This is a genomic window from Treponema rectale, from assembly GCF_014202035.1.
Lineage (GTDB): Bacteria > Spirochaetota > Spirochaetia > Treponematales > Treponemataceae > Treponema_D > Treponema_D rectale.
Window position 1 is genome coordinate 346029 of sequence record NZ_JACHFR010000002.1, and the last position, 57671, is coordinate 403699.

The window sequence follows — 57671 nt, forward strand, 5'->3', positions numbered from 1 at the left end:
TTATTAAGTGCATATTCTGTGGATAATTCCAGTTTATTGTGGAAAAGTCCACTTAAAGCAACACAGGCAACTCTTATACCAACACCCAGAGAAAGACAGGCTTCTCCTAAAGGGGTTATTTTATTATCTTTCAGGCATCCTAATAAACTAAGAAATTCTTCTGCCTGTTTCCAGGAGGCAACGCCGGGACAATCCAGCCATTTTAATTTTTCCGGAGCTTTTGCGCCCCATTTATAACACTCAAGTACTACAGATGCCAGATCACTATGCAGTATTTCAGGGGGTACAGATTTTATAAGAGCTTCATTCTGTCCCCATAAACGCACACATTTTCCAGAAGAAATACGACCGGCTCTTCCAGCCCTCTGTGCGGCATTAAATTCACTTTCCCTTCTGGTTTCCAGATGATTCATGCCGGTAGAAAGATTAAATATGTTCATCCTGCAATATCCGCTGTCTATAACACAGACAACATCTTTTACTGTTACAGAAGTTTCTGCGATGGAACTGCTTAATATAATACGAATTCCATCATCACACACATCAGAAAGAACTTTTTTTTGCTCTGCTAATGAAACAGAACTATGGAGAATCTGTATATTTAACTTAGAATTATTTTCTTTCAATAAAGACTCTACTCTTCGTATCTCTTTTATTCCAGGTAAAAACACAAGTATGGATCCATGTTTTGAAGCAGATATAAGAGAATATACTTCGTTTTCCACAGCTTTTTCCACAGAATGTTCACAGTCATAAATAATTTCTACAGGATACTGCCTGCCTGGGATTTGAAGTAAGGGTACAGTTTCGGTATCATCTGTACCCTTAAAATACTCCTGAAGCTGTTCTGCATCCAGAGTTGCAGACATTATTACAAGATACAGATCATCCCTGATTTCCATTACTTCTCTTAAAAGAGCCAGAGCAAGATCTGCATGTATACTTCTTTCATGGAATTCATCTATAACGACAACATTTACTCCTTCCAGCAAAGAATCCGATTGAATTCTTTTTGTAAGAACGGCATCTGTCATTACGGTAAATCTGGTTTTTGAAGACGTTTTATTCTCCAAATGAACACAGTATCCACAAGTTTGACCTGTCTCTTCTCGTAATAAACCAGATACCCTGTCCGCTATATTATATGCTGCCACACGGCGAGGTTCGAGCATTAAAATATTACCCTGAAAATTCTTAAGCAGGGCAAATGGAACAGCAGTAGATTTTCCTGCAGCAGTTGCGGCTGTCAAAATAAGAGCATGAGTTTTACTTTTCTTTAATTTCTCACAAATTTCATCTAAAAAAGGGTAGACTGGAAGTTTTTTTATTTCTTCAGGATATTCCATATTCATATTTTATAAATGAATCATAAAAAAAAGGGAATGCCCGTATAAGACATTCCCTCAATTTAAAGTCTGACTTTAATTATTTTATATCTACAAGTTCAATATCAAAAGCAAGGAAAGAATTACCAGGAATTGCACCAGGTATTCCTCTTTCTCCATAAGCCATATCAGGAGGAAGTACTACAGTACGAACTTCTCCCTTTTTCATGTCCTGAACCATAATATCAAATCCAGGAATCATCATTCCTACATCTGTCTTAAAATCAAGAGCTTCATGTCCACCCTTTACCATTTTTGCAGAACCATCAAAAACCTGGCCATTTACAAAATATCCCTTGTATTCTGTAGTTACATTCTTTTTAGAACCACATTTTGAACCAGTTCCTTCTTTTGTAATCTTGTAATAAATTCCATTTGAATCCTGCTGAAATCCAGGGAAATTCTTTTCTACTTCTGCAATTTTAGATTTAAGAGCAGCACGTTTTGCTTCCAAAGCCTTCTCCTTAGCTTCTTTTGCAAGACGATCAAAATCTGCCTGTGTTGCTGTAAACTTTTCTGCATCTGCACCAAGGCGATAAATCTTTACAGACTTTATTTTATCTCCCTGTGCAATTCTATTTACAACTTTCTGACTGTCATCATCAACGATATGTCCAAAAATAGTATGCTTACCATTCAACCAGGAAGTTTCAACATGTGTAATAAAGAACTGGCTTCCGTTTGTTCCAGGACCTGCATTTGCCATAGCAAGAATTCCGGCTCCAGTAAATTTAAGATCATCTACAATTTCATCTGCAAACTGATATCCAGGACCACCGGTTCCGTTTCCTTTAGGATCTCCACCCTGAATCATAAAGTCTGCTATTACACGATGAAACTTAAGACCATCATAAAAAGGCTTTCCATTAGCAGCCTTAAGGGTTCCTTCTGCAAGACCAACAAAATTTGTTACTGTAAGAGGTGTTTTTTTGTAATACAGTTCAAGAGCAATTTCTCCCTTGTCTGTATCCATAATTGCAAATACACCTGTTTTTCCTTTAAGAAGATCTTCTTTCATACTTTTACATACTCCTGTAGAAATAATTGCACTACACATAAATAATGCAGCAAGTAATCTTTTCATTTTTTTACCACCTTAAAACTGTTTTATAAACCATTCATAAATCGCTTCCATTCTTGCAGAAAGAGATTCATTCATTTTGTTTTCAAGAAAACTCATCGAAGGAAACTTTGCTTCTACAACTGTATAAACAAGAAAATCATCCCCACAGTCATAAATTACAAGACCTATATGAAGATTTCCGTCTTCTACTGCAGTTATAGGGCCTATAGAAACATCTGTCGTATTTTCAAAAGATACACAAACTTCTGATTCTGACTGATGATACTTAAGCTCGTAAATAGTTTTTCCCAGTGAATTATCATTCAAAAGACAATAAAGAACTTTTCCGTCAGCAGAACCGCTTGTCTTATCAATAACCTTAGTCTTAGACTTTGGTCCGGAAACACAATACGCATCCTTATACAGGGTTTCGTACTTTTCATCACTATGAGAATAGTACTTCATTCCCTGCATTTTACTGATTGAACGGATAATCTTTGAAGCCTTTGAAATAGTTACAGATTCAGGCTGAGTTTTATTCAATTCAGACTTAGCAATCAAATACAGATTCTCTTTTATAAGAACCGGATTTTTCTTACTTGTCCACATGGAACTGATAAAACTTGAAAATTCCCCGTCTGGAAGTAAAGACAGGTCCTTTGTTTCATCTTTAAAATTTTTAGAAGAAACAGAACCGTCTTTTTTTAAGGTTTCATAAACATCTGAACCGACAAGTTCAGAAACAGAATAGGCTGATGCAAAAGCCGCAGAAGTCAAAAACACAGCTGCTGCAACTAACTTTATTAAAGTCTTTTTCATCAGTACACCTTCCTTTTAATAAGCAGAATTATTAATACATGCTTTTAAGAAAAACACGTACCTGCTTATATAAACCTTCTCCCTCCGATTTGGTTTCAACATCCGGGATATCATTTAAAGTTGTATGAATAAGTCTTCTTTCAAACGGATTCATTGGTTCAAGAAGAATAGAATTTCTTGTCTGGCGAACCTTATCTGCTGTGTTGTAAGCAAGACGAACAAGACTTTCTTCACGACGGATTCTATAGTTTTCTGTATCAAGAATTACACGTACGTCTTCTCTTCCAAGATGACCTGCATAAACATTTGCAAGAAGCTGAAGAGCATCAAGATTCTTTCCTTTGCGTCCAATAAGAATTGCAGAACTTTCAGATGTAAGCTTAAGTCCGAGTTTTTTATCTTCACGGAACATGATTTCTACAGTTACTTCATAACCCATTTTCTGAACAGTTTCAGAAACAAAAGAAAGAAGTTTCTGTTCAAAATCATCCTGTGGAAGCGGATTTGCTACTGCAGGTTTAGATTCTGCTCTTGAAGATGACTGTGCAGCAGGTGCTGCTTCACTAGAAGAACCGGCTCCGTCAACTGTGTGTACGCGGATTTTAACATAACCTGTCTTAAAAAGTGATTTTTTCTGAGATTCAAGAATTTCTACATCGAACTGATCTTTTTCAAGTCCGAGTTCCTGAGCTGCCTTTTCAATAGCTTCTTTTTCAGTCTTACCTTCATATTCGTAAGTCATTTATATATACCTCTTTATAAAAATTTCTTTATTTATTTTAGCGTGTTTTCTTTTTTCCACCCTTAAATTTAAGAGTGTTGGCATCAAGCTGAGGCCTGTTTTTTGCAAGTTCAGCACGCTTTTTCTTCATAATCTGATTAATAATAATCTGCTGCCCGATCTGAAGAATATTACTTGTTGTCCAGTAAAGCAAAAGTCCACTAGGAACATTATAGAACAGGAAGAAAAATATCAGAGGAAGTCCATACATCATAAACTTCATCTGTCCTCCAGAAGAACCCGGGTTTCCAAACTGTGTGATTTTTCCGCTTACAAGCTGAGAAATTGTATAAATAAACGGTAAAAGTCTCAGTGTTGACTGTGTAAACCATGATATAAAAGGAATATCTGCTTTCCATGTAAAGAGAACATCACCCTTTGAAAGGTCATCAATCCAGCCTGAAATAAAACTTGCGCCACGGAATTCAAAATAATTATTGAAAACATTATAAAGTGCAAACAAAATAATCATCTGTAAAATCATAGGAAGACAGCCACTTACAGGATTATAACCAACCTGCTTATAAAGTTTTGCCATTTCTACATTAAGCTGCTGTGGCTTATCTTTATATTTCTGCTGAAGTTCCTGCATTTTTGGCTGCAGTTCAGCCATTTTTACAGAACCCATTGCTGTTTTTTTATTGAGAGGGAAGAGAACAATCTTAAGAATCAATGTAAGAATTATGATTGCAACACCCCAGTTTCTTACAACGAGGAATATTTTTTCCATTCCCCACTTAAGAATAAACTCAATCCAGTAAAGAATTCCGCTGGTTTTTACGGCTTTATTGAAATTTGCATCATTAAGGTTCCATTCATTATTCTTAGCTTCATTGTATTTAATAAGCTCTGATTCACTTCTAGGACCTACATAAACGTAGAAACTGTCTTTTACAGCCTTAGACTTAATGTTTGTTCTCGTAATATAAAGCTGAGACTTATTACCGTTTACATAAGTATCAGTAACATCACGCATTACATCCGGATTTTCAGGCTTTATGAGGAATGTAAAATACTTACTTGCAACACCTGCCCAGTCATAAGCTTTTTTGTATGTCTTATTTGCAAGAGTATTACGTTCCTTACTGTTTTTCTTAGCTGCTACATATTCGCGGATTTCATATTTATCATCTTTGTAATTTTTTGGATAAATCTGTGGTGAAGTTCGGAGAGTATAATTTATTACTTCATGTTTTTCATCATTGAATTCAACAGCCACATCAAGCTTAAATACATTCTCATTCTGCTTTAAGTTGTATGTCTTTACAAACTTAAATGTAGGATATGTTTTTTCAAATCTAATGGCAAAATCTGAAACATCTTCATTCTGATAAATCTTTCTAGTCTCAGAATCTACGATTACGCCGTTATTTTCATCTTTCTTAAAATTCTTGAAAGTCGTCTCAAATACATCATTTACGGTATTTTTTCCGTCAAACTCAACAGCAAGAGCACGGTTGTTCTTTGTAACTTCCTCAACCATTTCAATAAGTTCAATGCTCTTATCTGATTTATGCTGTTTAAGTTTATAGCTTATAATATCGCCACCTTTACTTGTAAAAGTAATGATTGCTTTATTTGTTTCTACAACAAATTCCTGAGGAACTTCTTCTTTCTGTTCTTCAGAATTATCATTTAAAAGAGCCTGTACTTCTTTTTCCTTTTCTTCCTGCTTCTGTTTTTCTGCAAGTTCTGCGTTTTCGCGGTCAACCTCATTTTTTATATTCTGAGGTGCAATAAAAACAGTCTGCACAAACAAAGAAACAAACAGTACCAGGGCTGAAAGTACAATTGCAATTATTGCATTCTTAGTCATTTTTTGCCGTTCCTTAAAATTTTAATATTTTTAAACAAGACATATTCCTCAGGCACAGGATCATATCCTCCGCGACTATAGGGATTACATCTTAAAATTCGTTTTGCTGATAAATAAAATCCTTTGACTGGTCCATGTTTTTTTAAAGCTTCAACAGCATAATGCGAACAAGATGGCTCATATTTACAACATGGAGGAAAGAGGGGTGAAATAAAAACTTGATAAAACCGAATCGGCAGACACAAAACTTCTATAAAGAAATTTCGCAATCCTTTAATAATCCTGCTTTTTGGCATAAAGTCTTGAATATTTCACACCGCGAGTGGAACGTGTCATTTCCGGGATATACAAAAAACAATATGTCGTACCCGGTGTTCAGGTGTGTTTTGAATAAACGATAAGTTTCTCGGCTATAGCGTTTAGAAGCATTTCTTTGAACTGCATTGCCATAACCACGGGGAATAGGAAATCCGATTCTATTAAAATCTAATTCGTTACGCATGTAAAAGAGCTTTGCTCCATACACACTAACCCTTTTCCCTGTTTTAAAAAGTCTTTGGATGTCAGCAGGACGTTTTATATGTTCTTCACGCTTAAAACGTCCTGTTTTTAACAAGTAAGCTTCCATCCCCGATTAAAGAATTAGTATTTCTTGCCTTCTGAACAAACCGAAAGCTTGCGGCGTCCCTTTGCTCTTCTTCTTGCAAGAACTTTACGTCCACCTTTAGTAGCCATGCGGGCTCTGAATCCGAATTTTCTATTGCGCTTTACTTTACTTGGTTGATATGTACGTAACATAATTAACAACTCCCTAAAAAAATATACGATAGCAGTGCTAGACTATATCATTTATTTTTAGCATTGGTCAACATATCAGATTTAAGTTTGTCAAACAAATTTTTAAGTTTCTGAGGCATTTCTTCACTTTTTCTAGTATTTGCAGCTTTATTTTCAGCAAAACCCATCTCTTTTAACTTTTCTTCCTGAATATTAAGCTTTTTCAGTGCTTTTTCCTGAGCTTTCTGGAAATCTTTTTCATTTCGCTCAAAATCATGAATTTCTGCTTTTTTTCCTTTAAGCCTGAAAACTATTGAATTAATTTCAATTTCCGGCTTTTCCATTTTCATTCCCTTAAGAATAAAAACTTTATGAAGCTGTAAAAGTTCTATCCAGCCGGGATGATCTGCTTCTACAAGAAGAACTCCATTTTTTAAATCTATAACCCTGCTGTGTGAAGCTAAATTTTCCCCTTCATTAGGATTCACTTTTCCCCTGATTCTATAAAGAACTTTTCTCCAGACATCATAAATATCTGAAGCATTTTTCATAAAATCCGGTTTTAAATTATTGAATGTTAAATTAACAAGTTCTGCTGCAGAAAAAAAATCTTCACTCATTAAGATTCCGTCCACTGACCGTTAGTTATTTTATAAATTTTACTTGTACTTTTTTTATATCTTTCATACGGTTCACCATTCAGAAAAGTACAGAAAAGCTGGTCATATTCCGGGAGCAGGGCAGTTACTTTCTGCCGTTTATCAGGATCTAGTTCAAGAAGGACATCATCCATAAGCAAAACCGGTTTTTTTCCTGTAGCCTGATTATAAAACACTGCCTGGGCTGTTCTCAAAATCAAAGCAACAAGCCTTCTCTGTCCTGTAGAAGCTGTCGGAATAAAAGACTCTCTGTTTCTTACAAAAATAATTCTGTCTCTGTGAGGTCCGGACATTGTAGTACACATAACTTTTTCTACTTCTATCTTTGACCTTACCTGATTAAGAACATCATTTGCACTTTCAAGAGAACTGTCCTTCATATTCCATGACGGACTATAAACTATATGAACCCCATCAATTCCTGTTATGTCTTCATAAAGCTTTGGAAAAATCTGGTTAAACTTAAAAATTGCAAGTTTTCGTTTATTCTGCATTTCCATTCCGTACTGAACAAGCTGCATGTCATAAACATCCAGTAATTCGTACTTTTTTTCTTTCAAAGACAGGTTTCTTTCTTTAAGAACTTTTTTATACCGGCGGCTTACATCAATATACATGAGGTCATACATACTTAAAGACTGATCTATAAAAAAACGTTTCCTTTCCGGAGAACCAATTACAAAGTCCAGATCATCATGATTATAAAGCACGCAGGGCATTGTATTTACAAGATCCTTCCTGTCATGAAGCATCTTCCCGTCTTTTTCAATTCTTTTTTTATTATTTTCAAGAGTTATACTTGTCGTATGTGTAGTACCATTTTCTTCACGGTACATACTTCTGAGTCTTAAAGCATTTTCTCCGTCCTTTATAAGTTCCCCGTCCATACGGGTTCTAAAAGAAGAACCGTAAGAAGAATAGTATAAAGCTTCGAGAAGATTACTTTTTCCCTGTCCGTTTTTCCCGACAAAAAAAACTTCCTTTGAGGATAAATCAATAGACTGATTAACGAGATTTCTAAAATTTACAGGTGAAAGACTTAAAAACGGCAATTATTCTTTCTGCATCGGCATGATTATATGAAAGAATTCTGCAGCAGGTTCCGGTCTCATAGTCAGAGCCTTCATTTCTTCAGTAAATTCAAATGTAATTCTTTCAGTATCAATAGTCTTAAGCGGTTCATCTATATAGCGGTAATTCAATGCAATTGTATAAGACTGTCCGTCATATTCACATGGAATTTCTTCATCTGCACTACCAAGATCAGACTGTGGAGAAGTAATCTTAAGAACACCGCTGTTTATGTTGAGATAAATTCTTCCGGCTTTTTTATCAATCATCTGTGATACACGTTTAAGGGCACTTGAGAAATCACTTTTATTAACCTGGAAGCTATGTTCCTGATGTTCAGGAATGACTCTTTCGTAATTAGGAAACTGACCGTCAATAAGAACTGCACCGAATTTATAATTTCCAAACTTAAAGAAAATCATTTTATCAATAACGGCAATAGAAATATTTCCTTCCTCAGGAGCATGTTTCTGAACAATATTAAGAATCTTCGGATGAACAATTACTGCAGGAAAATCAATCTGAACATTATTAAGAAGAGGTTTTGAAGCAAAACTAAGGCGTCTTCCATCTGTACCTACAAGATTAATGTATTCATCTTTCTTTTCAAAATAAACTCCATTAAGGAAGTAACGGGTTTCATCTTCACTTACAGCAAAAGAAGTTTCACTGATCATTGATTTGAATTCTTTAGACGGAACTTCAAAATATGGAACATCTTCAGCAGAAGTAAATTCAGGAAATTTTTCCTGAGAAATACTTTTAATTTCGAATTTAATTCTTTTATCAACAGGTTTAATTATAGCATTTGTAGACTGTTCATCTCCAGAAACTTGCTGATTGAATTCAATTTCTCCAGAAGGAAGTGAAGTAAGAATTCCCATGAATTTATCACAGTAAATTGTAGTAGATCCATCTTCTTCAACTTGAACAGGAATCTGAGTTTCAAAATTTACTTTTATGTCTGTAGCTTTTATGTAAAGAGTATTATTACTTGTTGTTAAAAGAACATTAGACAAAATAGAAGATACATTTTTATTAGAAATGATTTCCTGAGCGATGGCAATTTCTTTTATCATTGCATCTTTATCAAAAGTAAATTTCATAACCAAACTCCTTATAAACTTGGTTTATTATTATAAATTTATAAATTTAGTAGTAGTAGTAATAAGGCCTGTGAATTTCTTAATAACTCATATAAATCTATATAATATATAAAGTTAGCAAGTGTATAAATTCGTGAAAAGAATTCACAGAATTCACAGCAATACACAGAAAAAAAAGTTATCCACTACTTTTCAACAGAATTGTAACATATTGTAAACGGGATTTCTACAATAAAAATATTCGTTAAAAAGCCTGAAATTCTATTTTTTATACTCCTTTACCAGTTTTATTATGGTCTGTATGTGAGAATCAAAATTTGAATCAGTCTTTATTTTGTCTTCTACTTGATTATAGCTATGCATGATTGTCGTATGGTCTCTGCCTCCAAAATCATCACCAAGCTGAGGATATGAAAAACCACCAAGCTGTCTTGCAATATAAATGGCAATCTGACGGGGAACAATTACTCTGTTGTTACGTTTTTTTCCTTTTATGTCGCTTACAGAGATGTTGTAATAATCTGCTACTACTTTCTGAACTATATCAATCGTAATGTTTTCAGTAGAAACTTGAGATACCTGATCCCTGAGAAGGTTCTGAAGGTTTGATAAAGTAATTGGTTTTCCGGTTATTTCCGTAAAGGCCAGAACTTTTGTAAGACAGGCTTCAAGATCACGGACGTTTGTCTGTACGTTTTCTGCAATATAGCTTACGGCATCAATATCAATCTGAGGAATTGTTTTGTTCATGTTGCTGAGCTTTTTCTGAATGATGGCACACCTTGTTTCATAATTAGGCGGCTGAAGGTCAAGACACATTCCTTTAGAACAGCGGGATTTTAATCTTTCACTGAATCCTTTTAATTCAGAAACAGGACGGTCACAGGTAAATACCATCTGAGCTTTCATCATTTCCAGAGCTTCGAAGGTATAAAATACTTCTTCCTGAGTTCCCAGCTTGTCTTTGAAAAAGTGAATGTCGTCCAGAAGGAGAACATCAAGCTTTCTGTATTTGTTTTTGAATCTGGTTATTGAGGAAGGACCTTCCTGTGTTGCAAGAATGAATTCATTTGTGAAATTTTCTGCAGTTATATAGCATATTTTTGCAGATTCTCCTTTCTGCGCGTATATATAGTTACCGATGGACTGCATTAAGTGAGTTTTTCCAAGTCCAACACCTCCGTATATAAGGAGAGGGTTGTAAGCTTTTCCAGGGTTTTTTGCTACTGCAAGAGAGACATTGTAAGCAAAATCCGAGTTTTCTCCGGTAACAAACTTTTCAAATGTATAGTCTTCCTTTAATTTTGGATGCTGCTTAGGTGCTGAACTCTGGGGTGTAAATGATTCTGTGACTTCAGAAGTTGAAGTTGAAGTTGAAGTTGTAAATTGAGGAACAGGTTCCTGAGCCTGAACCGGGGCAGCTGGAGTATTCTGCTGAATTTTGTTCTCAGAAGGGCTGTACGGGCTCTGTACATTGTTTTTTACGGTATAAACGATATTTATGGTTCTGCCTGTAAACTGAGCGATTTTAGACTGTATTGCGCTTACATAACCCATGCTTACCATTCTTGACCACATGAAATCAGAAGGAACACCTACTTTTATTTCTGTAAGATTGTCTTCGAGATATTCCATGTTGAACCAGATGAGGAATTCATTTTCCTGGCCCTTATTAATGTAATCCTGATGTATTTCTTTTAATGCTTCATCCCAAAAATCTTTATAGTTCTGTTCACTCATAAAAGCCGATTATAGTTCATCAATGGAAAGTTTTCCACAGCTAAACATATGTATTGTAGTAATATTCAGATACAGGAATTCAGAGGTTTGAGGGGAGTGTAGGAATAGACTTTTTGAGGTATAAAAAGTATAATTTCGTTCTCGAATTCTACATATAAAATATGTATTTAATTCAGTGACAAAACACATTATCGGAGCTAGAAATGTCAGACGAAAATACTAATTACGGTGCATCAAGTATTCAGGTTTTGCACGGACTTGAAGCTGTACGTAAGCGTCCTGGTATGTATATAGGTTCAACCGGTCCGAACGGTTTACATCATCTTGTATATGAAGTTGTTGATAACAGTATCGATGAAGCAATGGCTGGTTATTGTTCTAAAATCACTGTTGCTTTGGAAAAAGATGATATCTGTCGTGTAGAAGATGATGGACGCGGTATTCCTGTAGACATGCATCCTACTGAAAAAGTAAGTGCACTTGAACTTGTTCTTACCCGTCTGCATGCCGGTGGTAAATTTGATAAATCAACATATAAGGTTTCCGGTGGTTTGCACGGTGTAGGTGTTTCCTGTGTAAACGCTCTTTCTGTATGGATGACTGCAGATATTTTCCGTGACGGTTTTCATTATCAGCAGAAGTATGGAATAGGTATTCCTAAGACTAAAGTAGAAAAACTTGGAGAAACAAATCTTCATGGAACTACAATCCGCTGGAAGGCAGATTCTTCAATTTTTCAGGAAACAACAACTTATAATTTTGATGTTCTTGCAAATCGTCTTCGCGAACTTGCATTCCTTAATCCTGGAATTAATATTATTTTCCGTGATGAGCGTCTTGAAACTCCAAAAGAAGTTATTTTTAAGTTTGAGGGCGGTATTAATCATTACGTAACTTATCTTAATGAAGGCAAGCAGGTTGTTCCTGAACAGCCGGTTTATATAAGCGGAGAAAATAATGATGTTCAGATAGAAGTTTCACTTCAGTATAACGATTCATTCTCTGAGAATATTTATTCTTATGTTAATGACATCAATACCCGTGAAGGTGGAACTCATCTTGAAGGTTTTAAAACAGCCCTTACTTTTGTTCTGAATAAGTTTCTTGAAAAACGTGAAAAGCTTTTGAAAAAACTTGATAAGGAAGAACGGCTTACCGGTGATGATGTAAGATCAGGTCTTACTGCTGTTCTTTCAGTAAAAGTTCCGGAACCTCAGTTTGAAGGTCAGACAAAAACAAAGCTTGGAAACTCTGAAGTTCGCGGTTATGTAGATCAGCTTGTAAAAGAAAAGCTCACTCTCTGGGGAGAACAGAATCCTAAAATAATAGATCTTATTCTTGAAAAATCTGTCGGAGAAGCTGCTGCGCGTATTGCTGCCCGTAAAGCAAAAGACAATATGCGTAAGAAAACAATGTCTGACGGTTTTGGTCTTCCTGAAAAACTTTCTGACTGTTCGTTAAAAGATCCTGCACAGTGTGAAGTTTATATTGTAGAAGGAGACTCTGCAGGCGGTTCTGCAAAAAAAGGTCGTGATCCTAAGACACAGGCAATTCTTCCTCTCTGGGGAAAAATGCTTAACGTAGAAAAGGTTCGTCCTGAAAAAGTAATGAATAATGATAAACTGGAACCGGTAATTGCTTCTTTAGGTGCTGGGTTTGGAAAAGATTTTAATATTGATAAGCTTAGATATCATAAAATTATAATTATGGCAGATGCCGATGTTGACGGAAGTCATATTCGTACTCTTCTGCTTACTTTCTTTTTCCGTTACATGCCGCAGCTTATTGAGCATGGTTATGTCTATCTTGCTATGCCACCTCTTTACAGACTTCAGAAGGGTAAGAGAGGAAAAGTTCATTATGCATATTCAGATGAAGAACGTGACCAGATTCTTGCTGATTTAAGAAAGGAACCATCTGTTGCTTCTGCTGATGAAAAAGATGAAGAAGAAGCTGATGCAGTAGAAGATAATTCTTCTTCAGAAAAAACAGATGAAAAGAAAAAGAAGAGTGATATAGATATTCAGCGCTATAAAGGTCTTGGTGAAATGGATGGTAATCAGCTTTGGGAAACAACAATGGATCCTGCAAACAGAAAGATGCGGGTAGTAACAATTCCTGATGCTGTTGCTGCTGATAAGATTTTCAGTGTCTGCATGGGTGAAGAAGTTGAACCTCGCCGTCAGTTCATTGAAAGCAATTCAAGTTATGCAAACCTGGATTTCTAGTTTTCACAGTTCATTTTAAGAACGGATTTTAATACTTAACTTATAGAGAGAAAAAAAATGGAAGAGATAAAGACACCGGAAGGCGGAACAGTAATAAAGATACCGATTGAGGATGAAGTAAAGCAGGCATATATTGACTACTCAATGTCTGTAATTGTACAGCGTGCCTTGCCAGATGTTCGTGACGGTCTTAAACCTGTACATCGCCGTATTATGTATGCAATGGACACTCTTCATCTTTCCAGCGGCGGAAAAACGAAAAAGTGTGCTACTATCGTCGGTGAAGTTCTCGGACATTATCATCCTCATGGTGATGCTTCCGTTTATGATGCTCTTGTTCGTCTTGGTCAGGATTTTGCACAGCGTTATACAACTGTAATACCACAGGGAAACTTTGGTACTATTGCCGGTGACCCTGCTGCTGCTTACCGTTATACAGAAGCAAAAATGTCAAAGATTTCTGAAGAAATGGTTGCGGATATTTCTAAAAATACCGTAGACATGATTCCGAACTTTGATGATACGACAAAAGAACCTAGCGTATTACCGGGAGCGTTTCCATTCCTGCTTTGTAACGGAACTACAGGTATTGCTGTCGGTATGGCAACAAATATGCCTACCCACAATCTCAGGGAAGTAGCAGCTGCAATTTCTGCATATATCGACAACCCTGAAATTTCTATTGATGAACTGATGAATTACATTAAAGGTCCGGACTTTCCTACCGGAGGTGTAATTTATGGTCGAGAGGGAATAAAAAAGGCATATAAAACTGGACGCGGAAAAATTACTATCCGTTCGAAGTTTACGATTGAAACAGATAAGAATGGCCGTGAATCAATTGTATTTACAGAAGTTCCGTACGGAATAAATACGACAAATATCATCCGCCGCATAAAGGAATTAGTTCGTGACAAGCAGATAGAAGGTATTGTCGGAGCAAACGATGAGTCTTCAGACCGTTCAGGCATGCGTCTTGTTGTAGATTTAAAACGCGGTGCAATTACTAAGGTTGTATTGAATCAGCTTTTTGCAAAAACTGATTTGCAGTCAAACTTTGGTGTTATAAATCTTGCTCTTGTTCCACAGGAAAAAGAAAAGGGCATTCGTTATGAAGAACCTGGTTACCTGACTTTAAAAGCAGAATATCTTAAACCGGAAGTTTTAAATCTTAAACAGCTTATCATGCATTTTGTTAAGCATCGTGATGAGGTAATAACCCGTCGTACGATTTATGATCTCAAAGTTGCTAAACATAGAATGCATATTCTGGAAGCTCTCATAACGGCAATTAATAATATTGATGAAGTTATCAAGATTATTAAGGAAAGTCGTGATACGAATGAAGCTAAAGCAAGACTTGAACAGCGCTTTAATTTTGATGATGAACAGGCACAGGCTATTGTTGATATGCAGCTTAAGCGCCTTACACATCTTCAGATTGAAGACCTTCAGAATGAAATCAAAGAACTTCAGGCTTTGATTGATTATCTTCAGGGTCTTCTTGATGATCACAGCAGAATTCTTCAGCTTATTAAGGATGACACAAATAAGCTTGCAGAGAAATATGGTGATGACCGCCGTACAGACATTGTTGCAGGAGAAGTTGAAAGCATTAACGTAGAAGATATGATTAAAGAAGAGGATATGGTTATCCTTATTTCAAAACTTGGTTATATCAAGCGTGTTCCTGTAAGTCAGTACAAGAGCCAGGGTCGTGGCGGAAAGGGAACTATTTCTGCAAAACTTGTTGAAGAAGATTACATTAACCAGATGTTTGTTGCTTCAACGCATGAGCATTTGATTTTCATTACTAATCTTGGAAAGGCTTACTGGGTTAAAGTTCATGAAATTCCGGAAGCCGGAAAAACCAGCCGCGGTTCACATATAAAGAGTCTTCTTGCTGTAAGTGCAAATGAAGAGATTACTATTGTTGAACGTATCCGTGAATTCAGTGAATCTGAATATTTGTTTATGGCTACTGCAAACGGTATTGTTAAAAAGACACCTACAAATGAATTCCGTAATGCAAAGGCTAAGGGTATGCAGGCTATTCGTCTTGATGACGGAGACCGGCTTGTCAGTACAGTTCTTTCTCAGGGTAATTTTGAAATTATGCTTATCAGCCGTCGCGGTCAGGCTTTGCGAATTACAGAAGAAGATGTTCGTCCAATGGGAAGAAGCAGCCGTGGCGTAAACGGAATGAAACTTTCTGGAGGAGACGAGCTTTGTGCAGCTACTCCTGTAATTCCAGAAACAGATATGCTTGTTATTACTGAAAAAGGATTTGGAAAGAGAGTTTCCTTTGATGAATTCTCGGCTCATGGTCGTGGAACTGGCGGACAGAAAGTCTTTGGTAATGTTGATGATAAGGGAGAAATTGTTGGTGCCCTTACCATTAAAGAAAAAGACAGTATCATGTGTATCACCAGTCAGGGAACTTCCCTTAGAGTTGATGCTTCTTCAATTTCTAAGCAGGGAAGGGGAAGCAGCGGCGTAAGAGTTGTTGATATTTCTGAACCTGATTATGTTGTTGGTGTCGATAGAATCGCAGCCAGTGATAATGAAGATAAGTAAATAAGGCTAAAAAAAGGGGATGACCAATAAGTTTACATCCTAGTGTCATTCCGAATTTGTTTCGGAATCTATAGAACTAGATGTGGTGTAGATGCTGAAACACACATTCGTAGCAGGTGCGTGCGAATGTGGCGTAGCGTTCAGTATGAGTCATTGCCGTGCTCGACACGGCAATCTCTTGTATTGTAATTAAATAGATTTTCGGGTCGTGCCCGAAAATGACATTTTTTGAACTTTTTGGACATCCCCTTTTTTATTATATTAATGTTTATTTGTGCAGCTGGTCATAAAGTTTTTCAGCAGCCTGAATTATTCTTGGACCAGGTCTTGTAAACAGATTAGAATCTATAAAAATAACAGATTCATTTTTTACAGCTTTTATTTGTTCCCAACCGGCACGTTTTTTTAGTGTATTTATAGTAATTCCATTTTCTACAGGAATGATTATTACATCTGGATTTCGAGAAAGAATAGCTTCTTCACTGATTATGGGATATACATCTTCTACATCAGAAAAAATGTTTTTTCCACCGGCAAGGTTTATTACGTCATTTATGAAGGATTTTTTACCGGCAGACATAAAAGGAGCATTCCAAACTTCCCAATAAACGTCAGGAATAGAATTATTCTTATTTTTTTTTTCATTAAGGGATTTAATCTGTATCCTTAACTGTCTGGTAACAGATTGACTTTCTTCGACATGATGTGTAACTGACCCCATAAATTCTATTTCAGTAAGTATATCTTCAATGTCTTTTGTTTCAGAAAGATAGACCGGTATGTTCAGGTTTTCAAGATTTTCTTTTACAGTATCATGAATTCCTAAAGATCCGTAAACGAAATCCGGTTTGTAAGAAAGAATTGTTTCTATACTGAGAGTATCTCCTGAAAAACCACCTATACTTGGAATCTGTTTCAGACTTTCAGGATAGTCACAAAAATCTGTTCTTGCAACTATGTGGTCTTCAGCCCCGATTGTACTTAGGATTTCTGCCCCGCTTGGACATAAAACGACAATTCTTTCTGCTTTTGTTATTGTAAGTTTATTTTCTGTACCCTTTTTATTACAGCTTACAGACAAAAGTGTACTCATAAGTGTAACCATAAAAATGGCTGTATGCTTTATAAAAAGGGAATTTTTATTAGAATACTTCATCTTAGAAATCTGCACCCCATTCAGCGTAGTAGGCATCAATTTCTTTTTTCAGTTCATCAGTTATAACGCCGTTTTTTCCTGGAGTGTAAAGGGTTTCTACGACTTCTTTCATGGAAACAATTGCTTTTGCAGGGAAACCGTATTTTTCTGAAATTACCTGAAGGGCACTTTTTGTTGAATCAGCAGCTCTTTCCATTCTGTTAAGAGAAACTATTTCTCCCACAATTTTTATTCCGCCGGGAGTAGTTTCCTGTGCTTTTATTTTAGGATAAGTTTCTTCGATTGATTTTCCGGAAGTTGTAACGTCTTCAATTATTACGACTCTGTCTCCGTCTTTAATTCCATATCCAAGAAGTGAACCTTTGTCTGCACCATGATCTTTTTCTTCTTTGCGGTCAGCGCAGTATTTTATCTCTTTATTGTAAAGTTTTGAGTATGCAATACAGGTTGCAACGCTTAAAGGAATTCCTTTGTAGGCAGGTCCGAAAAGTACATCGAAATCATCTCCGAAGTTATCATGAATTGCTTTTGCATAAAACTCTCCGAGGCGTTCCAGCTGGCTGCCTGTTATATAAGCACCTGCATTCATAAAGAAAGGAGATTTTCTTCCGCTTTTTAATGTGAAAGAACCAAATTTGAGTACATTGCACTCAACCATAAAATCAATAAATTCTTTTTTATACTGTTCCATGGAACTTTATTTTACTGATTTTTCTACAGAAGGTTAAGGGTAGGGTAGGGGAGTATTTTTTTACGATTTTATTTAAAAATTTTAACCTCGACAAATTATTTAACTAAGTCTACAATTTTTTGTATGAGCGTATATTTAGCAGATTCAAAGAGATATGAAGGTACGATGGAGTACCAGCGTTGTGGAAAAAGTGGTCTTAAGCTTCCGAGAATTTCTCTTGGACTTTGGCATAATTTTGGTTCAGTAGATGATTTTGAAAATCAGAAGAAAATGATTTTTAAGGCATTTGATCTGGGAATTACTCATTTTGACCTGGCAAATAATTATGGTCCTGAACCTGGAAGTGCTGAAGAAAACTTTGGAAGAATTATAAATCAGGAACTTAAATCTTACAGGGATGAAATTATAGTTTCTACAAAAGCCGGATACGGGATGTGGCCTGGTCCATACGGAGATTTTGGTTCAAGAAAGTATCTTATTGCAAGTTTGAATCAGAGTCTTAAGAGAATGAATCTTGAATATGTGGATATTTTTTATCATCACAGACCGGATCCAGAAACCCCTCTTGAAGAAACAATGTCTGCCGTAAGTGATTCCATAAAATGTGGAAAAGCTTTGTATGCGGGAATTTCAAATTATCATGCAGAGGATACAAAAAAAGCTGCAGCCTTGCTTAAGGCCAACGGAACACCTCTTCTCATTAACCAGTTCAGATATAATATGTTTGACCGCTGGAGTGAGGAAGACGGACTTCTTGATGCCCTTGATGAAGTTGGAGCTGGTTCTATAACTTTCAGTCCTCTGGCACAGGGTATTCTTTCTACAAAGTATTTTAATGGAATTCCGGAAAATTCCCGTGCAACCCGTGGTGTATTCCTGAAAAAAGAATTCATAACGGAAGAAAAGATTTCAAAAGCAAAGAAGCTGAATGAAATGGCATTGGACAGGGGACAGTCTCTGTCTCAGATGGCATTGGCCTGGAATTTGAGAAAGAATCGCGTTACTTCAGTTTTAATTGGTGCACATAATCCTGAGCAGATTGAAGAAAATGTTAAAACTGTTCAGAAATTGAATTTTACAGATTCAGAATTGAATGAAATTGAAGCAATTTTAAAATAAAAAAAATTGTGTACTTTTGGTTGAGGAAAACTGTCAGTTAACCAAAAGTACACAAAAAGGTTTTCAAGTTTTCAGGCTTTTTTGAAGACGGGTATGCAGTCAATTGGTGCATTCACTACGTACGTTTTTCCTCCTTTGTAAACTTTTCCGTCATTTATGTTTTTCCAGTTGCCGGCTGGAAGATATACAGAGCGTTTGTATTCTTCTGCATGAAGAACAGGTGCTACAAGATATTCATTTCCAAACATATATTGATCCCGAATATTCCAGCAGGTTTCATCATCCGGGAATTCATAGAACATTGCCCTCATAAGTGGGGTTCCTTTTTCGTGTGCTTCTTTCATGAGGGTTTCAATATAGTCTCTCAGGCTTTCTCTGAGTTTTATCTGTTTTTCCATTATTTTCTGAGCATCTTTACCATAAGACCATATTTCATTGTCCTGTCCGGACCAGCAGAATCCTCCGCCGTAATCTCTGTCTGTAACAAAGGGTTTAAGCTGCGGACTTCTGTCTCCGTGAAGTCTCAGTATTGGAGTGAAGACACCAAATTCAAACCAGCGCATTAACAGATGAATGAAGGCCGGATCTTTTGGATCTCCATACATAAAGCCTCCCACATCGGTTGTCCACCATGGAATACCTGCAAGACCCATGTTGATTCCTTGTGAAACAGAATCTTCGAGACATTCAAATGTACTTTGTACGTCTCCGTTCCAGAGGACTACGCCATATTTCTGACTTCCAACCCAGGCACAGCGTTCAAGGTTAACAAAATTCTTTTTTCCGATTTTGTTGAATCCGTCGGCAAATGTCTGTGCATAAAGTTTTGGATAAAGGTTGCTGACTTTAAGTGCAGGCCCGATACGGTATCTGTAGTTTTCAAAGTCGTATACAGAAAGATCCGGTTCAGCATTATCGAGCCAGAACATATCAATTCCGTATTTTACATAATTCTTTAAACATGCTTTCCAGAGAAAATTGCGGGCTTCCTGTGCTGTAAGATCAATCGTGCGACAGTCTCCGTTAAAATCATAGGTTTGAATAACACCCCGTTCACATCTAAGGAAAAGTCCTTTTTCGGCAAGAGGCCAGTAGTTTACGCTTTTTTTATCTACGCTAGGCCATACGCTAACCATAACTTTAGTTCCCATTGCATGAAGTTCATCACACATTGCTTTTGGGTCAGGCCAGTATTCTTTGTCAAAACTCCAGTCTCCCTGACGGCACCAGTGGAAGAAGTCTATGACTATTACATCAAGATGAATGCCCAGCTCTTTATATTTTCTTGCAACTGTAAGAACTTCTTCCTGTGTTCTGTAACGCAGCTTGCACTGCCAGAATCCGAGATAATCTTTTGGCATCAGAGGTGCTCTTCCGACACATTCTGTATAGCGTTCAGTGATTTCTTTTGGAGTATTACCGGCGGTAATCCAGTAATCCAGTTCATCGCTGCATTCACTTTTCCATTCAGTCATATTTGTAGCAAATGTTACTCTGCCTACTGCCGGGTTGTTCCAGAGAAAGCCGTAGCCTAAGCTTGAGACTGCAAATGGTATGGAAATCTGTGAGTTGCGCTGTGCGAGTTCAAGAACGCATCCTTTAAGGTTAAGGTATGGCTGCTGATACTGGCCCATGCCGAAAATTTTTTCATCATCATTTGGATTGAATCTTGCCGTAATCTGGTATTCTCCGCCGCCGATGTTTCCTTTGTACTGACGGTTTACAACTTTAAGGGCAATGCTTTCATTTGATGCGGAATGGTCGTAGCTGCGGTGATATTCCTGAAGAATTTTTTTTCCGTTTTTTTCAAAAGTTATAACGCCGCCTGCATTTAGTTTTGCAGAAAGTTTTCCGTTTGAAATGCTGGCGCCTGAATCTGAAATTTCTATTTTTACGGAAGATTTGGTTTTTACAGTTTCTGTAAGTCCCCAGGTATTTTTTGTAAATTCTGGATTCATCGTTGCACGAATTCTAAGGGAATCCGTTCCCCAAGGTTCAATCTTAACTGTTTCTCCGTTTTTTTCAAAAATCAGGGAATTAGAACTTTTCTTAAACATAAAGACTCCGTTGGTTGAGCTTTTTGTAAGGGATACTGGCAGACGACGCTGTCTTCTATATCTCTTTCAATTATAAAACAATAATACAATTTTTCCTTTTGAATAATGGTAAATTTTGTATGAAAAAAATTAAATTTTTAATGGGGACAGGTTTTAATATAAATAAAACATACATGAAAATACTCAAATCGGTAAAAAACAGAATAATCATTTCGTTATACTAAGAAAATGCAATTCGTTATTTTATTAAGGTTCAGTTAAGGGTTAATCTTTTTTGAAGAGGAAAATCATGTCTTTATAAATATTGAACCCAAACTACTCAGTGTTTTTGAGATATAGTGCCCTTGATTGTCATGTGCCTTCCGGAAGGTTTTCGGGTGGCACATTTTTTTTTACAGTGGTATTCTTCTTTTATGAAAGAAGAAAAGATTGATTATCAGAAACAGCTGACTCAAATTATACTGCAGGTGCAGAAGCTTCCTGTTAAACCAAAGCTTTTGCTTCATGCATGCTGTGCACCATGTTCTTCTTATGTTATTGAATACCTGTCAGCTTTTTTTGATATTACGATTTATTATTTTAATCCGAATATCCATCCTCAATCTGAATATGAACGTAGACTGGAAGAGTTGAAAGTCTTTTTGTCAAAGTTTCCTTTAGCATTACAAAACAGTGTTAAGCTTGAGGTTGCAGAGTATAATCCTGAGATTTTTTTTGATGCCGTAAAAACCAGGGAACAGCCGGAACTGCAGGAAGAACCTGAAAGGGGAGAACGATGTCGCCGCTGTTATGAATTCCGAATGAAAAAAGCTTTTGAATTTGCAGTTAATAATAAGTATGATTATTTTACGACTACGCTGTCTATCAGTCCTTATAAAGATGCCGTGAAAATAAATACAATTGGCTATACATTTGACAACTTGTCAGATGTTAAGTATTTACCGGCTGATTTTAAGAAGAAGAATGGCTTTTTAAGAAGCCTGCAGCTTAGTTCTGAATACGGATTATACAGGCAGGATTATTGTGGATGCGTATATTCTATGCGCAGCAAACATGATAACTCCAAACAGACTGATAGTTAGTAGTCAATATTTATGGGATAGGAAGGGTATATGAAAGCAGAAATTGTGCATGGTAAAGCAGAACAGATTCGTGATGTAATCAGGTATATTCAAAGGTTTAAAGATGCTTTAGTAATCATTTACATGGATGAGAATCTGATTGAGTCTCCATTATTTTTAAGTCATATAAAAGATATTGCTAAAATTCATGATGCAGGACTTAAAGTAATAATGATTCCTGGCGCCAGTAAACGTATAGATGAAATATTGAAGGTTTCAAATATTTCCTGGTCTGTACATGATAACTGTCGTATTACAGGTCCTGAAGCAATGCCATTGATAAAGATGGCAGCCTTTGATGTATCAAATCAGGTTATGACTGCACTGGCAGGAGAAAAGAAAACAGCGCTTATTGGTAACTGGGTCAGGGCCAGAGGAAAGGGCGTTGTTGATGGATTTGATTTTGGTACAAACGGTGAAATTGATAAGCTTCAGGTTGATACAATACAGACGGTTTTAGATGACGGGTTTATCCCTATCTTCCCGTGTATTGGATGGAGTGCTGCCGGCAAGCCGTATAATATTTCTTCTGTTGAGCTGGCAAAGCAGGTTGCAATTCATTTAAAAGCAGACAAGCTTTTTTATGTTGTGCCTGATGCTGAGATAAATGATTCTACTTTTTCTTTACCTGAGAATATTGGTCTCTCTGGAGAGGGAACAGTTCCTGCTATGAATATTGAAGAACTGGATTCTTTTATTGAGACTAATAAAAATACAAATGGAAATGTTTCACGTGAAAAAATAATTAATCTTTTGAAACTTGCAAAAGAGGCATGTATATCTGGAGTTTCTCGTGTTCATATTTTGAATGGATCTTTAGATGGTACTATTCCATGTGAAATTTTCAGCGACTTTGGTTCTGGTACAATGATTTACTGTAATAACTATGGCACTATCAGAGATATGGGCCGTGATGATATTTCTGCAGTACTTTCTGTAATGAAACCATTTATTGATTCCGGCATTCTTTTACCACGGACAAAGGAAATGCTTAATAATCAGATAGGTGATTATATTGTTTATGAACTTGATGGTGCTATAAGAGCCTGTGCTTCTTTAGTAAAATATCCGGACGGTCAGATGGAGATTGCAGGGGTTGCTGTGGATAAAACTTGTTCTCACATTGGTATCGGTCCAAAGCTGATAGAATTTCTTGTTTCACGTGCAACAAAATTAAAAGCAAAAAGTATTTTCCTTCTTACAACACAAACTGCAGATTGGTTTGAGACACTTGGATTTACGGAATCTACAGTTGAATCCTTGCCCGCAAAGCGAAGGGAAATATGGACTCCTCAAAGAAGTTCAAAAGTTATGAGACTTAATATTAAATAGTTTTTATAAAGTGCCTTGAAGACTTTAGCAGGTTTTCAAGGTATTTTTTTGGAAGTAATCTGTTAAAAAAGTGTAATCTGTGTTTCACATGAAACATTTTATTTTTGAAATACTGGATATGATCCCCTGACTTTGTGTCGGGGGATTTTTTATTGGGCTTTATTTATAAAGCTTATAAAGCTGAACAGCTGCTGTCTGGCTTATGGACCTGCATATATAATTTATGTACCTGATTACCAGTCAAAGTGATGTTTGTGTGTATTCTGTGGATAACTTTTGTATAAGTATTGATATAAATTTTCTGATTGTATTCTTGTGTTTATAAAAGCCTTTAAACACGGGGTTTTTTACCTTTTTCTTTTTAGATTCAGGCTAATCTCATTATTTACAGGTTGTGGATAACTTGTGGTTTTTTGTAGCGGAAATTATAGGAATTTATCTTATATTGCATATTCTGATATGTTTTTTTTGTTCAGGATAAATTTTATTTAGTGTAATATTCTTGGTGAAGTTTTTTTTACGCTATCAATATGGTTATTCGTTACATTAATAAAAGGGATTTTAACTGAATTTTTGTTTCAATATAAAGAGTACAATATTTCTAAAATGTTTGAGTCAGTAAAAATTGTAATACTTTAATCGGAAGATGAATCTGAATGATTTAAACCAGTGCAGGTCTTTTTTAACAATATAGTCCATTCGTGTAAGTTTTTTTCAGGAGGGTATTTCGTATCATCTAAAATGCTTATATTTATTACGAGCTGCGTATAGTACACGAGGTTTATGGACGGTGCCAGAGTTTAATTGTTGTGTTTCACATGAAACATAAATACATAAAGTTTTGTGAAGAATGAAGAAACTGCTGCTGGTGATTTGATCTTTTTATGTTCTTTGATTGAGGTTAGTTTATGCGGCGCTTTATTTTATCCTGGTAAGCGGGCGTATCTGTTACAGGCTGGAAATTATTCAGGTGTGATAGCTGCCAGGTAGTGAAACTATTGTTTATGATTTTTTTTCTGTACATTTCAGAAACCCCTCATATTTTCAGCCTGAAATAATGAATTTCAGTTACAGAAAATTTGTTTGAGGTTCAAATAAGGTGACAGATACATATATATAGAAGAAAGTTGAAGATGTGTATAATACTATAATTATGTATAGTAATATACACATCTTATTGAGGGGGTAGTACAAACCCTCAAAACGGCGAAGTCAAGGCTTTAAGCGTTAGCGTGCCTTGACTCGACGTATTTAGAAGTCGATTTCTTTTCCATTAAGAACGGCTTTTTGCAGTCTTCCTGATTTATAAATAAGTTTCAGAGAGAAAAAAGGTTCATTACTTTGAAGAAGATTTAAAAAAATAACATCTCCCTGCCAGTGTTCAAGTTTCATGAAATCTGTTTTTTTTATCCATTCTAGATTTCCTTCATCACATTCTTTTATTGTTCCTGTAAATTTATCAGCGGTGTACAGACACATGTATTCAGCCGGATCATCATCTGAAAGAAATGTAACTATTCCGCGGAATTGATAGGAAGTTAATGTAAGCCCTGTTTCTTCAAAAACTTCCCTCAGCAGACAGTCTTCCGGACTTTCTCCAAATTCAAAATGACCACCGACTCCTATCCATTTATTATGGTTAATGTCGTTTGCTTTTTTTGTCCTGTGCAGCAGGAGGTAAGAGTCTTCGTTTTCGATATAGCATAAAGTTGTAAGCTGTGATTTTTCCATAAAAGAAACTGTATCTAAAATTATTAAAAAATTAAAGAGATGGGTTCAGTTATGTTTTGTATATACAGATATTGCTTCTTATAAACAGAGTGATTTTGAGAGGAGCAGTTGCGGCAGATTATATTTATTACTTATTTCTGTAAAATTTGTAAAAAGTATAGTCTTTACCTTTTTCTTAAATTTATCATAAAATTGCGGTTGCACAAAAAAAAGGAGTTTAGAATGAAAAAAGGTATGAAAAAGACAACAACATTGATACTGGTGATGTCTTGTTTTGTATGCGGATGGTCAGAAAAATTAAAAGGATATAAAGAGGTTTCAGAACTGTCTGATTATACGGATTTGCAGTTTTACAATGTTGCTTATTCTGATAATTCAAATGAAATTTTTGAGAAAGACAAGAAATGGAAAAAAACAAAAAACTTAATATCTGAAGTACTTGCTGAAAAAAATGATCTATCTGTAACGCTTTATTATGAACGGAAAAGTGAAGATGCAACATATAGTGATAATATTGTAAACGCCTATGTTGAAATAAAAAAAGGTACAAACGTTGTAAATTATAAATACGGTTTGTCTTTTGATAGATATAAAGAAAGTGTTGGATTCATAAAAAATACCAGCGTTGAGTCAAAAGGCGGACATGATGTGATTATTATTAAAAGTGACTGGAATCCAGGAACTGCAGGCAGCGGGTTCTCTTCTACAAGAGTTTCTGTTTTTGAAGTTGTAAATAAAGCAAACTCAATTCATTATTTAGGAGATTATCTGGAATATTATTCTGATTCAGAACTTAGTATTAATTCATCAGAAACTTGGGTTGATGAAAAGTCTTTATGTGTATATGAAAAATCTGAAAATGCAGGGTTTTTTAATATATGGACTCTGTTAATTTTTGATTTTTCAAAAGCAGAAAAAAGAATGGTATTTGAATTGTTTGAATATTTGCATGGTGAAAAAAGACCTTACACTGTCAAAGTTATAGCACCAGGAAAAAAAATTTATAAGAAAGAGGGTAAAGGCTTTATTCCCGCAGATGATTTAAAAATAAATTCTTTGCTTGAACTGGGTAGCGTAGAATTCATACCTGCAAAAATTCTAAATAAAGTAACCTTCATGTTAAAAGTTGAAGACGGATATGTTATGGTTGATGATGTTATAGATTGGCTTGGTTGCATAAATAATACAGTACTGTATATTCAGCCAAAAGAAATGGTTGTAAAAACAAATCTCCGGCTTCGCTCTGAACAGGGAACTGCAGCAGATATAATAACAACGATTAAGCAGGGAGCAAGAGTAAAAGTTGTGGAATTAGGTAATTCAGATATAATTGATGATATAGAATCTAAATGGGTAAAAGTTGAAGTTGTAAAAAAGGCAAAAACTTCTGACGGAAAAGATGTTGAGGAAGGAACAACAGGCTGGTGTTTCGGCGGATATTTAAAATGACAAATGAACAGATTGTAAAACATTTATTTTCTCTGCAGGATAAAAAATTCAGGGAGTTTCATCTTAAACTTATTCCTGGAATTGAAACGGATAAAGTAATTGGAGTAAGAACTCCGGTATTAAGAAAATTTGCAAAGGAAATTATAAAAGCCGGCAGTGGAGAAGAATTTTTATCTTCACTTCCTCATTATTACTATGAAGAAAATCAGTTGCATAGTTTTATTCTTTCTGAAGAAAAAGATTTTGATAACTGTATAAAATATGTGGATAAGTTTTTACCGTATATAAATAACTGGGCAACCTGTGATCAGCTTCTTCCTAAAGTTTTTAAGAAGCAGCCGCAGAAACTTTTACCGCATATAAATCTTTGGATTGAATCTGGAGAGACTTATAAAATTCGTTTTGCAATCGGTATGCTGATGCAGCATTTTTTAGATGTTCTTTTTGAAGAAAGGTTTGCACAAAAAGTTGCATCGGTTCATTCTGAAGAATATTACGTAAAAATGATGCAGGCCTGGTATTTTGCAACGGCTCTGGCAAAGCAGTATGAGTCTGCTGTAAAGTATCTGGAAGAAAAAAAATTAGAGTCCTGGACACATAATAAGACTATTCAGAAAGCAATTGAAAGTTTCAGGGTTCCTGATGAAAGAAAAGAATATTTAAGGACTTTGAAGGTTTAATTGAATATTTAAAACAAAAAAAGGCTGCCGGAAAATTAGTTTTATTCTCCGGCAGCCTTTTGCTTTTTAGATTTTATTTAATTGTAATGCGGTTCTGTGATTCAGAATACATAAGACCTGGTTTTCCTTCAAGAATATCAACAAGATATGTCATGAGAACCTGGTAGTCTGACATACTGCTGTCGATGAGAATTTTATCATTCTTGAACATTGTGTATCCGTCTCCGCAGTTAAGAAGCATATAGTTGTGGCTTGCAACTGTATAGGTTTTCTTTGCGTTTATAGGAACCCATTTGTCTCCCTGAAGAATATATACGTCCTTTACACGGCGATCGCCGGCAACTTTAACGAACATATTTTTGTCATCTGTAACAACAGAAGTTGGAACAGAAAGGTCAACTGTGAATTTTACACCAGAAACCTGAAGGAATCCTCCGAATTCTCCAACAGCTTTTCCGTTAGAAGAAGTTTCTGCTTCCATGCTGTGTACTGAAAATTCCAGTGCATCAAGAATCTGCTGTCCGTTAGCTTCAACCATAGTAAGCATGTTTCCGAAAGGATGAACTTTAAGAATGTTTTCAAAAGTAATGTCTCCTTTTGGAAGAAGAGTACGAATTCCACCGCCATTAACGAAAGCTACGTCTGACTGAGCAATGTTACGGTATGCATCTGCACAAAGATCACCGATAGGAAGTTCTCGTGTACGTACAAGACGTACGCCGTTTTCATCAGTGATGGAAAGTTCAACGTCACTTTTTGCTACAACTTTCTGGAGATCATCTTTATAAGAAGCCTGGATTGAATCAATGAAAGCCTGAATCTTTGCATCTTTCTGTGTAAAGTCGTTTACAAGTTCTGAAGAAACATTTCCGTCTTTTGAAATTGTAAGTTTTCCGAGGTTTTCAAATTTTGTTCCTGTAGAAGTAAGGATTACATTCTGTCCCTTTTTATTTTTAAGGATTTCAGAAGGAATTACATTATGAGCATGTCCGTCAAGAACTGCAGTGATACCGTAAGTATTTGCAATTAAATCTCTTGATGAAACACCTTCAGGAACACCTTCATCTCCGAGATGAGAAAGTACGATAACGTAATCAGCACCTTCTTTGTAACATTTATCTATGTATTTTTGGGTAAGAGAGTAAAGTTTTTTTCCTTTTGAACCGTCACTGAAATCATAGACGATTTTATTTTTTTCCATAAAGTAAGTTGGAGTAGAAGTTGTAATACTCGTTGGTGTGCAGAGTCCAAGGAAACCGATTTTTACTGAACCGAATTCTTTTATTACATACGGAGTTGTGTTGTCTACAAAAGAAGTCTTGTTTTTTCCTTTGTAAGTGATATTTGTATTAACATAAGTAAACTTTGCTTTTTTTGTAAGCTGTTCCAGCTGTGGCATTGTATAATCGAATTCATGATTTCCTAAAATAGCGAGATCATAAGAAGCTTCATTCATGATGTCGATTATGTAACTTCCTTTGGAAATAGAACCGATTGCTTCACCCTGAATTGCATCTCCGTTATCTATTGTAAGAACATATGGAGTCTGGGTAAGAGTCTGGTTTTTGTAGGCAACAAGACCTGCGTAACCGATCTTTCCGTTGATTCCGCAATGAACATCATTTGTGTAAAGAATGACTATATCATTGTCGTTTGTCTTTGGCTGAGTTTCTACACCTTTTGCAAAGACTGGAAGAGCTGCTGCAACCATCATGGCTGCAGTGAACCGTTTTACAATTTGTGCGATTTTCATGTTTTCCTCCGTTCGCATTTTTCTATATATTAACATTCTGCAAACTGAATGTTTAGTCTATTTTAAGGTTTGAAATTATTTTTTGTAGTTTCTTTTTACCTTCATGGTTGTGGTCATTTCCAGCGGGGTATCAAGAATTGTTATTCTTGTGATGCGCTGATATGGCTGAAGGTTTTTATTTATTTTGCTTACGATGGCAGAAATCTTTTCGTATACTGAATCTCTGGCCTCCTGTGAAACATCTGCTCTTTTGAGATTAAGCTTTTCAAAAAGACTGTCTGCAGGGTAAATCAAAGCTTCCAGTTCCTCAGATTTTTTCTGTTCATCTGCAATGTATCCCTGAACTGTAATCTGCTGAATATCTGTTTCCAGCTGGAAAGAATCTTCTATTTCTTCCGGATAAACATTTTTTCCGCCTTCAGTGACAATCATGTTTTTGCATCTTCCGCTGAGCATAAGATAGTTTTCTTTATCCAGCCATCCAAGGTCTCCGGTTTTAAACCAGCCGTCTTCAGTAAACATTTTTGCTGTTTCTTCCGGCATGTTGTAGTATCCCTGCATGACCATCGGACCTTTTACACAGATTTCTCCTATTCCTTCTTCATTAGGATTAAGGATTTTCATCTGCATATGTCCTGCAAAATACTGACCGACACTTTGGATTTTAAAGTGCTGAATCGGATTCAGTGCAATAATAGGAGAGGTTTCTGTAAGCCCGTAACCCTGAACAAAATCAATACCCATTTCATTGTAAAGTTTGAAAACGCTTTTTGCTAAAGGACCTCCGCCACAAATAGCAATGCGGATAGTGTTTATATTTGCCTGTTTAAGAACCGGTGCAAAAAGTTTATGTCCGATGTTAATGCCTGTAACTTTTTTAACGGCGTATGAAACATTCATCAGTGATTTCATTATGAAATTAATAAGCGGACCTTTTTCTTTTATACCTTTTAGAATTCCTGCAGCAAGTTTGTTGAACAGAAGAGGAACTCCCAAAAGCATTGTGATTTTTCCTTCTTTAAGTTCTTTCATCAGTTTACTTACAGCCATGCTTTTACCGAATACAATTTCTGCTCCGATACAAATTGATTCAATAAAAACGGCAAGCATAGTATAGGCATGATGAATCGGAAGAAGTGCGTAAAAAACATCCTGTTCATTGATAATCATGTTGTACTGAGCTATGAATGCATCACTTACAAGATTCTTATGACTGAGCATTACACCTTTTGGTTTTCCGGTTGTTCCGCTGGTAAAAAGAATTGCTGCTATATCATTTTCTTCCGGGAATTGTGTAAGTCTTACATCTTTTGAAGGTTTAAGTGTAAAAATGTAATTTTCGTTTTTTCTGTTTAAGGCAAAAACCTTAAAGCTGTTTTCTTTGTTGTTAAAGTAATCAAATTTTTCTGTGTCGACAAAAAGAAATTTTGGTTTTGCCGTTGCCAGCAGGTTTTCAAGTTCACTTTCATGAAGGGCATAATCCATAGGACAGATTGTTGCTCCTGCAAAAAGTGCTGCCAGATAAACCGTTGCCCATTCCGGAGAATTTTTTCCGGTTACGGCGATATGGTCTCCTTTTTTTATTCCGTTTTCTATCAGCCACTGCGCAAGAGTATTTACCTGATTGAATACGGTATTATAGGAATAAGTTCTTTTTGAACCGGCATCTGTATCCCAGTCAGTAAAAGCATTTCTTGACCCGAAGCGTTTTACAGTTATTGTAAAAATTTCAGGTAACGTTGGCCATTCTCCCGAGAAATCTTTTCCGCGGAATTTGTCTAAAAATAGAGTTGGATTATAATTTTTCAAACTTTGCATTCTTTCATTATATCATGGTCTTTAAAATGTGAAAATTTTTTTCTTTTTTAAGGTTAGTTGAAAGTTTTAAAATTTCATCTTTCTGAACGTCTTGACCTGAAAATGAATTTATATAGAATTTTTTATATGAAATTATTTATTGCTTCAGATATACATGGTTCCGCTTTATGGTGCCGAAAAATGATGGAACGCTTCAGGGAAGAGCAGGCTGATAAAATTCTTCTGCTTGGAGATATTTTATATCATGGTCCGAGAAATAATCTTCCTGACGAATATGCTCCAAAAGCTGTTATTGAGATGCTGAATCCATTAGCAGATAAAATTATAAGTGTGCGTGGAAACTGTGATGCAGAAGTGGATCAGATGGTATTAAAGTTTCCGGTACTTGCAGATTATTCGATTCTTGAACTGAATGAAGTTTTAATATTTGCAACTCACGGCCATTTATATGGAGAAAAAAATCCACCTTCTTTTGTAAAGAATGGAATTCTTCTGTGCGGACATACACATGTTCCTGCCTGCAGGGAATGTAAGACAGATACAGGAGATACGTTCCAGTATCTGAATACAGGTTCTGTTTCTATTCCTAAAGAAGCGTTCTGTCACAGTTATATGATTTTTGAAAACGGCATTTTTACCTGGAAAGACATTGAAACTTCCAAAGAATATATGACGTGGGATTGTAAGAATTAGAGTTAATTAAAAAGATTTTTATCCGTAAAAAAAAGCAGCCTGTCCACCAAAAAAGAAGGACAGGCTGTTTCCTATGATTTTAACCGCACTGAAAGTGTCGGATTAGAAATTAATTTGACACGCACAGGGACTTGAAAAGTACCTGTGTCGTGCTCATAGAGTTTTTGCCGGCACACGTCCGGCAAAAACCTATTTGATCAGCGAGTGATATTCCTGCAGTGAACGAACTCCGCCTTCACCACCATTACCGTTCTTAACCGAATCAATACCCTTAACAGCAGCCAGAGCACCGGCAAGTGTAGTGATATAAGGAACCTTGTATTTAAGACAAGCCTTACGGATAGTCTTCCTGTCCTCAGCATAATTACGCTTAGCCTTAGGAGTGTTGATTACAAGACATACATCCTTATTCATAATCAGGTCAACAACATCCGGACGTCCTGCACCAATCTTGTTTACGACATCACATTTAATTCCATTTGAATTATAGAAATCTGCCGTACCCTGAGTTCCTACAAGAGTAAATCCAAGTTCCTTCAGAGTTTTACCGATATACAGAACCTGTTCTTTCTGACCTTCCTTGTTGCTTAAAGACATAAGAACCTTTTTGTTTTCCCATGCAGCAGGAGCGTGTGGCAATTCAGAACCTGCAGCTTCCTGTGCCTTATAGAATGCAAGAGGGAAAGTTTCTGCAAGACCGAGAACTTCACCAGTAGAACGCATTTCCGGTCCAAGAATTGGATCAACACCAGGGAACCTTGCCCAAGGAAGAACTGCTTCTTTTGCTCCGTAGTAAGGAATAACTTTATCCTTAAGTCCGAGACTTTCAAGAGATTCACCAAGCATCATGCGGGTTGCAAGGCGGGCCATCTGAGTGTCACAAACCTTTGAAACAAGCGGAACTGTACGGGAAGCTCTAGGATTTGCTTCGATTACATAAACCTTTCCGTCTTCAATAGCGTACTGCATGTTCATAAGACCGCATACATGAAGATTCTCTGCGATTTTCTTCGTATATTCCTTAATAGTGTCCAGATTATTCTGTGGAATTGAAACTGGAGGAATAACACAGGCAGAGTCACCTGAGTGAATACCGGCAAGTTCAACGTGTTCCATAACAGCAGGAATATATACGTGGTTTGAATCAGCAAGGGCGTCAGCTTCACATTCAAGAGCGTTTTTCAAGAAACGGTCGATAAGAAGCGGGCGGTCAGGAGTTACGCCGACAGCTTTTTCAACATATTCTTTTAAAGTTGCTTCATCGTAGATTACTTCCATTCCGCGTCCGCCAAGAACGAATGAAGGACGAATCATAATCGGATAACCGATTCTTTCTGCACAGGCTTTAGCTTCTTCAAAGTTGATTGCCATTCCGCTCTCAGGCATAGGGATTTCAAGTTTTTCCATCATGTGACGGAAGAGGTCACGGTCTTCTGCAATATCGATACTGTCGATTGAAGTACCGAGGATGTTTACACCGTTTTCCTGAAGTTCACGGGCAATGTTAAGCGGTGTCTGACCACCGAACTGAACGATAACACCGTATGGCTTTTCTTTTTCGTAAATCTGAAGAACATCTTCTGTTGTAACCGGTTCAAAGTAAAGCTTGTCAGAAGTATCGTAGTCTGTAGAAACAGTTTCCGGATTACAGTTTACGATGATTGTTTCATAACCAAGTTCTTTAAGCTGCATAGCGGCATGACAGCAGCAGTAGTCAAATTCAATACCCTGACCGATTCTGTTTGGACCGCCGCCGAGAATCATAATTTTCTTAGGGTTTGTTGTTACAGGAGCTTTGTCTTCTGCATTGTAGGTTGAATAGTAGTAGTTAGCATTTTTTACACCGCTTACAGGAACAGCAAGCCATGCTTCTTTTATGCCAAGTTCCTTACGACGGTTGCGAATGTCTTTTTCTGCAACTTTAAGAATCTTGCTTAAATACTTATCGCTGAAACCGTCTTTTTTAGCCTGAATCAAAAGCTTATCTTCCGGAACACGACCCTGGTTTTTAAGCATTTCTTCTTCAAGGTCAACAAGTTCCTTCATCTGGTTAAGGAAGTACATGTTAACATAAGTAATTTCATGAAGTTTATCCAGAGAAACGCCCTTACGGATAGCTTCATAAAGCTGGAAGTATCTTTCGCTTGAAGCAGTTTTAAGCATTTCACAAAGTTCATCAGCAGATTTACGGTTAAAGTCTTTTGCAAATCCCAAACCGCTGCGTCCGTTTTCAAGACCACGGATTGCTTTCTGGAATGTTTCTTTGAAAGTCTTACCGATGGACATAACTTCACCGACAGCTTTCATTGAAGTTCCAAGGGAATCTTCTACGCCGCGGAATTTTTCAAATGCCCAGCGGGCAAATTTAAGAACAACATAGTCTCCATCAGGGGCTCCGCCTGGAGTATATTTTTCAAGAGTACCGTCACGCCAGTATGGAATTTCATCAAGAGTTAAACCTGCTGCAAGTTTTGCTGAAATTAAAGCAATCGGGAAACCTGTAGCTTTAGAAGCAAGAGCAGAAGAGCGGGAAGTACGAGGGTTGATTTCAATAATAACGATACGTCCTGTCTTAGGATTGTGTGCAAACTGAACGTTAGTTCCACCGATAACACCGATAGATTCAACAATCTTAAATGCCATGCTCTTGAGCTTTTCTTCAAGTTCCTTGCTGATTGTCATGAATGGTGCTGAACAGAAAGAATCACCGGTATGAACACCAACTGCATCAATGTTTTCTATAAAACAGATAGCAATCATCTGATTTTTAGAATCACGTACAACTTCTACTTCAAGTTCTTCCCATCCAAGAATACTTTCTTCTATTAAACACTGGTGTGTTATGGAAAGATCAAGACCGTTGCTAACTATCGTTCGTAATTCTTCAACGTTATAGCAGAAACCTCCTCCCTGACCGCCCATTGTATAAGCAGGACGAACTACCAGAGGGAATCCGATTTCTTCAGCAATTTTTTCTGCACCTTCTACAGTATGACAGATTCCGGAACGTGGAGTATCAATTCCCAGACTCTTCATTGTTTCCTTAAAGATTTCACGGTCTTCACCACGTTCAATTGCATCAAGGTTAACACCGATTACTTTTACACCATATTTATCAAGAACACCGGCTTTGTTTAATTCCATAGCCATGTTAAGACCAGTCTGTCCGCCAAGGTTTGGAAGAAGTGCATCAGGACGTTCTTTTTCAATAATCTGAGAAAGACGTTCAACATTCAGCGGCTCAATATAAGTAGCATCTGCCATAACAGGATCTGTCATGATTGTAGCAGGGTTTGAGTTTACAAGTACGATTTTGTACCCCTGTTCTCTCAGAGCCTTACATGCCTGTGTTCCCGAATAGTCAAATTCACATGCCTGACCAATTACAATAGGTCCCGAACCAATAATAAGAACTTTGTTAATGTCTGTTCTCTTCATATATTTTAACTCCTTACAAAAACCAGTTTTTGGGCGTTTCCCTCCAGTCTGTCATTGCCGTGCTCGACACGGCAATCCCATCCTTACGGGCCGGGCTTTCCGCACTTACGCTGCCGCTTCATTCCTGCGCTTCCGCTTCGGAACGCCTGCGGCGGTGCTCCAATCCCTAACGCGTTGTTTGTGCAATAAAAAAGGCGAACTCTAAAAAAGAATTCGCCTTAATTTATTCAAAAAAATAATAACCGTACATTCCAATGTTGAGAAACGTGATGTTTTCTATCTGCACAGTCTTCATATTGGAATAAAACTATAACAGAAAATGATTCTTTATGCTAGAAGTATGCCAATCTTTTGTTGTATTTTTCGGTGTTCCTTTTTGAAGAATATTTGTCGTGTTGCCCTAGAACGGCTTTGCAAATTATAATTGGTTCATTGGAGCAACTGATGAATCTAAAAAACATTCAATTTAAGAAACCTGTAGTTATTCTGTCTGGCGTTGCATTGTTTTTTGCAATTTGTACTATTATATTTGCACTGCATACTTTCCGGCCGGAAATGAATGTGGTTGTCGTGAGTGATGAGGTTTTTGACAGCTATATTCAGAATTCCCCGGCGGTTTCAAAAAATTCAAAGCTTGTTTATGTAAAAGCCTCTGAGCAGAATACGTTAAAGGAAAGTTTTTTCGGAAAAAAAATAAAGCTTGCTGCAGATATGCGCCTTCATTTGAAAACAGGGCTTGTTCAGCAGACTTATGATAAGGACCAGAAGTTTTATGAATTAAAAAGGGAAGTATTTTTACCCTCAGTTCCAGCTGATTTTAAAACACCACAGTCTTCATTAAATTCACTTATTGCTCCAGAGTTATCAGTTTCTATTACAACGGCAGAAAACCTTCCTCCAGACAGCAGGGCATTGCCTGTTGATAATGTATATGCAGACAGTGAAGGGTACAGACTTACAGTTATAACCGGAGTTTTGTGTTCTGTTTATGAAAAAGAATTTGAAGCAGAACTTGATGAGTTTTGCAAGAAAATGTTTGTGTCTGAAGAGGCAAAAGCAAATCCTGATATAGTAACTATTGCCAGTGTTGGTGATATTATGGTTGCCCGTGGCATTCAGGAAGTTTTAATTGATAAAGAAGACGGAATAGAAAAAGTTTTTGATGATACTCTGGAAATTTTACGGAATGCAGATTTTGCTATTGGTAATCTTGAAGGCGTTGTTACTGAATCCTGGAAGAATGCAATTAAAACATATACCTTTAAGTTTAAGAAAGCGGTCCTGCCAAAGTTAATGGAAGCCGGTTTTGATTATCTAATGCAGACAAACAATCACTGCTACGATTATGGAGAAAGCGGTTTTAAAGATACGCTGGCTGCCTTTGATGAATATAAAATTCCTTCAAGCGGAATCGGATACAATCTTGAAGAGGCACAGCAGTTTTATCATACAACAATAAAAGGTTTACCTGTATCTGTAATTTCATGCGGAGCTTTTCCTGTAGAGCAGTCTGGTTTTAACGGACAGAAAACGGCTACTGCAACAGAAACTCGGGCAGGGATTTTGTGGCAGAGTGATGAACTTTTAAAGCTTGTAAATGCAGAAAAAGAAGCCGGATATTTTGTAATTGTTAATGTTCATGGCGGTGAGGAATATAGATTTACACCGACTAAAAAGCAGCGGGAATTTTATGAATCCTTATGTGATAATGGCGCTGATGTTATTTTTGGCAGTCATCCCCATGTGCTTCAGCCGACGGAATGGTATAAAAACAGTCTGATTGTGTATTCAATGGGAAACTTTTTGTTTAACGGAATGGAAGGAATGCGTGGCGGTACAGACAGCGAAATTGTAAAGCTTGGTGTTCTTAATGGAAAGATTGTTTATGTGGAACAGTATCCGGTTGCCATAAAAAACAACGGTGTAACATTAAAAAAATAAGAAGGAAATAAATGAAACATTCATCTGAAACTACGGCATCTGCATTTAAGCGTCTGTGTGAGATTACGGAAACATTAATCTCTGACAAAGGCTGTCCCTGGGATAAAGATCAGACACCTCTTTCTTTAAGGCGGGATCTTATAGAAGAATCATTTGAAGTCAGTGATGCTGTCACACAGAAAGATGTGCCGCATGTTAAAGAAGAGCTGGGGGATGTTCTTTTTAATGTTGCATTGATGGCATCTGTTTTTGAAAAGAGAGGAGATTTTAGTTTTGCTGATGTAATTGATATGATAAGTGAAAAACTTATACGCCGGCATCCCCATGTTTTTAAAGAAAGTGAAGGGGCTTCAGAATTAAAAGAAAACGTTAAGGACTGTGCTTCAGTTTTAAATCAGTGGGATAGAATTAAAGAAAATGTTGAAGGAAGAAAAGGAAAAAGTATTCTGGATTCTGTTCCACAGGATTTTCCGCCGCTGCTTAAAGCCTATAAATATGTTTCAAAAGCAGCAAAAAAAGGTTTTACATGGAGCAATCCGGAAGAAGCATTGAAAAAAGTAATGGAAGAAATTGCGGAAGTTCAGGAAGCTGCTGCTAATGTAAAAGAAGTAAAGGTTTCTGATAAAGAAATTCCTTTTACAAAAAGTTCTTCAAATGAAAAACTGAACGAAAATCAGCTGGCTCTGGAAGAAGAAATTGGTGATACTTTTTTAGCACTTGCCAATTATTCAAGAATGCTTGGAGTTGATCCGTCAATAGCACTTGATAGAGCAAACCGTAAATTCAGTAAAAGATTCCGTTCTGTTGAAGAAGGAATTGATGTAGCACAAAAAAACGGAAATGAACTTTCACTGAATGAAATGTGTGCTTTATGGAATCAGGCTAAAGCCTGCCGTTGATTTTAAGATAGCATTCCTTGCAGACACATTTATATTTGTTGATGTCTCCAACTTCTATTGTCTGGGTTTTATTGCCGCCTTTATAAAGGGAATAGTTGCCCAGCTGGGAACCGCATTCCATACATACGCCGTTTAGTTTTACGATTTCATCACAGTATGGAAGAATTTCTATCATTTCTGAAAATACTTCATTTTCTGAAGTAGCAATGAGTCCGCCGAAATAAACGTCATTTGACGGAAGGCTTTTTTTTGCAAGAAGGGCACAGTTTTTTATCATAAAGAATTCATCAATGAAAATTGAATCAAAGAAGTTGCACAGTTCATTTACTTTTTCTTCTGTAAATTCAGAAATTTCAAGAACCGTGAGTTTTTTGTTTTCTACAAACTGACGTAATTCTTCATTGCCGAGAGAATGGGTAAAGTAACCTCTGTCATCAATTTTAGCCCTTATAAGAACAGCCTTTTTTCTGCCGTAGATTGCCCGCTGTATTTTCATTAATAAGGTTGTAGATTTTCCGGAATACATACTTCCGCAAATTAGGGTTATCATTTTTCATCCTCTTCATCTGGTGTATTTTTTTCGACAAGCATTTCTGCGTCTTCGCGGCCTTCATGAACCCGCCATTTTGAATACTCCGGTTTTTTATTTTTTTTAGGAAGCCAGCTCATATCCCGGTTAAGATTGTGGCGTCTCATTTTTTCATAGTATTCATCGTCATCCATGGAAGGTACCTCAGGGGGACTATTTTATACTTAAAACTTAAATCTGTCTAATTAACGAACGGTAGCCTGTGTAGTACTGTGTCCGGACTTTAGCAAGGCCTGTTTTTCTGCTAAAATTGCGGCATGAATGTTTATTTTATGCGTCATGGAGAAACGGACTGGAATACGATAAAAAGACTCCAGGGAAGAACGGATATTCCATTAAATCAAAATGGTATTGATCTTGCAACGAAAACTTCTAAGGCTGTTCATGAAAGTGGCATTGTCTTTAATAAGATTTATACAAGTCCCCTTATCAGGGCAAAAAAGACTGCCGAACTTATGAATGTGTATTCAAAAGCTCCTTTGGTCGAAGACAGCCGCATTATAGAGTTTTGTTTTGGTGATGGAGAAGGTCATACATTTGAAGAAATCAAGACTAACGACCGTTTTATAAGTTTAAGAAACTGGTTTTTTGCTCCGGAAAATTACAAGGCAGAGCTGGGATCTGAGTCTTATGAAGAGTTTTTTGGAAGAATAGATGATTTTTTAACGAACGTTCGTAAGTTAGAAGCAGCTCTTTCTCCGCAGGAGTCTGAAAACTATAATCTTCTGATTGTATGTCATGGGGGAGTTGTTCGCGGACTTCTTAAACAGATGCTGGGCTGGTCAGTAAATGATTTTGCAAAAACAAAGATTCCTAACTGCGGGCTTAACTTATGTAAACTAACAGAAGGAAGTTTTTCGCTGGTTTATTCAGCAAAAATATTTTCATAGGCAGCTTGGTTTTTAGATGTATGTCGGTTTATCTGATGTTATAATATGAGCATAAATTTATTTTCAGGAGATTTGTATGACGCTTAATGAACTGGATATTTATTTTAAGTCTTTTTTACATCCGGAAAACTTTGTTTCTGATCCGTCACGTAACGGAATACAAATTCAAAATGAAAAACCAGATGAAACTCAGATAACTAAAATTGCTTTTGCTGTAGATGCCTGTGAAACAACTGCCCTGAAGGCTGCAGAAGAAGGGGCACAGCTTTTGTTTGTGCATCACGGTTTGTTCTGGGGCGGCTGTGAAGTTATAAGCGGCAACTTTTATAAGCGGGTAAGTGCATTTATAAAAAATAATCTGGCTTTGTATGCCAGTCATCTTCCTCTGGATGCAAATAATCCTTATGGAAATAATTATGGTCTTGCAGCAAGAATCGGTTTAAAAAAATTAGAGTCTTTCGGTGCATGGCGCGGTATGGAAATCGGATGTAAAGGGGAACTGGAAAAGCCTCTGACTGTAGAACAGCTTGCAGAGAAAGTTCTTAATCCTGGAGAAAAACCTGTATGTGTCCTTCCTTTTGGAAAAGAGAAAATTAAGACAGTTGGAATAGTTTCGGGCGGAGCAGGTGAGGATGTGGACCAGGCAGTTGCAGAAAACCTGGATGCCTATATAACTGGTGAAGTTGGACACGAGCAGTATCATTTTGTAAAGGAAAGCGGAATAAATCTTATTGCAGGCGGTCATTACCAGACAGAAACTGTTGGAGTAAATCTGGTCCGTCAGAAGGTTATAAAGGAACTTGGAATAGATACGGTGTTTATTGATGTGCCGACAGGACTGTAATTTTTTATTGAAAACTCTGCAGGAAAAACATCCCTTCACTTTAACTTTTAAGTGTGATAAAATAGCGCTTATACGTTATGATTCAAAAAAGAATAAAGGTTGATGAAAATAAAATAAAAACTGCCATCCAGGCGGGAATTCCTCTTACTGTGACGACTTATACGTTGCCGCAGGAAATGCTTGTATATATTGAGGATGTATTAAAAATCTTTTTAAAAGAAGTGAATCAGGAGCAGATGTTTGAAGGTCTTTCCTATTGTTTGAAAGAACTTGTAAACAATGCAAAAAAAGCAAATACAAAACGCATTTATTTTTCACAGAAACATCTTGATATTACGGATAAGGCTCAGTATGACGAAGGAATGAAGAATTTTAAAACTGATACTTTGAATAATATCCGTTATTATATGGATCTTCAGAGAAAAGCTGGTCTTTACGTAAAAGTTAGTCTTCAGACTCGTAATAAAAAAATAAAAATAGAGATTCGCAATAAATCAGAACTTGCTGTTTTTGAATACAAGCGCATTCATGACAAGATTACCCGTGCCCAGCAGTATGAATCTGTTGAAGAAGGAATGACACAGCTTCTGGATGATTCGGAAGGTGCAGGTCTTGGTCTTGTAATAATGATTCTTATTCTGCGTAAAATTGGAATGACGGAAGAGAATTTTCAGGTTCTGAGTGAGAATGGAGAAACTTTAACAAGACTTATTCTTCCGTTCGGCCAGAAATTTAATCAGGATGTATCAGCACTTTCAAAAGAGTTTGTAGAAATCGTAAAGGGGCTTCCGGAATTTCCGGAGAATATTGCCAAGATTAATAAACTCATCAGTGATCCGAAGAGTAAGATGAGTGATATTGCTCTTCAGATTTCCAGTGATGTTTCTTTAACGGCAGAACTTCTAAAACTTGTAAACTCTGCTGCTTTTTCGTTGTCTTCTCCATGTCATTCAATCAGTGATGCTGTAAAGATTGTCGGTCTCAGGGGAATTCGCAATCTTCTGTTCAGTATCGGTTCCATTCAGAATCTTATGTCCAAATCTGATAATAAGCAGATGTGGGATCATTCTTATAAAGTTGCATATTACGCATATAATCTTGCGCGCAATTTTGCAGGAGGAGACCGCATTTGTATAGAAGACAGTTATGTGTGCGGTCTTCTTCACGATATGGGAAAAATTGTTTTTGAAGCAGCACATCCTGATATTCTTGAGAAAATAAAAGTAATGTGTGATCAGAGAAATGTTTCGACGTCGCTATTTGAAAGTATGGTTGCTGGTGTTAATCATGGTGATGTCGGAGCTATGATTGCAGAAAAGTGGAATTTCCCGCCGGTGATTGTAAGTGTAATCCGCTATCACCATGATCCTGATTCAGCTCCTGAGGACTATCGTAAGATTACATCGCTTATTTATCTTGCAGATATGTTTGTAAAATATGGTGATGAACTTGTTGAATATGAGCAGATAAATCCAAACGTACTTTCATTGTTTAATATTACAAAGAAAGAACAGTTTGAGGGAATTTCTGACAGATTAAAGAAGGCTTTCTATAAAGATTAATTAAGGGAATTAACCCAGGCCTGCATTAAAATTCCAAAAGCAACACCTACATTTAATGAAGCTTTGAGTCCTGTCATGGGAATTGAAACAATGCCTGCATTTGCTTTTTTTAAGGCTTCAGGACTTACTCCAAGTTCCTCGGAACCAATGATGACAATTCCTTCCTTTGGAAATTTAAATTCGTTTAAAGGTGTGCCCCCGGTTTCTAAAACAAATATAGGTTTGTCTTCTGGAAGTTCGTCTAAAGAACACCGCGTATAACCCAGAGTTTCTATACATCCCATTCCTGAACGAATAGCTTTCGGCTGTTCAGGATCCGTACAGTTTGGTGAAATGTAGACTTTTTCACAGCCCATGGCTTCTGCAGTTCTGAAAATGGAGCCAACGTTAAATGGAGAACGGATATCTTCTGCGTAAACGCACATTCCCTTGAAAAAATTCCTCTGTTCAACACTTACTTTTTCCTGAGTGTGAGGAGCAATTACAAGGTCCCATTCGGCAGGAAAAGTTCCTATTATTGACAGCAGGATGTTTCTTGCAATATTGCAGGTTCTGCGTTCATCAAAAGGAGTCTGGTTCAGAAGTTCATTCAGCTGACGGGCATTTTCCTGAGTCAGTTTCGGATCTTCAAGAACGATTCTGGTTATTGTTTTTACATATTCACTGCGCGGCATCTGTGAAAAATTATATGCCGTACCTTTTTCTGCAATTCCTGCAATGTCACGTTCAAGTTCACCAAAGGTAAGGGCAAGCTTGCGTCTTTTCTGACCTGCTTTTAACTGGTTGAGTTTTGCCGGATGAATCATTTAGTAAGCCTGCTTTATAAGTTCAAATAAGTCATCGCTGGACATGCTTCTTGGAAGTGCGTTTATGAGATCTGTTTCGCCTGCATCTTCAGCGGCCAGTGAAAGCTGTTCTATTCCCAGAGAAAGTTCCTTTAAGCGTGCCGGAATATTCATTTTTGCTATGTGGCGGCGTATGTAGTCAGCAAAAAGTGCTGCAGCCTGTGAATCTTCTGCATCTTCAGGAGCAGCCCGAAGAATTTTAGCCAGAGTAGCCAGTTTATCGCTTTTAAATTTTGCCCCGTCTTCTATCAGATAAGGGAAAAGAATTGTTGATGTTAAAGAGCGGGAAATCTTGAACCTTGAGTTAATTGTTAATGCAAGAAGTGAAGCCGGTCCCATTGAACTTGTTGCAGCTGCAAGGGCTGTCATGCATCCTCCCTGAGAAAGAAGAAGTTCCTGGGGAGTTGTTACAGTTAAAGTTTGAGCTCCATCCATTGCATAAGAAATCAGCTGTACGGATTTTTCTATAAGCATGTCACTGAAAAATGTTGCTTTAGGACTAAGGTATGCTTCTGTAGCAAGACAAAGAGTTTCCAGAGACATGGCTGCAATTTGTTTTTCAGTAAGGGATGCCGTCAGGTTTGGATCCCATACAGCAAGTTTGCAGAGGGTATTTTTATTCTTAAGAAGTTTGATTTTAGAAGAACGGGCATCGATAAGAGGTGTTTTATCCATAAAGAGAAAGTCGTCTCTTATTGTTGTCGGAACACAGATTAATGGAAGCGGTTCTGTTGTAGGAATTTCTCCGTCTGCAAATTCATAGAGGGATTTTGTTTCGTTAAAAAGTGTACAGACGGCTTTTGCTACATTAAGTGTTTTTCCTCCGCCTGCAGCAATGATTCCGTGAACATGAGCCTGACGGGCCAGAGAAAGGGCAGTTTCTATAATTTCTGTATCTGCAGTAACAGGTATCTCGTCAAATGTAAAGTAGTCTAATCCTCTGTCCTGAATTGATTTAAGGATTTTCTGGGAAGTTCCGGATTCTTTTAGAACAGGATCAAATATAACCATGAATTTTTTTCCGTATTCCTGTGCATATTGTCCTAAACGAGTAGAAGTATAGGATCCCAGTACAATATTTGGTGAAATTCTGAAGTTGAAGTCTGCCACTTTAATTCTCCTGAAACTAAAAAAAAGGGGATGACCAATAAGTTCAAAAAGTGTCATTTTCGGGCTCGACCCGAAAATCTATTTAATTACAATACGTCGAGTCAAGGCACGCTAACGCTTAAAGCCTTGACTTCGCCGTTTTGAGGGGTTGTACTACCCCCTCAATACAAGAGATTGCCGTGTCGAGCACGGCAATGACTCATACTTTTTAGACATCCCCACTAAAAAAAAAGACGGAATATATTTATTCCGCCTTTTCTTATGCTATTAATTCGTCTTCGCTACGGAATTAGAAACCATAAGCACTGAGAATACGATCTGCAGTAGCTGCGATGGTTTCACTGCTTAGATAATTCGGATCACGAATCTTCTGTTTAATCTGTTCTACAAGATCTGTACGAACATCAGGTGTTTCTTCCGCAACTTTATTCAGATAATAGGCTTCACTCATTGCTTTTGCTTCTTTAGAAACACTGATTTCATCAGAAGAAGATCTTACTGATTTTGCGCTATTAGTACGCTTTGTTTCCTGCAAATTGTTTAATGGATTTACTCCTGCAACTTTGTCTATCATCATAGTTCTACCTCACTATTATTATCGGAATCATCCGCAGAAAGTTTAGCATTTTTATTACCGGAAATAAAGACTGCAAACTCTCCGAGCACCTTATTTCTTGAAGAATAGTCCTCAAGAACCTCTTTTGCCGTACCTTCTGTTATTTCTTCGTGAAGTTTCGTCAGTTCCCTTCCGACAACGACACGGCGCTCACTTTCAATATCGGCAATATCCGTCAAAAGCTTAACTATTCTGAACGGACTTTCGTATAAAATTACTGCATCTCCTGTGGCAAGAAGTTCTCTCAGTCTGGAGCGTCTTCTGCCTGGTTTTGGAGAAAGAAACCCTTCGAAAATCAGGGTTTTTCCGCCTGCTCCGGCAACGCTTGCCAGTGTTGCAAATGCGCTTGCTCCCGGAATCGGTATAACCTTATGTCCTGCTTTACGTGCAAGACCTGCCAGAACTGCACCCGGATCACTTATTCCAGGGGTACCTGCGTCACTTGCATAGGCAACGGTTTTTCCTTCATCAAGAAGTGCAATTATTTTTTCAGAGGCAAAGGATTCATTTTGAGAACGGCAGCTTATTAAAGGCTTGCGTATTTCAAAATGCGTTAACAGCTGCAGGGTATGCCGTGTATCTTCTGCGGCAACTACGTCTACAGATTTTAATGTTTCTATTGCTCTGAATGTGATATCACCCAAATTACCAATAGGGGTACCTACGATATAAAGTTCCGACACCCTTCTATTATATAGGGGTTTGTTAAATACTGCAAGTTTTTGGAAGGGTACGGTCATATTCTTATAAAGAAAACCCTTAAATTTAAAAATCAGAATCCGATAATAAAAGCGAGGTATTATAACTAATGAAACAGGATAAACTTACCGCTTATATCACAGGAATAGTTTTATTTGTAATTGCAGCAATATTTTCTGTTTCCATAGTTTCAGCAGTGCTTGAACTTGGAACTGATGAAGGATTTTTATATAGTTTTGGAAATTTTATTGTATCAGCATATGGAGTATGTTCACTCTTGATACCAGCCTTTTTGTTTACGGCCGGTTGTTTTTGTTTTATGGAAAACTGGTCTGTGCAGAAAGCATGTATTCTTCTTGTAAGCCTGATTCCTTTTTTTACACTTGTGTTTGCAGAGCGTACCTGCCGCAGAATTTCTGAAAACGATTTTGGGCCTATTTCTTTCGTAAAGATTGTTACGACCATAGTTGTTGCCCTTCTTCTGGTTGCAACTGAATATCTTCTTGCAGTGGTTCTTGCAGGAAAGTTTCATGACAGGCTTGTTGATATTAAACTTCCGTTTACAAAAAAAGATGATGAAGAGAATAATGGACTTTCTTTTGTAGACGAAACTTCTGATAAAAAAGATTCTGAAGAAAACAATGATGAGCTTTATGAAGATAAAACGGAAGAGGATGATTCTGTTGGAATTCTTGGCCGCAAGCGCCGTGAAATAGAAAAGGCAGCTCTTGAAATGGAACAGGAAGAAACAGCACCCCGTAAATATGAAAGCATCTGGTCTATTGACGAAAATGGCGATGTAAAAGCTGAAGAAAAAAATGAAATAAAAGCTGATGAAACTGAATCTGAATCTGAAGATGAGTCTGTTAAAGAAACTGAAAGTGAAGGGAATACAGATGAATCTGAAGAAAAAGGAGTTCTTCTTGCTGAAGGCATTGCAGATGTAAGCAGAACTTCTCCTGCTGATCGGGATGATTTGCCTCGTCAGATATATCTTTCTGATTCTGAATCAGATGATGAGGAAGTTGAAATAAAAACTCCGGAAGCCCGTTCCTCCATTATAAATCTTGCACCGCCTGAGGATATTAAAGTTGTAGACTTGCAGAATCTGGAAAAGGATTCTCCTGTTGAATTTGAAAATTCTTCGGATGATGCTGAAGATGATATAATTGCACAGTTTGAGCGTGAGAATCTTCAGTTTGAAAATGATAAGGAAGAAAATCCTTTTGAAGAAGAAACTTCTGAAGAATATACAAGCGAAATTCCGTTTGAAGAATTTGATGAGTCTTCAGTTCCTGAGCGCAAAGATACTAATGTTAATCGGCTTATGGAAAAATTTGATGCAATTGCAGATGAGGAAGATGCTGTTATTGCAGAAGATGTTGCTGAACCTGATGTTGAATTTGAAAATCCTTTTTCAGATGAAGAAGAGGAGTTTGCACCGGAATTTGATTCAGAGATAGAAAATGCTGTTGAAGGTGAAACGAAAACAGAAACTGATTCAGAAGCAGAGTCAGAATCTGAAACTTCTTCTGATGAGGCTCAAAAAAAAACTTCTGAAATAATTCCTGCAGGAACTTCTTCAATCATGTCTTCTCTTGATTCTGTTTTTTCTAAAATGGATGAAGATGCAAAGGCTCAGGTTGAAAAAGTTGAGGTAAAGGGAAAGACTGCAGTTGTTACAGATGAAAATGGAAATACGCAGCCGATAAAAGTAACTCCTAAAATCCGCAGAAAGCCTTATAAAATTTCAACAGATTTACTTACTGAATATGAGCAGAATGCCTACTGGGAAATTGATGACGAAACAAGACATGCCGCAGGTTCCCTTATGGCAACTCTTAAAGAGTTTAACATTGAAGCAAATGTGACAGAAATCAGGAAAGGTCCTGTTGTTACAATGTTTGAAATACTTCCGGCACCAGGAGTTCGTCTCAGTAAGATTCAGGCGCTGCAGGATAATATTGCCCTTCGTCTTGCTGCAAAATCTGTCCGCATTGTTGCACCGATTCCAGGAAAACGTGCTGTTGGTATTGAAGTTCCAAATAAAAACCGTGCAATAGTTTCATTCCGTGAATGTATTGAGCAGAATCGTCCAGAATGGAAAAAGATGGCTGTTCCTGTTGTTCTTGGAAAAGATATTGAAGGCGAAACTCAGCTGATGGATCTGGTTAAGACACCGCATCTTCTTATAGCAGGTTCGACCGGTGCGGGAAAATCTGTGTGCGTAAACTCGATGATTCTCAGCATTCTTTATAAGCGTTCACCAAATGAAGTAAAGATGATTCTTATTGACCCTAAGATTGTTGAGCTTAGTCTTTATAATGGTATTGGTCATCTTCTTACTCCGGTAATTACTGAACCTAAAATGGCTATGCAGGCTCTTCAGTATTGTCTGTGTGAAATGGAACGTCGTTATGCAGTTCTTAAGGGAATGGGCTGCCGTGATATTGCAAGTTACAATCAGAAAATTCAGGAACAGCATATTGCTACTGAGAAACTTCCTTATATTGTTGTCGTTATAGATGAGTTTGCTGATCTTATGGCTACTACCGGAAAGCAGCTGGAGCAGTCAGTTGCACGTCTTGCAGCAAAAGCCAGAGCTATTGGGATTCATCTTGTACTTGCAACTCAGAGACCTTCTGTTGATGTAATTACCGGTTTGATTAAAGCTAATATTCCAAGCCGTATTGCATTTATGGTTTCAAGTAAAATGGATTCACGTATTATTATTGATCAGATGGGTGCAGATAAGCTTTTAGGAAAGGGAGACATGCTTTATGCAAGTTCAACAGATCCTTTCCCTGTAAGAATTCAGGGGGCCTTTGTTTCTGATCAGGAAGTCGAAAACGTAGTAAATGAAGTTAAGAATATCTGGGGTGAACCTGAATATATCGATGAAGAAATCTTTGTGGATGATGAAGATGATGGTTCTGACGGACAGATGTCTCTGTTTGGTGAAGGTGAAGACCCTCTGTATGAAAAAGCACTGGATGTTGTAATTCAGGCAGGAAAAGCAAGTGCCAGCTATATTCAGCGCAGACTATCGATCGGTTATAACAGGGCTGCACGACTTATTGAAGAAATGGAAGAACGTGGAATTGTAGGACCTGCAAACGGTAGTAAACCCCGTGAAATCATTCATATGCCGTAAAAAAACAGCCGGCAGGTAAATCGGGAGGGAATTTATGAATAAAATTAGAAGATTAGTCAGCTTATTAACGTTCGTTAGTGTTTTTTTGCCGCTGGTTTCACAGGAATCAGCTGTAGAAAACAGGCACTTTGAAGAAATATGGGCTTATTATCTTCCCGGTAATTCTGATTCCTTTAATCCTGAGAAAATGCCTGTAACGGACTTATGTTTTTTTAGTGGTGACGTAAACTGTTATGGAGAAATTTCTTATTTTCCTTCGGCAGATATTCTTCCTGATTATAAGGGCAGGCGGCATCTCGTAATAACCTGTGAGGGACGTTCTCTTTCTCATTTTGTTGTTGATCCGGATTATGGTGTTTCTAAAAAGCTGATAAAAAGCATAGTCAAGGCATCTGTAAATTTTGATGGAGTTCAAATAGATTTTGAAAACATTCCTCAGAGAGATGCACAGAATTTTCTAAAGTTCCTTAAGGATTTGAAAAAGTCTCTTGGAAAGAAAAAAATGTTTTCTGTTTGCGTTCCTGCAAGAAATAAAAAGCTTACGGAAGATGTTTATGATTATGCAAGTATAGAGCCTTATGCTGATAGAATTTTTATAATGGCTTATGATCAGCACTGGTCAACTTCAGTACCGGGTGCAATTGCAGAAATTCCCTGGGCGAATAAAATTGCTGAATATGCAAAATCCATTCTTCCTGCAGAAAAAATAATAATGGGTATGCCTTTCTATGGTCGTACCTGGGTTAATGAAAATTACGCAAAGGCCTGGCTTTTTAGCGGGATAAAAAGAATTCAGCGGGAAAATAAAGTTGATAAAGTAGATCGTGATGCAAATGGAATTCCCCATTTCAAATTTAAAACAACTATAACGGTAACCGGCTGGTATGATGATGATGTTTCTCTAAGGGCAAGAATGGATTCATTTAAAAAATTAGAGGTAAAGAAAATAGGCTTCTGGAGAATCGGTCAGGAAGATACAGATTTCTGGAAATATTTTTTTGAATAATAAGGTAATCTCGACAACCTTTAATATTCCTATTAAAATAACAGAAAAAAATTGGAGTTGAAAATGAAAAGATTATATGAACCTGGTCAGATGATTGAAACAAAAATTGTTGCAATTACTAATGATACTATTTTTATTGATCTCGGCCTTAAAAGTGAAGGTTTTGTTGATAAGGCAGAACTTGCTGATGAAAACGGAAATGTAAGTGTAAAAGAAGGGGATTCGATTAAAGTATATTTTGCAGGTTCCTCAAATGAAGAACTTCATTTTACGACAAAGCTCAGCGGTCAGAAAGCAGATAAATCTGTTCTTGAAAATGCGTATAAAAACGGAGTTCCTGTTGAAGGCGCTGTTTCTCAGGAAATAAAGGGCGGATTTGAAGTAATGATCGGAACTACCCGCGCATTCTGTCCTTATTCACAGATGGGTTATCGCCAGAGAAAAGAGCCGGCTGAATATGTAGGAACCCGCCAGACTTTCAAGATTACAGAATATAAAAACGAAGGAAAAAACATTATTGTTTCTAACCGCGTGATTCTTGAGGAACAGGCTGCTGCAGAACTTAATAAACTGTCTCAGTCAATTCAGGTTGGTGCTGTTGTAAAAGGCAAAGTAAAATCTATAGAAAGCTATGGTGCATTTATTGATCTTAACGGGTTCCAGGCTCTTCTTCCTGTAAGTGAAATTTCACATGTTCGTGTAGAAGATGTTTCTTCTGTTCTTAAGGTTGGTCAGGAAGTTGAAGCAAAAGTAATTAAGGCAGACTGGGCACATGAGAGGGTAAGTCTCAGTATGAAGGAACTTGAAAAAGATCCTTGGGACGGCATTGAAGAAAAATTCCCTGCTGGAACGGAAATTGAAGGAGTAATAAGCAGGGTTGCTGATTTTGGTGTATTTATAAATCTTGCACCGGCTGTAGACGGACTTGTTCATATTTCTAAACTGAATGTAGAACGTAATACAAATCTTAAGAAGGTTTATAAGGCCGGCGATAAACTGGCAGTTGTTGTTGATTCAGTTGATACAGAAGAAAAACGTATTTCTCTTAGTCCTGTTGTTTCAAACGAGGAACAGGATAATGCAAATGATTATTTGAAGAGTCATAGCGATGATGATGACGGATATTCATATAATCCTTTTGCTGCACTTCTTAAAAAATGAAATCTGTAAAAAGTATAGTTCTTTTTATTTTATTTATAGCCGCTGTTCTCTGTTCACTTGTATTTGGAGCTCAGCGGCTCTCTTTTTTTGAACTGTTCTCAGACGGGGACAGTTTTTCTAAAATAATTTTTTACGAACTCAGATTACCCAGAACGATTCTTGTTTGTATTGCCGGCGGGCTTTTGGCTGGTAGCGGGGCCGCTTTTCAGGGCTTTTTTAGAAATCCTCTGGCAGATCCAGGAATTATGGGATTATCTGGAGGTTCAACGCTGGGTGCTGTAATTGCCTGCGCTATATTTTCTTCCACAGCCGGTATTTTTTTGAATATTGGTGCTTTATGCGGAGCCCTTAGTGCCGGTTTTCTGGTAACTGTTCTTGCTTTTAAGCGTAAAGGAGCGTCTGTTACAGTTACTTTACTGCTATGCGGTACAGCTCTTGCCAGCTTATATTCGGCTTTTATTTCAATAATACTTGCTGCAGATTCACAGCATCTTCATTCAATGTATGTGTGGATGCTTGGTAGTTTTAGCGGTCGTGGCTGGAATGAAGTAAAAATCATTCTTTTACCGGCTTTTGTGGGTGCAGTTTTGCTGTTAATCTGTACCCGTCAACTGGATCTGCTTACTGGAGGAGAGGGAAGTGCCCTTTCTTTAGGTGTTGAAGTAAGCAGACTTCGTTTTTTTGTTTTAATCGCAGGTTCATTGTCAACTTCTGCTGCTGTCTGTGCCGGAGGAACTATTGGTTTTGTCGGTCTGGTTGCCCCTCACATAGTACGCAGGGTTTTTGGAGAAAAGAGTCGTACTGTAATGGGGTATTCCATGATTACAGGCGGGATATTGCTTTTAGTTTCTGATACTTTGTGCCGTGTTATAATAGCGCCGGCAGAAATTCCCGTAGGAACTGTTACTGCATTAATTGGAGTTCCATTTTTTATTTCTTTGCTGCTCAGGAGGCGGAAGAATGCATACTCTTGAAGCCAGATTGCTTAATGCCAGGTGGAAGTATTCAGATAAAGATAAATTTGTTTTGAAAGACATAAATATTTGTGTAAAAAGCGGAGAGTTTATCTGTTTAAGCGGGCCGAACGGAAGCGGAAAGTCTACTTTGCTGAGCCTTTTATCTGGCATAATTCCTGATGGTTTACAGGTACAGAATAAGGGTACAGTTTTTATAGACGGAATGGATGTTTATTCAATGAATCGTAAGCTGGCTGCAAAAAAAGTTGTGTATATGAGTCAGACAGAAACCTCTTTATGGGATTTTACTGTAAGGGATGTAGTTGTTATGGGACGTTATCCTTATACAGGCTTCAGCGGAATATATTCAAAACAGGATTTTATGGTGACAGATGAAGTTCTGGAAGGGGTACAGTTGCAGGCTATATCCGGTAAATCTATTTTTGAGTTAAGTGGCGGTGAATGGCAGAAGGTTCGTATTGCCCGCACTTTAGTTCAGCAGCCGGAATTTATTCTTCTTGATGAACCTGTAGCAAATCTTGATTTTACTTATCAGGATGAACTTTTGACGTTCATAAAAGCTTATGGAAAAAAAATAGATGCAGGAGTAATTGTCAGCATTCATGACCTGAATACTGCGGCACGTTATGCAGAGAAGCTGATTTTTCTTGGAAAAGAAAATTATTTTAATTTTGGCTTAGTGGAAGAAGTTTTTGATCCTGATGTTTTGAAAAAGGTTTATGGAGCAGATTTTGCCGTATTCAATCATCCGGTGTATAAATGTCCTCAGATTTGTTTATCCCATTGACATAAATTTTTATAATTGATATATTCTCTTACATCATCGGGCGGTTAACTCAGCTGGTACGAGTACCTGGTTTACACCCAGGCTGTCGGGGGTTCGATCCCCTCACCGCCCATAAAAAAGGCTTCCTTCCTTAGACAATTGGAGGGGAGCCTTTTTTGTTTTATATAGTGTAAGTTTATAAAGGAAGCCTCTAAAAACTTCAGTTTTTTGAGGCAACTCTGAAAATGCGACGTTTAAAAGGGGATGACCAATAAGTTCAAAAAGTGTCATTTTCGGGCTCGACCCGAAAATCTATTTAATTACAATACGTCGAGTCAAGGCACGCTAACGCTTAAAGCCTTGACTTCGCCGTTTTGAGGGTTTGTACTACCCCCTCAATACAAGAGATTGCCGCATCAAGTGCGGCAATGACAGGGTGTCGAGTGCGGCAATGACAGGGTGTCGAGCACGGCAATGACTCATACTTATTGGACAGCCCCTTTTAAACTCGGCGGCAACCTCAAATTGTAATTTTTAGAGGTTGCCTAAAGTTAAAGCTGTTCTACACATTCTTTAACCCAGGCAATAAAGTTTTGAGTTGGCGAGCCTGTTGTTTCTGCTTCTACATGTGGCAGTCCCCAGACTGTTGCAAAATCAACATCAGTGATTTCATTGCCATAGTTTTGGAGGGCAAGTTTAAGCATGAGTTCCGTGCTGATGGCTGTATCTCCCTGACAGATGCCTGAACGGATTCTCCAGAATTTTGCAGGGGTACTGCTTTTATATCCGTCATAATATGAAGAAAGATAATACATAGGGTTGTAGGCATTCATTCTGTAATCAACTGTATTACCGGCGCTGTCTTTTTTATTCAGATCTTCTGCAAAAGATGCATAATAGATAGTGTCTTTAAGAAGTGCGGTCATGTATTTGTCAAAATGAGCTCCTTTACCGTCTCCATAGCCGAAAAGAAGGTTTTCTCCCTGAGCTGCATTTAAATCATCGAACGCCCCTATGTTTTTTGTAGCAGGTTTCATGTATTTGTAGAAATCCTTTATGCTGGTTATTTTTGCTGTATTTGTACTTTTGTCATAAATAACCCAGGTTGTTTTTTCATTAAGGGCTGCAATATATTCTTCCGGAGAATTAAACGTTCTGTTAAGGTTCAGCCCGGTTGAATTGTTTTTATTGCGCTGGATTCCATCCATTTCTTCAAAAGAAGGCTGATGACCGTTCGGTTGTCCTTCTGGCGGTTCAGGTCTGTTTTCGGGTTTTTTACCGTCCTTATTATCTGGTGGAGGAGGCATACGGTTGTTATCCTTGTTTTCATCAGGTTTATCGCTTGGAGGCTGCATATTATTCATTCCCTGACCCATTTGTCCCATGCCGGCAGTCAGCATTTTAAGGTGCATGTTGTTCTGGGTTTTCTGCGGGTTATACGGGAAGGCTGTTGTACTGAGGAAGGTATTTAAGGAATCTTCGATAGTCTTTGTAAGGTAATCAGTATAATTAACTAACGTAAGTTTGTTTCCATTTTCATCCTTCAGATTTAGAGAATCGATATAAGAACCGAATGCCAGGGCAAGTTCTTCAGAAAGGTACTGTTCAAATTCACTCAGGTCTGTTCTGGTTCTACCCATTTCCCATTCGTAAGCTTCGTTTGCAACGTTAAGGTTTGTAATCGGACACCAGTCCATGCTTCCTGTTACGGCATCGCTTTCTGTCATAACTGCACCGATTTCCTGAAGATATGGTTCATAAAGTTCAGAATCGCCGCTTGCTCCCAAGATGGCAGACTGTGCGCCTCCTCCAGACATTCCGAAAGTAAATACAAGATCTGTGTTACCTGGCAGTATTTCACTGTTATGACGGATATAACGAATTGCAGCTTTGAAATCTGTTACTCCAAGGGGTGCTCCATGAGTTTTTCCTCTTGCCCCTGAATAAAGGAAAATCAGTCCGGCGTCAGTATAATCTTTTACTGCATCAACATAATCTTCCGGTGCCGGAAGGGCTGCATAACCAGGTGTTTCTATCGGCATGACGTATGGTGCATCTTTCTGAATTGCCTTGATTGCATACGTGCCGTCGGAATTTTTTGTACCTTCTACATATTTGCCTGGAATAAAAATTCCTAAAGTATGATAGGTAAGGTCTTCTGGTTTTGAAACATAAATAATTCCTGTCTGATAGTAGACGTCATCTTTTTCGTTGTACTTCCAGTTATTCATGCTGATGGAATCTGAATATGTTTTTTTAGGAAGCGGTTCTGATTTTTTACTGCATGAAGTAAAGGTGCTTCCCGCGATAAAGGATGCCAGCATTATTCCTGATATAAACTTTTTGTACATCGTGTAAAACCTCCAGTTAAATAGTTTATTGCTGTCTTTAAAAAAATAACCTTTATTATTTTTATTAGTAACATAATATTTTGTTATGCAAGTGTGAGCTGGTTATTTAGATTTTTTCTCAATAAGGTTGCATTGCTGTTGCTGTTGCCCGTACTGCAGGTTTTAAGAAAGCATGTGCAAAAGTTACCTGGACGTGTTCGTGTCAGGTATCAGAAAGGATTTCTTTCTTCAGCAACTGCTGCACTTTTGCACAACACATCTACTGTAGCAATCAGCATGTCTGCCATGACTCCTCTTGTGGAACTGCAGCAGCTTTGTGAACATTATAATGGAAAAGATAAAAGTGCCATTCTGAAAAAAATAGGTGAGCTTAAAGAAAAACTTGCATTATAAACTTCGGGCGCTTTGACACTTTATAGACGGTGTATATAATCATATCTACTATGAGATTTACAGTTAAACAATTTATTGTGCCGAATTTTGCTAAAAAAATAGCAATTCTTTCTGTTTCGATTTTTTTTATGGGATTTTTTGTTTCTCTTTTGCTGGAAGCCGGCTGGGGAAGTGATCCTTTTACTTTTATGAATGAAAGTATCAGTCAGAGACTGGGTATTACTTTTGGAACATGGGAACTTATCTTAAACGCAAGCCTTATAATACTTACAGTTTTATTTGCTCCGGAACTTATTGGTTTTGGAACTCTTGAAAACATGATTTTCATTGGATATATAGCGGACTTTTTCAGATGGATATGGAAGGTTTCTGGAATTCATGATGTTATAGGTTTTGCTGCAAATCCTCCGCTGTGGCTGCATGTCTGTGTATTCGGTTTTTCTATTTTTCTTTTTATTATCAGTGCGGCTGTTTATATGAATGCCCGGATGGGACTTTCGCCGTATGATTCAATTCCAAAAATAGTTAATAAGGGCTTGAAGATTCCTTTTACGGTTTTACGTATGTGTTATGATGCTTCTGCCTGTGTAATAGGTTTTCTGGTAAGTCCGTATTCAATAAATCAGAGTGAACTTTATCTTCCGATGATAGGGGCTGTTATTATGGTATTCTTCCTGGGCCCTGCAATCGGTCTTGTAGGCAGATTCATGCAGAAACACATATTTAAAGAAGACACAAATGAGATTTCTTCTTGAAATTAAATTATTTTAAGAAAAAATTTGATTATTGGGAAAATATCTTTTAAAATTAGAGTGATGTTAGAACTAAATGTTAATGCAAAATCGCCGGGGGCTATAACCGCGGCATTTAAGAAAATTAAAGAAATGATTACCTCTGGAGCAATAGATAATACTGTGCCGGTGCATATTGTGCTTGACAGCGGTACATATCATGAAGTAATCAGATACAATCTTTCTAATCCTCTGGTTATGGAAGCTGCTCCCGGTGTACCTCCGGAAGCATGTATTGTTCAGGCAGATAACAGTGAACAGTTTAATCGCGGTGTAGAGAACCGCAGTGTTTTTGTTCTTGGGCCTAATGTAACAAATGTTTCCCTTAAACATTTTTCTGTCGTTAACACTCATACAAAAACTATTGATGGAGATGCTCCTGTCAGTGACAGTGCAGAGGCTTTTACGTTTAATAATACAACCGGAACTCTGTTTGCTGAGGACATGCGTTTTGAAGGTAAACAGAATACACTTTGCCTTAAAGGATTCAGCTGGTTCTTGAACTGCTATATCAGCGGAGATGTAGATTTTATTTACGGAGACATTGATACAGCACTTTTTGAAGACTGCAGGATTCATGTTATCGAAGATAATCGCGGTGATTATCCGGGTTACGTTGTTAAGAGTTCTGCTTTTGCAAATAAGAAAGGTTTTATTTTTTATAATTCTACATTTGTTTGCGAAAAGAGAAAGCATTCAAAAGTTTATCTTGCCCGCACATTAGGAAAGGGTTCTGCAACATCATTAAAGAACTGGGACAGCATTGCATTTATCAATTGTGTTGTCAGTGATCTTTTTAGTGATGAACTTCTGTGGGATGATGATATGTCTTTGAATGTTTATCCAAGAGGAAACTTTAAAAACGGTGTACGTGAATACAATACCCGCGTGATGGATAAAAATGGAAATATGGAAGCAGCAGATACTTCCATGAGGAATGTAAAGACATACTTAATGACGGAAGACGATTATTTTAAGGGATACGCCACCCGTTATCTGATTCTTCATGATACTCCTTTTGCGGAGATTATTTAGAATTAACTCCCAGTCCAAATAATGCAAAATCGCCCTTAACAGGATCATCAGGAAATACTTCTTTCATGATCTGCGTGAGGGCGATTGCTTTTTTAAATGAAGCACTTTGAACTTTTCCTGATGAAGTTGCCGGCAGAAGTTTTAGTTCTGTAGCCTGAGCCATAACGTGGGTATCCAAAGGTAAAAGCAGGTTTGTTTTTTTATACCAGCTCCATAAGCCCATATCGACAGATGAATTATTGCGGACCATCCAGCGTAAGAAAAGATTGATTTTTTTGCAGGCAGATTCATTTGTATGAGGAATGAGATTACAGTCGCTGGAAAAAAGTCCTGCGATTTTTTGACAGAGGTGCAGGGATTGAGTCTGTGTATCATTTTTTTCTGAATTAAGTTTTTTAAAAAAATTGCCTAAGGTTTTTTCCTGCGTAAGAATGTTTTTTATTGTATCAAAAAAAATCAGCATGGAATTATTTGAATACATTCTGTAAAAAGATTTATTGTTTTTTGGAAAAAAATTTTTATATTCAGAGTTTAAAATCCATTGTGAAGGAGAGGCTTTTGCTTCATCGAGAATAAGCTGTATGTGTTTTAAAATCTGGTCTCTTCTTCCAAAGGCAAGATTGGCGGAAATAAAGGCTGCGGTTTCTATATCTGTTTCGTTTGAATAATTGTGCATGAATTGTGAAGGATCTGCTTTTAAAAATTCCGGGGTCTCATATTTTTCTGCAAGGAGTATGAGTTTTTCTTTTAAGCCTTTAGTCATAATGGAAGATTGTAACACTGAATTAAATAATATGATACAATGCTGCTGATGGAAAAAATTATTTCGATAACAGCTCAGAATGTATGCCGGCTGGATGAATTGCTCAGAAAAAAAATACCAGAACTTATAAAAAAAGAAATTTCAAACAGTAAAATACGCAGGCTGATTGTTGCCGGTGCAGTAGAAGTAAATAAAAAGCAGTGCCGTATTCCAGGATAT

49 protein-coding genes and 1 tRNA gene (2 of these 50 cut by a window edge) are annotated in these 57671 nt (G+C 37.3%); 23 read left to right on the top strand and 27 right to left on the bottom strand.

The genetic code is table 11. From position 1 onward, the window contains the following. The 12 genes from hrpB to dnaA all read right to left on the bottom strand — a co-directional run. Positions 1-1346, bottom strand: partial view of an ATP-dependent helicase HrpB gene (gene hrpB / locus HNP77_RS06140; protein ID WP_184652297.1) — the 5' portion only. 1036 nt of this gene lie to the left of the window's left edge; 1346 of the gene's 2382 nt are visible here — the first part of the coding sequence; its start codon is at positions 1344-1346; its stop codon lies off the left edge, out of view. A 79-nt stretch (positions 1347-1425) separates the two neighbouring features. Further along, positions 1426-2469 carry a peptidylprolyl isomerase gene (locus HNP77_RS06145; protein WP_184652298.1) on the bottom strand — a complete coding sequence of 348 codons (1044 nt, stop codon included), beginning with the start codon at positions 2467-2469 and terminating at the stop codon, positions 1426-1428. A 12-nt stretch (positions 2470-2481) separates the two neighbouring features. Continuing rightward, complete coding sequence (locus HNP77_RS06150) at positions 2482-3267, bottom strand: DUF6675 family protein (protein ID WP_184652299.1); 786 nt, start codon at positions 3265-3267, stop codon at positions 2482-2484. 31 nt (positions 3268-3298) lie between these two features. Continuing rightward, positions 3299-4009, bottom strand: a complete 711-nt coding sequence (gene jag, locus HNP77_RS06155; protein ID WP_184652300.1) for an RNA-binding cell elongation regulator Jag/EloR — start codon at positions 4007-4009, stop codon at positions 3299-3301. A gap of 37 nt (positions 4010-4046) precedes the next feature. Beyond that, positions 4047-5864 (bottom strand): membrane protein insertase YidC, encoded by a 1818-nt coding sequence (gene yidC / locus HNP77_RS06160; RefSeq protein WP_184652301.1) that lies wholly within the window; start codon positions 5862-5864, stop codon positions 4047-4049. Continuing rightward, complete coding sequence (yidD, locus tag HNP77_RS06165; protein WP_184652302.1) at positions 5861-6160, bottom strand: membrane protein insertion efficiency factor YidD; 300 nt, start codon at positions 6158-6160, stop codon at positions 5861-5863. The genes yidC and yidD overlap by 4 nt, the downstream gene beginning before the upstream one ends. Continuing rightward, entirely contained in the window at positions 6115-6492 is a 378-nt protein-coding gene (gene rnpA, locus HNP77_RS06170) for a ribonuclease P protein component (protein WP_184652303.1), read from the bottom strand. Before rnpA ends, yidD begins: the two co-directional genes overlap by 46 nt. 14 nt (positions 6493-6506) lie before the next feature. After that, a complete protein-coding gene (gene rpmH, locus HNP77_RS06175) occupies positions 6507-6662 on the bottom strand; it encodes a 50S ribosomal protein L34 (protein WP_184652304.1) in 156 nt (51 codons plus the stop codon). 47 nt (positions 6663-6709) lie between these two features. Then, the gene (locus HNP77_RS06180; protein ID WP_184652305.1) at positions 6710-7261 is read right to left on the bottom strand and encodes a DciA family protein; all 552 of its coding nucleotides are present in this window, start codon (positions 7259-7261) and stop codon (positions 6710-6712) included. Continuing rightward, a complete protein-coding gene (gene recF, locus HNP77_RS06185) occupies positions 7261-8352 on the bottom strand; it encodes a DNA replication/repair protein RecF (protein ID WP_184652306.1) in 1092 nt (363 codons plus the stop codon). Before recF ends, HNP77_RS06180 begins: the two co-directional genes overlap by 1 nt. Beyond that, positions 8353-9477 carry a DNA polymerase III subunit beta gene (dnaN, locus tag HNP77_RS06190; protein WP_184652307.1) on the bottom strand — a complete coding sequence of 375 codons (1125 nt, stop codon included), beginning with the start codon at positions 9475-9477 and terminating at the stop codon, positions 8353-8355. It abuts the gene before it with no gap. Between the two features lie 261 nt (positions 9478-9738). After that, positions 9739-11217, bottom strand: coding sequence for a chromosomal replication initiator protein DnaA (gene dnaA, locus HNP77_RS06195; RefSeq protein ID WP_184652308.1), 1479 nt, complete (start codon positions 11215-11217; stop codon positions 9739-9741). Positions 11218-11420: 203 nt separating this feature from the next. On the opposite strand from dnaA, the gene gyrB reads away from it, so the two are divergent. Together gyrB and gyrA are read left to right on the top strand one after the other, a co-directional pair. Further along, positions 11421-13445, top strand: a complete 2025-nt coding sequence (gene gyrB / locus HNP77_RS06200; RefSeq protein ID WP_184652309.1) for a DNA topoisomerase (ATP-hydrolyzing) subunit B — start codon at positions 11421-11423, stop codon at positions 13443-13445. Positions 13446-13502: 57 nt separating this feature from the next. After that, positions 13503-16022, top strand: coding sequence for a DNA topoisomerase (ATP-hydrolyzing) subunit A (gene gyrA / locus HNP77_RS06205; protein WP_184652310.1), 2520 nt, complete (start codon positions 13503-13505; stop codon positions 16020-16022). 268 nt (positions 16023-16290) lie between these two features. Here the strand turns inward: gyrA and HNP77_RS06210 are convergent, their stop codons facing one another. Beyond that, positions 16291-17115: an ABC transporter substrate-binding protein gene (locus tag HNP77_RS06210; RefSeq protein ID WP_184652311.1), complete on the bottom strand. Its 825-nt coding sequence runs from the start codon at positions 17113-17115 to the stop codon at positions 16291-16293. 64 nt (positions 17116-17179) lie between these two features. Continuing rightward, positions 17180-17869: an orotate phosphoribosyltransferase gene (pyrE, locus tag HNP77_RS06215; protein WP_184652312.1), complete on the bottom strand. Its 690-nt coding sequence runs from the start codon at positions 17867-17869 to the stop codon at positions 17180-17182. 123 nt (positions 17870-17992) lie between these two features. On the opposite strand from pyrE, the gene mgrA reads away from it, so the two are divergent. After that, a complete protein-coding gene (mgrA, locus tag HNP77_RS06220; RefSeq protein ID WP_184652313.1) occupies positions 17993-18988 on the top strand; it encodes an L-glyceraldehyde 3-phosphate reductase in 996 nt (331 codons plus the stop codon). Between the two features lie 71 nt (positions 18989-19059). Here the strand turns inward: mgrA and HNP77_RS06225 are convergent, their stop codons facing one another. After that, the gene (locus tag HNP77_RS06225; RefSeq protein WP_184652314.1) at positions 19060-21045 is read right to left on the bottom strand and encodes a glycoside hydrolase family 31 protein; all 1986 of its coding nucleotides are present in this window, start codon (positions 21043-21045) and stop codon (positions 19060-19062) included. Between the two features lie 413 nt (positions 21046-21458). Between HNP77_RS06225 and HNP77_RS06230 the strand changes: the two genes are divergently transcribed. Further along, positions 21459-22127: an epoxyqueuosine reductase QueH gene (locus HNP77_RS06230; protein ID WP_184652315.1), complete on the top strand. Its 669-nt coding sequence runs from the start codon at positions 21459-21461 to the stop codon at positions 22125-22127. Between the two features lie 30 nt (positions 22128-22157). After that, on the top strand, positions 22158-23498 hold the full coding sequence (gene argA / locus HNP77_RS06235) for an amino-acid N-acetyltransferase (protein WP_184652316.1): 1341 nt from the start codon (positions 22158-22160) through the stop codon (positions 23496-23498). Positions 23499-24749: 1251 nt separating this feature from the next. Here argA and HNP77_RS06240 read toward each other — a convergent pair. Then, a complete protein-coding gene (locus HNP77_RS06240; protein ID WP_184652317.1) occupies positions 24750-25229 on the bottom strand; it encodes an NUDIX hydrolase in 480 nt (159 codons plus the stop codon). Positions 25230-25427: 198 nt separating this feature from the next. On the opposite strand from HNP77_RS06240, the gene HNP77_RS06245 reads away from it, so the two are divergent. Both HNP77_RS06245 and HNP77_RS06250 read left to right on the top strand, forming a co-directional pair. Next, complete coding sequence (locus tag HNP77_RS06245; RefSeq protein WP_184652318.1) at positions 25428-26678, top strand: SH3 domain-containing protein; 1251 nt, start codon at positions 25428-25430, stop codon at positions 26676-26678. Further along, complete coding sequence (locus HNP77_RS06250) at positions 26675-27358, top strand: DNA alkylation repair protein (RefSeq protein ID WP_184652319.1); 684 nt, start codon at positions 26675-26677, stop codon at positions 27356-27358. The genes HNP77_RS06245 and HNP77_RS06250 overlap by 4 nt, the downstream gene beginning before the upstream one ends. 73 nt (positions 27359-27431) lie before the next feature. Here HNP77_RS06250 and HNP77_RS06255 read toward each other — a convergent pair whose 3' ends face one another. Both HNP77_RS06255 and HNP77_RS06260 read right to left on the bottom strand, forming a co-directional pair. Continuing rightward, entirely contained in the window at positions 27432-29111 is a 1680-nt protein-coding gene (locus HNP77_RS06255; protein WP_184652320.1) for a bifunctional metallophosphatase/5'-nucleotidase, read from the bottom strand. A 75-nt stretch (positions 29112-29186) separates the two neighbouring features. Further along, entirely contained in the window at positions 29187-30929 is a 1743-nt protein-coding gene (locus HNP77_RS06260; protein WP_184652321.1) for an AMP-dependent synthetase/ligase, read from the bottom strand. A gap of 126 nt (positions 30930-31055) precedes the next feature. Between HNP77_RS06260 and yfcE the strand changes: the two genes are divergently transcribed. Beyond that, positions 31056-31622, top strand: coding sequence for a phosphodiesterase (gene yfcE / locus HNP77_RS06265; protein WP_184652322.1), 567 nt, complete (start codon positions 31056-31058; stop codon positions 31620-31622). Between the two features lie 189 nt (positions 31623-31811). Here yfcE and carB read toward each other — a convergent pair whose 3' ends face one another. Next, entirely contained in the window at positions 31812-35060 is a 3249-nt protein-coding gene (gene carB / locus HNP77_RS06270; protein WP_184652323.1) for a carbamoyl-phosphate synthase large subunit, read from the bottom strand. Between the two features lie 444 nt (positions 35061-35504). Here carB and HNP77_RS06275 point away from each other — a divergent pair, with 444 nt between their 5' ends. Both HNP77_RS06275 and mazG read left to right on the top strand, forming a co-directional pair. Beyond that, positions 35505-37001 (top strand): CapA family protein, encoded by a 1497-nt coding sequence (locus HNP77_RS06275; RefSeq protein WP_184652324.1) that lies wholly within the window; start codon positions 35505-35507, stop codon positions 36999-37001. Positions 37002-37012: 11 nt separating this feature from the next. After that, a complete protein-coding gene (gene mazG, locus HNP77_RS06280) occupies positions 37013-37900 on the top strand; it encodes a nucleoside triphosphate pyrophosphohydrolase (protein ID WP_184652325.1) in 888 nt (295 codons plus the stop codon). Here the strand turns inward: mazG and HNP77_RS06285 are convergent. Both HNP77_RS06285 and HNP77_RS06290 read right to left on the bottom strand, forming a co-directional pair. Beyond that, positions 37884-38450 (bottom strand): thymidine kinase, encoded by a 567-nt coding sequence (locus tag HNP77_RS06285; protein ID WP_184652326.1) that lies wholly within the window; start codon positions 38448-38450, stop codon positions 37884-37886. The genes mazG and HNP77_RS06285 overlap by 17 nt on opposite strands. Further along, on the bottom strand, positions 38447-38623 hold the full coding sequence (locus tag HNP77_RS06290) for a hypothetical protein (protein ID WP_184652327.1): 177 nt from the start codon (positions 38621-38623) through the stop codon (positions 38447-38449). The genes HNP77_RS06285 and HNP77_RS06290 overlap by 4 nt, the downstream gene beginning before the upstream one ends. Positions 38624-38746: 123 nt before the next feature. Here HNP77_RS06290 and HNP77_RS06295 point away from each other — a divergent pair, with 123 nt between their 5' ends. The 3 genes from HNP77_RS06295 to HNP77_RS06305 all read left to right on the top strand — a co-directional run bounded on the left by HNP77_RS06295 (position 38747) and on the right by HNP77_RS06305 (position 41785). Then, positions 38747-39379, top strand: a complete 633-nt coding sequence (locus tag HNP77_RS06295) for a histidine phosphatase family protein (RefSeq protein WP_184652328.1) — start codon at positions 38747-38749, stop codon at positions 39377-39379. A 76-nt stretch (positions 39380-39455) separates the two neighbouring features. After that, positions 39456-40223, top strand: a complete 768-nt coding sequence (locus HNP77_RS06300; protein ID WP_184652329.1) for a Nif3-like dinuclear metal center hexameric protein — start codon at positions 39456-39458, stop codon at positions 40221-40223. Positions 40224-40300: 77 nt separating this feature from the next. Further along, complete coding sequence (locus HNP77_RS06305; protein ID WP_184652330.1) at positions 40301-41785, top strand: HDOD domain-containing protein; 1485 nt, start codon at positions 40301-40303, stop codon at positions 41783-41785. On the opposite strand, the gene HNP77_RS06310 is transcribed toward HNP77_RS06305, so the two are convergent. From HNP77_RS06310 to rsmI, 4 genes are all read right to left on the bottom strand, one after another. Further along, positions 41782-42591 carry a TrmH family RNA methyltransferase gene (locus HNP77_RS06310; protein WP_184652331.1) on the bottom strand — a complete coding sequence of 270 codons (810 nt, stop codon included), beginning with the start codon at positions 42589-42591 and terminating at the stop codon, positions 41782-41784. The two genes, HNP77_RS06305 and HNP77_RS06310, sit on opposite strands and share 4 nt — an antisense overlap. After that, a complete protein-coding gene (locus tag HNP77_RS06315) occupies positions 42592-43740 on the bottom strand; it encodes an iron-containing alcohol dehydrogenase (protein ID WP_184652332.1) in 1149 nt (382 codons plus the stop codon). It lies immediately after the preceding gene. 289 nt (positions 43741-44029) lie between these two features. After that, positions 44030-44317, bottom strand: a complete 288-nt coding sequence (locus HNP77_RS06320; protein WP_184652333.1) for a flagellar biosynthesis anti-sigma factor FlgM — start codon at positions 44315-44317, stop codon at positions 44030-44032. Continuing rightward, a complete protein-coding gene (gene rsmI, locus HNP77_RS06325; RefSeq protein WP_184652334.1) occupies positions 44314-45039 on the bottom strand; it encodes a 16S rRNA (cytidine(1402)-2'-O)-methyltransferase in 726 nt (241 codons plus the stop codon). The genes HNP77_RS06320 and rsmI overlap by 4 nt, the downstream gene beginning before the upstream one ends. Positions 45040-45164: 125 nt before the next feature. Here rsmI and HNP77_RS06330 point away from each other — a divergent pair, with 125 nt between their 5' ends. The 6 genes from HNP77_RS06330 to HNP77_RS06355 all read left to right on the top strand — a co-directional run bounded on the left by HNP77_RS06330 (position 45165) and on the right by HNP77_RS06355 (position 52252). Further along, complete coding sequence (locus HNP77_RS06330; RefSeq protein WP_184652335.1) at positions 45165-48209, top strand: DNA translocase FtsK; 3045 nt, start codon at positions 45165-45167, stop codon at positions 48207-48209. A 34-nt stretch (positions 48210-48243) separates the two neighbouring features. Beyond that, positions 48244-49215, top strand: coding sequence for a glycosyl hydrolase family 18 protein (locus HNP77_RS06335; RefSeq protein WP_184652336.1), 972 nt, complete (start codon positions 48244-48246; stop codon positions 49213-49215). A 63-nt stretch (positions 49216-49278) separates the two neighbouring features. After that, the gene (locus HNP77_RS06340; RefSeq protein WP_184652337.1) at positions 49279-50376 is read left to right on the top strand and encodes a 30S ribosomal protein S1; all 1098 of its coding nucleotides are present in this window, start codon (positions 49279-49281) and stop codon (positions 50374-50376) included. Continuing rightward, complete coding sequence (locus HNP77_RS06345) at positions 50373-51350, top strand: FecCD family ABC transporter permease (RefSeq protein ID WP_184652338.1); 978 nt, start codon at positions 50373-50375, stop codon at positions 51348-51350. The genes HNP77_RS06340 and HNP77_RS06345 overlap by 4 nt, the downstream gene beginning before the upstream one ends. Then, the gene (locus tag HNP77_RS06350; RefSeq protein ID WP_184652339.1) at positions 51337-52140 is read left to right on the top strand and encodes an ABC transporter ATP-binding protein; all 804 of its coding nucleotides are present in this window, start codon (positions 51337-51339) and stop codon (positions 52138-52140) included. The genes HNP77_RS06345 and HNP77_RS06350 overlap by 14 nt, the downstream gene beginning before the upstream one ends. Positions 52141-52178: 38 nt before the next feature. Further along, positions 52179-52252, top strand: a tRNA-Val gene (locus tag HNP77_RS06355). Positions 52253-52670: 418 nt separating this feature from the next. On the opposite strand, the gene HNP77_RS06360 is transcribed toward HNP77_RS06355, so the two are convergent. Next, on the bottom strand, positions 52671-54470 hold the full coding sequence (locus tag HNP77_RS06360; RefSeq protein WP_184652340.1) for a subtype A tannase: 1800 nt from the start codon (positions 54468-54470) through the stop codon (positions 52671-52673). A 174-nt stretch (positions 54471-54644) separates the two neighbouring features. Here HNP77_RS06360 and HNP77_RS06365 point away from each other — a divergent pair, with 174 nt between their 5' ends. From HNP77_RS06365 to HNP77_RS06375, 3 genes are read left to right on the top strand one after another with little or no spacing between them, the layout of a single operon-like run. Then, positions 54645-54863, top strand: coding sequence for a hypothetical protein (locus tag HNP77_RS06365; RefSeq protein WP_184652341.1), 219 nt, complete (start codon positions 54645-54647; stop codon positions 54861-54863). Positions 54864-54913: 50 nt separating this feature from the next. Continuing rightward, complete coding sequence (locus HNP77_RS06370; RefSeq protein ID WP_184652342.1) at positions 54914-55618, top strand: YczE/YyaS/YitT family protein; 705 nt, start codon at positions 54914-54916, stop codon at positions 55616-55618. A 60-nt stretch (positions 55619-55678) separates the two neighbouring features. Next, a complete protein-coding gene (locus tag HNP77_RS06375; protein ID WP_184652343.1) occupies positions 55679-56689 on the top strand; it encodes a pectinesterase family protein in 1011 nt (336 codons plus the stop codon). On the opposite strand, the gene HNP77_RS06380 is transcribed toward HNP77_RS06375, so the two are convergent. Next, complete coding sequence (locus HNP77_RS06380; protein ID WP_184652344.1) at positions 56682-57452, bottom strand: TIGR02757 family protein; 771 nt, start codon at positions 57450-57452, stop codon at positions 56682-56684. The genes HNP77_RS06375 and HNP77_RS06380 overlap by 8 nt on opposite strands. Positions 57453-57500: 48 nt before the next feature. Between HNP77_RS06380 and HNP77_RS06385 the strand changes: the two genes are divergently transcribed. After that, positions 57501-57671 carry the 5' portion of an RluA family pseudouridine synthase gene (locus HNP77_RS06385; protein WP_184652345.1) on the top strand. It continues 780 nt past the right edge of the window, so 171 of the gene's 951 nt are visible here — the first part of the coding sequence; its start codon is at positions 57501-57503; its stop codon lies off the right edge, out of view.

Bases quoted from the DNA above. Each gene is read 5' to 3' on its own strand.
- HNP77_RS06145 (WP_184652298.1), bottom strand. From the start codon at position 2,469: ATGAAAAGATTACTTGCTGCATTATTTATGTGTAGTGCAATTATTTCT.
- HNP77_RS06150 (WP_184652299.1), bottom strand. From the start codon at position 3,267: ATGAAAAAGACTTTAATAAAGTTAGTTGCAGCAGCTGTGTTTTTGACT.
- jag (WP_184652300.1), bottom strand. From the start codon at position 4,009: ATGACTTACGAATATGAAGGTAAGACTGAAAAAGAAGCTATTGAAAAG.
- yidC (WP_184652301.1), bottom strand. From the start codon at position 5,864: ATGACTAAGAATGCAATAATTGCAATTGTACTTTCAGCCCTGGTACTG.
- yidD (WP_184652302.1), bottom strand. From the start codon at position 6,160: ATGCCAAAAAGCAGGATTATTAAAGGATTGCGAAATTTCTTTATAGAA.
- rnpA (WP_184652303.1), bottom strand. From the start codon at position 6,492: ATGGAAGCTTACTTGTTAAAAACAGGACGTTTTAAGCGTGAAGAACAT.
- rpmH (WP_184652304.1), bottom strand. From the start codon at position 6,662: ATGTTACGTACATATCAACCAAGTAAAGTAAAGCGCAATAGAAAATTC.
- HNP77_RS06180 (WP_184652305.1), bottom strand. From the start codon at position 7,261: ATGAGTGAAGATTTTTTTTCTGCAGCAGAACTTGTTAATTTAACATTC.
- dnaN (WP_184652307.1), bottom strand. From the start codon at position 9,477: ATGAAATTTACTTTTGATAAAGATGCAATGATAAAAGAAATTGCCATC.
- dnaA (WP_184652308.1), bottom strand. From the start codon at position 11,217: ATGAGTGAACAGAACTATAAAGATTTTTGGGATGAAGCATTAAAAGAA.
- gyrB (WP_184652309.1), top strand. From the start codon at position 11,421: ATGTCAGACGAAAATACTAATTACGGTGCATCAAGTATTCAGGTTTTG.
- gyrA (WP_184652310.1), top strand. From the start codon at position 13,503: ATGGAAGAGATAAAGACACCGGAAGGCGGAACAGTAATAAAGATACCG.
- HNP77_RS06210 (WP_184652311.1), bottom strand. From the start codon at position 17,115: ATGAGTACACTTTTGTCTGTAAGCTGTAATAAAAAGGGTACAGAAAAT.
- pyrE (WP_184652312.1), bottom strand. From the start codon at position 17,869: ATGGAACAGTATAAAAAAGAATTTATTGATTTTATGGTTGAGTGCAAT.
- mgrA (WP_184652313.1), top strand. From the start codon at position 17,993: ATGAGCGTATATTTAGCAGATTCAAAGAGATATGAAGGTACGATGGAG.
- HNP77_RS06225 (WP_184652314.1), bottom strand. From the start codon at position 21,045: ATGTTTAAGAAAAGTTCTAATTCCCTGATTTTTGAAAAAAACGGAGAA.
- HNP77_RS06230 (WP_184652315.1), top strand. From the start codon at position 21,459: ATGAAAGAAGAAAAGATTGATTATCAGAAACAGCTGACTCAAATTATA.
- argA (WP_184652316.1), top strand. From the start codon at position 22,158: ATGAAAGCAGAAATTGTGCATGGTAAAGCAGAACAGATTCGTGATGTA.
- HNP77_RS06240 (WP_184652317.1), bottom strand. From the start codon at position 25,229: ATGGAAAAATCACAGCTTACAACTTTATGCTATATCGAAAACGAAGAC.
- HNP77_RS06250 (WP_184652319.1), top strand. From the start codon at position 26,675: ATGACAAATGAACAGATTGTAAAACATTTATTTTCTCTGCAGGATAAA.
- HNP77_RS06255 (WP_184652320.1), bottom strand. From the start codon at position 29,111: ATGAAAATCGCACAAATTGTAAAACGGTTCACTGCAGCCATGATGGTT.
- HNP77_RS06260 (WP_184652321.1), bottom strand. From the start codon at position 30,929: ATGCAAAGTTTGAAAAATTATAATCCAACTCTATTTTTAGACAAATTC.
- yfcE (WP_184652322.1), top strand. From the start codon at position 31,056: ATGAAATTATTTATTGCTTCAGATATACATGGTTCCGCTTTATGGTGC.
- carB (WP_184652323.1), bottom strand. From the start codon at position 35,060: ATGAAGAGAACAGACATTAACAAAGTTCTTATTATTGGTTCGGGACCT.
- HNP77_RS06275 (WP_184652324.1), top strand. From the start codon at position 35,505: ATGAATCTAAAAAACATTCAATTTAAGAAACCTGTAGTTATTCTGTCT.
- mazG (WP_184652325.1), top strand. From the start codon at position 37,013: ATGAAACATTCATCTGAAACTACGGCATCTGCATTTAAGCGTCTGTGT.
- HNP77_RS06285 (WP_184652326.1), bottom strand. From the start codon at position 38,450: ATGATAACCCTAATTTGCGGAAGTATGTATTCCGGAAAATCTACAACC.
- HNP77_RS06290 (WP_184652327.1), bottom strand. From the start codon at position 38,623: ATGGATGACGATGAATACTATGAAAAAATGAGACGCCACAATCTTAAC.
- HNP77_RS06295 (WP_184652328.1), top strand. From the start codon at position 38,747: ATGAATGTTTATTTTATGCGTCATGGAGAAACGGACTGGAATACGATA.
- HNP77_RS06300 (WP_184652329.1), top strand. From the start codon at position 39,456: ATGACGCTTAATGAACTGGATATTTATTTTAAGTCTTTTTTACATCCG.
- HNP77_RS06305 (WP_184652330.1), top strand. From the start codon at position 40,301: ATGATTCAAAAAAGAATAAAGGTTGATGAAAATAAAATAAAAACTGCC.
- HNP77_RS06310 (WP_184652331.1), bottom strand. From the start codon at position 42,591: ATGATTCATCCGGCAAAACTCAACCAGTTAAAAGCAGGTCAGAAAAGA.
- HNP77_RS06320 (WP_184652333.1), bottom strand. From the start codon at position 44,317: ATGATGATAGACAAAGTTGCAGGAGTAAATCCATTAAACAATTTGCAG.
- HNP77_RS06330 (WP_184652335.1), top strand. From the start codon at position 45,165: ATGAAACAGGATAAACTTACCGCTTATATCACAGGAATAGTTTTATTT.
- HNP77_RS06335 (WP_184652336.1), top strand. From the start codon at position 48,244: ATGAATAAAATTAGAAGATTAGTCAGCTTATTAACGTTCGTTAGTGTT.
- HNP77_RS06340 (WP_184652337.1), top strand. From the start codon at position 49,279: ATGAAAAGATTATATGAACCTGGTCAGATGATTGAAACAAAAATTGTT.
- HNP77_RS06345 (WP_184652338.1), top strand. From the start codon at position 50,373: ATGAAATCTGTAAAAAGTATAGTTCTTTTTATTTTATTTATAGCCGCT.
- HNP77_RS06350 (WP_184652339.1), top strand. From the start codon at position 51,337: ATGCATACTCTTGAAGCCAGATTGCTTAATGCCAGGTGGAAGTATTCA.
- HNP77_RS06360 (WP_184652340.1), bottom strand. From the start codon at position 54,470: ATGTACAAAAAGTTTATATCAGGAATAATGCTGGCATCCTTTATCGCG.
- HNP77_RS06370 (WP_184652342.1), top strand. From the start codon at position 54,914: ATGAGATTTACAGTTAAACAATTTATTGTGCCGAATTTTGCTAAAAAA.
- HNP77_RS06375 (WP_184652343.1), top strand. From the start codon at position 55,679: ATGTTAGAACTAAATGTTAATGCAAAATCGCCGGGGGCTATAACCGCG.
- HNP77_RS06380 (WP_184652344.1), bottom strand. From the start codon at position 57,452: ATGACTAAAGGCTTAAAAGAAAAACTCATACTCCTTGCAGAAAAATAT.